51 protein-coding genes (2 of these 51 cut by a window edge) are annotated in these 57,671 nt (G+C 54.6%); 18 read left to right on the top strand and 33 right to left on the bottom strand.

Features of this window, described 5'->3' with window-relative positions:
• The 3 genes from secM to mutT all read left to right on the top strand — a co-directional run.
• A protein-coding gene (secM, locus tag OGX80_RS01250; RefSeq protein ID WP_024130709.1) for a secA translation cis-regulator SecM crosses the window boundary here: on the top strand, window positions 1-413 show its 3' portion. The gene continues 94 nt to the left of window position 1, outside the view; only the last 413 of its 507 coding nucleotides appear in the window; the start codon falls outside the window, past its left edge; the stop codon is at window positions 411-413.
• Window positions 414-474: 61 nt separating this feature from the next.
• A complete protein-coding gene (gene secA / locus OGX80_RS01245) occupies window positions 475-3,180 on the top strand; it encodes a preprotein translocase subunit SecA (protein WP_047458916.1) in 2,706 nt (901 codons plus the stop codon).
• Between the two features lie 58 nt (window positions 3,181-3,238).
• A complete protein-coding gene (gene mutT, locus OGX80_RS01240) occupies window positions 3,239-3,628 on the top strand; it encodes an 8-oxo-dGTP diphosphatase MutT (protein ID WP_049010061.1) in 390 nt (129 codons plus the stop codon).
• Window positions 3,629-3,716: 88 nt separating this feature from the next.
• Here mutT and yacG read toward each other — a convergent pair whose 3' ends face one another.
• The 3 genes from yacG to coaE are packed head-to-tail and all read right to left on the bottom strand — an operon-like array spanning window position 3,717 to window position 5,284.
• Window positions 3,717-3,911 carry a DNA gyrase inhibitor YacG gene (yacG, locus tag OGX80_RS01235; protein WP_047458910.1) on the bottom strand — a complete coding sequence of 65 codons (195 nt, stop codon included), beginning with the start codon at window positions 3,909-3,911 and terminating at the stop codon, window positions 3,717-3,719.
• Between the two features lie 9 nt (window positions 3,912-3,920).
• On the bottom strand, window positions 3,921-4,664 hold the full coding sequence (gene zapD / locus OGX80_RS01230) for a cell division protein ZapD (RefSeq protein WP_012134063.1): 744 nt from the start codon (window positions 4,662-4,664) through the stop codon (window positions 3,921-3,923).
• Window positions 4,664-5,284, bottom strand: a complete 621-nt coding sequence (coaE, locus tag OGX80_RS01225; protein WP_012134062.1) for a dephospho-CoA kinase — start codon at window positions 5,282-5,284, stop codon at window positions 4,664-4,666. Before coaE ends, zapD begins: the two co-directional genes overlap by 1 nt.
• Before the next feature lie 225 nt (window positions 5,285-5,509).
• Here coaE and OGX80_RS01220 point away from each other — a divergent pair, with 225 nt between their 5' ends.
• Window positions 5,510-6,553, top strand: a complete 1,044-nt coding sequence (locus OGX80_RS01220) for a GMP reductase (protein ID WP_012134060.1) — start codon at window positions 5,510-5,512, stop codon at window positions 6,551-6,553.
• A 33-nt stretch (window positions 6,554-6,586) separates the two neighbouring features.
• Here the strand turns inward: OGX80_RS01220 and hofC are convergent, their stop codons facing one another.
• The 4 genes from hofC to nadC form a co-directional block, all read right to left on the bottom strand.
• Window positions 6,587-7,789, bottom strand: a complete 1,203-nt coding sequence (hofC, locus tag OGX80_RS01215; protein ID WP_115181990.1) for a protein transport protein HofC — start codon at window positions 7,787-7,789, stop codon at window positions 6,587-6,589.
• Entirely contained in the window at window positions 7,779-9,164 is a 1,386-nt protein-coding gene (gene gspE / locus OGX80_RS01210; RefSeq protein ID WP_058668573.1) for a type II secretion system protein GspE, read from the bottom strand. The genes hofC and gspE overlap by 11 nt, the downstream gene beginning before the upstream one ends.
• Before the next feature lie 10 nt (window positions 9,165-9,174).
• Window positions 9,175-9,612, bottom strand: a complete 438-nt coding sequence (gene ppdD / locus OGX80_RS01205; protein WP_047458901.1) for a prepilin peptidase-dependent pilin — start codon at window positions 9,610-9,612, stop codon at window positions 9,175-9,177.
• Window positions 9,613-9,968: 356 nt separating this feature from the next.
• Window positions 9,969-10,862, bottom strand: a complete 894-nt coding sequence (nadC, locus tag OGX80_RS01200) for a carboxylating nicotinate-nucleotide diphosphorylase (RefSeq protein ID WP_012134056.1) — start codon at window positions 10,860-10,862, stop codon at window positions 9,969-9,971.
• Window positions 10,863-10,949: 87 nt separating this feature from the next.
• Here nadC and ampD point away from each other — a divergent pair, with 87 nt between their 5' ends.
• On the top strand, window positions 10,950-11,513 hold the full coding sequence (gene ampD, locus OGX80_RS01195; protein WP_049008869.1) for a 1,6-anhydro-N-acetylmuramyl-L-alanine amidase AmpD: 564 nt from the start codon (window positions 10,950-10,952) through the stop codon (window positions 11,511-11,513).
• Entirely contained in the window at window positions 11,510-12,364 is an 855-nt protein-coding gene (gene ampE / locus OGX80_RS01190) for a beta-lactamase regulator AmpE (protein ID WP_115181989.1), read from the top strand. The genes ampD and ampE overlap by 4 nt, the downstream gene beginning before the upstream one ends.
• An 89-nt stretch (window positions 12,365-12,453) precedes the next feature.
• Here the strand turns inward: ampE and OGX80_RS01185 are convergent, their stop codons facing one another.
• The 3 genes from OGX80_RS01185 to aroP form a co-directional block, all read right to left on the bottom strand.
• Complete coding sequence (locus tag OGX80_RS01185) at window positions 12,454-13,404, bottom strand: glycoside hydrolase family 43 protein (protein WP_115181988.1); 951 nt, start codon at window positions 13,402-13,404, stop codon at window positions 12,454-12,456.
• Window positions 13,404-14,810, bottom strand: a complete 1,407-nt coding sequence (locus OGX80_RS01180) for a glycoside-pentoside-hexuronide (GPH):cation symporter (protein WP_101744240.1) — start codon at window positions 14,808-14,810, stop codon at window positions 13,404-13,406. The genes OGX80_RS01185 and OGX80_RS01180 overlap by 1 nt, the downstream gene beginning before the upstream one ends.
• Before the next feature lie 155 nt (window positions 14,811-14,965).
• On the bottom strand, window positions 14,966-16,339 hold the full coding sequence (aroP, locus tag OGX80_RS01175) for an aromatic amino acid transporter AroP (protein ID WP_012134051.1): 1,374 nt from the start codon (window positions 16,337-16,339) through the stop codon (window positions 14,966-14,968).
• A gap of 539 nt (window positions 16,340-16,878) precedes the next feature.
• Between aroP and pdhR the strand changes: the two genes are divergently transcribed.
• The 4 genes from pdhR to lpdA all read left to right on the top strand — a co-directional run bounded on the left by pdhR (window position 16,879) and on the right by lpdA (window position 24,001).
• Window positions 16,879-17,643 (top strand): pyruvate dehydrogenase complex transcriptional repressor PdhR, encoded by a 765-nt coding sequence (gene pdhR / locus OGX80_RS01170; RefSeq protein ID WP_012134049.1) that lies wholly within the window; start codon window positions 16,879-16,881, stop codon window positions 17,641-17,643.
• A 163-nt stretch (window positions 17,644-17,806) separates the two neighbouring features.
• The gene (aceE, locus tag OGX80_RS01165; protein WP_012134048.1) at window positions 17,807-20,470 is read left to right on the top strand and encodes a pyruvate dehydrogenase (acetyl-transferring), homodimeric type; all 2,664 of its coding nucleotides are present in this window, start codon (window positions 17,807-17,809) and stop codon (window positions 20,468-20,470) included.
• A gap of 14 nt (window positions 20,471-20,484) precedes the next feature.
• Window positions 20,485-22,374: a pyruvate dehydrogenase complex dihydrolipoyllysine-residue acetyltransferase gene (gene aceF / locus OGX80_RS01160; protein ID WP_114847952.1), complete on the top strand. Its 1,890-nt coding sequence runs from the start codon at window positions 20,485-20,487 to the stop codon at window positions 22,372-22,374.
• Between the two features lie 202 nt (window positions 22,375-22,576).
• The gene (gene lpdA, locus OGX80_RS01155; protein ID WP_047463778.1) at window positions 22,577-24,001 is read left to right on the top strand and encodes a dihydrolipoyl dehydrogenase; all 1,425 of its coding nucleotides are present in this window, start codon (window positions 22,577-22,579) and stop codon (window positions 23,999-24,001) included.
• A gap of 125 nt (window positions 24,002-24,126) precedes the next feature.
• Here lpdA and OGX80_RS01150 read toward each other — a convergent pair whose 3' ends face one another.
• Window positions 24,127-24,918, bottom strand: a complete 792-nt coding sequence (locus OGX80_RS01150) for a DUF2950 family protein (RefSeq protein ID WP_115181987.1) — start codon at window positions 24,916-24,918, stop codon at window positions 24,127-24,129.
• A gap of 12 nt (window positions 24,919-24,930) precedes the next feature.
• Window positions 24,931-26,472, bottom strand: coding sequence for a DUF3300 domain-containing protein (locus OGX80_RS01145; RefSeq protein WP_115181986.1), 1,542 nt, complete (start codon window positions 26,470-26,472; stop codon window positions 24,931-24,933).
• Between the two features lie 400 nt (window positions 26,473-26,872).
• Here OGX80_RS01145 and acnB point away from each other — a divergent pair, with 400 nt between their 5' ends.
• Complete coding sequence (acnB, locus tag OGX80_RS01140; protein ID WP_047458888.1) at window positions 26,873-29,470, top strand: bifunctional aconitate hydratase 2/2-methylisocitrate dehydratase; 2,598 nt, start codon at window positions 26,873-26,875, stop codon at window positions 29,468-29,470.
• Window positions 29,471-29,647: 177 nt separating this feature from the next.
• Window positions 29,648-30,010: a protein YacL gene (gene yacL / locus OGX80_RS01135; protein WP_012134038.1), complete on the top strand. Its 363-nt coding sequence runs from the start codon at window positions 29,648-29,650 to the stop codon at window positions 30,008-30,010.
• A gap of 33 nt (window positions 30,011-30,043) precedes the next feature.
• Here yacL and speD read toward each other — a convergent pair whose 3' ends face one another.
• The 3 genes from speD to OGX80_RS01120 all read right to left on the bottom strand — a co-directional run bounded on the left by speD (window position 30,044) and on the right by OGX80_RS01120 (window position 32,186).
• Window positions 30,044-30,838 carry an adenosylmethionine decarboxylase gene (speD, locus tag OGX80_RS01130; protein ID WP_012134037.1) on the bottom strand — a complete coding sequence of 265 codons (795 nt, stop codon included), beginning with the start codon at window positions 30,836-30,838 and terminating at the stop codon, window positions 30,044-30,046.
• Window positions 30,839-30,853: 15 nt separating this feature from the next.
• Window positions 30,854-31,720 carry a polyamine aminopropyltransferase gene (gene speE, locus OGX80_RS01125; protein WP_115181985.1) on the bottom strand — a complete coding sequence of 289 codons (867 nt, stop codon included), beginning with the start codon at window positions 31,718-31,720 and terminating at the stop codon, window positions 30,854-30,856.
• Between the two features lie 118 nt (window positions 31,721-31,838).
• Window positions 31,839-32,186, bottom strand: coding sequence for a YacC family pilotin-like protein (locus OGX80_RS01120; protein WP_012134034.1), 348 nt, complete (start codon window positions 32,184-32,186; stop codon window positions 31,839-31,841).
• A 167-nt stretch (window positions 32,187-32,353) separates the two neighbouring features.
• On the opposite strand from OGX80_RS01120, the gene cueO reads away from it, so the two are divergent.
• Window positions 32,354-33,919 carry a multicopper oxidase CueO gene (cueO, locus tag OGX80_RS01115; RefSeq protein WP_115181984.1) on the top strand — a complete coding sequence of 522 codons (1,566 nt, stop codon included), beginning with the start codon at window positions 32,354-32,356 and terminating at the stop codon, window positions 33,917-33,919.
• 147 nt (window positions 33,920-34,066) lie between these two features.
• On the opposite strand, the gene OGX80_RS01110 is transcribed toward cueO, so the two are convergent.
• Entirely contained in the window at window positions 34,067-36,457 is a 2,391-nt protein-coding gene (locus OGX80_RS01110) for a glucose/quinate/shikimate family membrane-bound PQQ-dependent dehydrogenase (protein WP_286471078.1), read from the bottom strand.
• A 205-nt stretch (window positions 36,458-36,662) separates the two neighbouring features.
• Between OGX80_RS01110 and hpt the strand changes: the two genes are divergently transcribed.
• Entirely contained in the window at window positions 36,663-37,199 is a 537-nt protein-coding gene (gene hpt / locus OGX80_RS01105; RefSeq protein WP_024130701.1) for a hypoxanthine phosphoribosyltransferase, read from the top strand.
• A gap of 86 nt (window positions 37,200-37,285) precedes the next feature.
• Here hpt and can read toward each other — a convergent pair whose 3' ends face one another.
• Window positions 37,286-37,948, bottom strand: a complete 663-nt coding sequence (gene can, locus OGX80_RS01100) for a carbonate dehydratase (RefSeq protein ID WP_012134030.1) — start codon at window positions 37,946-37,948, stop codon at window positions 37,286-37,288.
• Window positions 37,949-38,180: 232 nt separating this feature from the next.
• On the opposite strand from can, the gene OGX80_RS01095 reads away from it, so the two are divergent.
• The 3 genes from OGX80_RS01095 (at window position 38,181) to OGX80_RS01085 (ending at window position 40,418) form a co-directional block, all read left to right on the top strand.
• The gene (locus OGX80_RS01095) at window positions 38,181-39,107 is read left to right on the top strand and encodes an ABC transporter ATP-binding protein (RefSeq protein ID WP_012134029.1); all 927 of its coding nucleotides are present in this window, start codon (window positions 38,181-38,183) and stop codon (window positions 39,105-39,107) included.
• A complete protein-coding gene (locus OGX80_RS01090; RefSeq protein ID WP_012134028.1) occupies window positions 39,104-39,874 on the top strand; it encodes an ABC transporter permease in 771 nt (256 codons plus the stop codon). Before OGX80_RS01095 ends, OGX80_RS01090 begins: the two co-directional genes overlap by 4 nt.
• 103 nt (window positions 39,875-39,977) lie before the next feature.
• Window positions 39,978-40,418 carry a PTS sugar transporter subunit IIA gene (locus OGX80_RS01085; protein ID WP_012134027.1) on the top strand — a complete coding sequence of 147 codons (441 nt, stop codon included), beginning with the start codon at window positions 39,978-39,980 and terminating at the stop codon, window positions 40,416-40,418.
• A gap of 55 nt (window positions 40,419-40,473) precedes the next feature.
• Here OGX80_RS01085 and OGX80_RS01080 read toward each other — a convergent pair whose 3' ends face one another.
• From OGX80_RS01080 to thpR, 16 genes are all read right to left on the bottom strand, one after another.
• Window positions 40,474-41,589 carry a fimbrial protein gene (locus OGX80_RS01080; RefSeq protein ID WP_115181983.1) on the bottom strand — a complete coding sequence of 372 codons (1,116 nt, stop codon included), beginning with the start codon at window positions 41,587-41,589 and terminating at the stop codon, window positions 40,474-40,476.
• A gap of 8 nt (window positions 41,590-41,597) precedes the next feature.
• Window positions 41,598-42,206: a fimbrial-like protein gene (locus tag OGX80_RS01075; protein ID WP_012134025.1), complete on the bottom strand. Its 609-nt coding sequence runs from the start codon at window positions 42,204-42,206 to the stop codon at window positions 41,598-41,600.
• 18 nt (window positions 42,207-42,224) lie between these two features.
• Window positions 42,225-42,791, bottom strand: a complete 567-nt coding sequence (locus tag OGX80_RS01070; RefSeq protein WP_012134024.1) for a fimbrial protein — start codon at window positions 42,789-42,791, stop codon at window positions 42,225-42,227.
• A 26-nt stretch (window positions 42,792-42,817) separates the two neighbouring features.
• Window positions 42,818-43,450 carry a fimbrial protein gene (locus tag OGX80_RS01065; protein ID WP_115181982.1) on the bottom strand — a complete coding sequence of 211 codons (633 nt, stop codon included), beginning with the start codon at window positions 43,448-43,450 and terminating at the stop codon, window positions 42,818-42,820.
• 27 nt (window positions 43,451-43,477) lie between these two features.
• On the bottom strand, window positions 43,478-46,078 hold the full coding sequence (locus OGX80_RS01060; RefSeq protein WP_047458871.1) for an outer membrane usher protein: 2,601 nt from the start codon (window positions 46,076-46,078) through the stop codon (window positions 43,478-43,480).
• 64 nt (window positions 46,079-46,142) lie between these two features.
• Complete coding sequence (locus OGX80_RS01055; RefSeq protein WP_049009322.1) at window positions 46,143-46,886, bottom strand: fimbrial chaperone; 744 nt, start codon at window positions 46,884-46,886, stop codon at window positions 46,143-46,145.
• A gap of 80 nt (window positions 46,887-46,966) precedes the next feature.
• Window positions 46,967-47,557 (bottom strand): fimbrial protein, encoded by a 591-nt coding sequence (locus OGX80_RS01050; protein ID WP_115181980.1) that lies wholly within the window; start codon window positions 47,555-47,557, stop codon window positions 46,967-46,969.
• Between the two features lie 421 nt (window positions 47,558-47,978).
• Window positions 47,979-48,359, bottom strand: coding sequence for an aspartate 1-decarboxylase (gene panD / locus OGX80_RS01045; protein ID WP_012134019.1), 381 nt, complete (start codon window positions 48,357-48,359; stop codon window positions 47,979-47,981).
• A gap of 92 nt (window positions 48,360-48,451) precedes the next feature.
• Complete coding sequence (panC, locus tag OGX80_RS01040; RefSeq protein WP_024130695.1) at window positions 48,452-49,306, bottom strand: pantoate--beta-alanine ligase; 855 nt, start codon at window positions 49,304-49,306, stop codon at window positions 48,452-48,454.
• Window positions 49,307-49,424: 118 nt separating this feature from the next.
• Window positions 49,425-50,216 carry a 3-methyl-2-oxobutanoate hydroxymethyltransferase gene (panB, locus tag OGX80_RS01035; protein ID WP_012134017.1) on the bottom strand — a complete coding sequence of 264 codons (792 nt, stop codon included), beginning with the start codon at window positions 50,214-50,216 and terminating at the stop codon, window positions 49,425-49,427.
• A 120-nt stretch (window positions 50,217-50,336) separates the two neighbouring features.
• Complete coding sequence (folK, locus tag OGX80_RS01030) at window positions 50,337-50,816, bottom strand: 2-amino-4-hydroxy-6-hydroxymethyldihydropteridine diphosphokinase (RefSeq protein WP_115181979.1); 480 nt, start codon at window positions 50,814-50,816, stop codon at window positions 50,337-50,339.
• On the bottom strand, window positions 50,813-52,210 hold the full coding sequence (gene pcnB, locus OGX80_RS01025; RefSeq protein ID WP_204267647.1) for a polynucleotide adenylyltransferase PcnB: 1,398 nt from the start codon (window positions 52,208-52,210) through the stop codon (window positions 50,813-50,815). The genes folK and pcnB overlap by 4 nt, the downstream gene beginning before the upstream one ends.
• A 69-nt stretch (window positions 52,211-52,279) precedes the next feature.
• Window positions 52,280-53,176, bottom strand: coding sequence for a tRNA glutamyl-Q(34) synthetase GluQRS (gluQRS, locus tag OGX80_RS01020; protein ID WP_115182357.1), 897 nt, complete (start codon window positions 53,174-53,176; stop codon window positions 52,280-52,282).
• Window positions 53,177-53,320: 144 nt separating this feature from the next.
• On the bottom strand, window positions 53,321-53,776 hold the full coding sequence (gene dksA / locus OGX80_RS01015; protein WP_001155231.1) for an RNA polymerase-binding protein DksA: 456 nt from the start codon (window positions 53,774-53,776) through the stop codon (window positions 53,321-53,323).
• Window positions 53,777-53,953: 177 nt separating this feature from the next.
• The gene (sfsA, locus tag OGX80_RS01010; protein WP_012134013.1) at window positions 53,954-54,658 is read right to left on the bottom strand and encodes a DNA/RNA nuclease SfsA; all 705 of its coding nucleotides are present in this window, start codon (window positions 54,656-54,658) and stop codon (window positions 53,954-53,956) included.
• Window positions 54,659-54,692: 34 nt separating this feature from the next.
• Entirely contained in the window at window positions 54,693-55,223 is a 531-nt protein-coding gene (gene thpR, locus OGX80_RS01005) for an RNA 2',3'-cyclic phosphodiesterase (protein WP_047458852.1), read from the bottom strand.
• A 73-nt stretch (window positions 55,224-55,296) separates the two neighbouring features.
• Here thpR and hrpB point away from each other — a divergent pair, with 73 nt between their 5' ends.
• Window positions 55,297-57,671, top strand: the 5' portion of a protein-coding gene (hrpB, locus tag OGX80_RS01000; RefSeq protein ID WP_181899090.1) for an ATP-dependent helicase HrpB. 55 nt of this gene lie beyond the right edge of the window; only the first 2,375 of its 2,430 coding nucleotides appear in the window; it begins with the start codon at window positions 55,297-55,299; the stop codon falls past the right edge of the window.

The following is a 57,671-nucleotide window of genomic DNA, read 5'->3' as shown; positions in this document are numbered from 1 at the left end:
CCGCTCTCAGTAACGCAGCCGAGCCTAATACGCCGGCGAAAGCGACCGCCAGTAATCACGATCAATCCGTTAAGGTTAACTTCAGCCAGCTCGCGCTGCTGGAGGCGAGTAACCGCCGCCCGAATTTTACCGTCGACTACTGGCATCAGCATGCGATTCGCACGGTTATCCGCCATCTCTCTTTTGCCATGGCGCCGCAAACGCTGCCGGTTGTTGAAGAGTCTTCGCCACTTCAGGCGCACCATATTGCGTTACTGAACACGCTCAGCGCGATGCTGACGCAGGAAGGCACACCGCCAACGATTGTACGTCGCGTAGCCCGTGCGCACTTTACGCCTCAGGCCTCATTTAGCGTTCCCGCCTGGATAAGTCAGGCGCAGGGAATCCGCGCTGGCCCTCAACGCCTCAGCTAAAAACAAAAAACCTTCAACTAATTATAGAGACTCCGCATCGCGGGGCGTTTGAGATTTTATTATGCTAATCAAATTGTTAACCAAAGTATTCGGTAGTCGTAACGATCGTACCTTGCGTCGTATGCGTAAAGCGGTCGGCATCATCAATGCCATGGAACCGGAGATGGAAAAACTCTCCGATGACGAACTGAAAGGGAAAACGGCAGAGTTCCGCGCGCGTCTGGAGAAAGGCGAAAGCGTTGAAAGCCTGATCCCGGAAGCGTTCGCCGTGGTTCGTGAAGCGAGTAAGCGCGTATTCGGCATGCGTCACTTTGACGTCCAGTTGCTGGGCGGTATGGTGCTGAACGATCGCTGTATCGCGGAAATGCGTACCGGTGAAGGTAAAACCCTGACCGCAACGCTGCCTGCTTACCTGAACGCGTTAAGCGGTAAGGGCGTACACGTCGTCACAGTGAACGACTATCTGGCGCAACGTGATGCTGAAAACAACCGCCCGCTGTTTGAATTCCTCGGGATGAGCGTCGGTATTAACCTGCCGGGCATGCCTGCCCCAGCAAAACGTGAAGCTTACGCCGCCGACATCACTTACGGCACCAACAACGAATACGGCTTTGACTACCTGCGCGATAACATGGCGTTCAGCCCGGAAGAGCGCGTACAGCGTAAACTGCACTATGCGCTGGTGGATGAGGTCGACTCCATCCTGATCGATGAAGCGCGTACGCCGCTGATCATTTCCGGCCCGGCTGAAGACAGCTCGGAAATGTACAAGAAAGTAAACAAGATCATCCCGCATCTGATTCGCCAGGAGAAAGAAGACTCTGATACCTTCCAGGGCGAAGGCCACTTCTCCGTTGATGAGAAAGCGCGTCAGGTCAACCTGACGGAACGCGGTCTGGTGCTGATCGAAGAACTGCTGGTGAAAGAAGGCATTATGGATGAAGGCGAGTCCCTGTACTCTCCGGGCAACATCATGCTGATGCACCACGTAACCGCCGCGCTGCGCGCGCACGCGCTGTTTACCCGCGATGTGGATTACATCGTTAAAGATGGCGAAGTGATCATCGTTGACGAACACACCGGTCGTACCATGCAGGGTCGCCGCTGGTCCGACGGTTTGCACCAGGCTGTGGAAGCGAAAGAAGGCGTGGAAATCCAGAACGAGAACCAGACGCTGGCATCCATCACCTTCCAGAACTACTTCCGTCTGTATGAGAAACTGGCCGGTATGACTGGTACCGCAGATACCGAAGCGTTCGAATTCAGCTCCATCTATAAGCTGGATACCGTTGTGGTTCCGACCAACCGTCCGATGATCCGTAAGGATATGCCGGATCTGGTCTACATGACCGAAGCGGAAAAAATTCAGGCGATCATTGAAGACATCAAAGAGCGTACCGCGAACGGCCAGCCGGTGCTGGTGGGTACGATCTCGATCGAAAAATCTGAAGTGGTCTCTAATGAGCTGACCAAAGCGGGCATCAAGCATAACGTTCTGAACGCCAAATTCCACGCCAACGAAGCGGCGATTGTCGCGCAGGCGGGCTACCCGGCTGCGGTCACTATCGCCACCAACATGGCCGGTCGTGGTACGGACATCGTGCTGGGTGGTAGCTGGCAGGCTGAAGTGGCGGAGCTGGAAAACCCAACGCCAGAGCAGATCGCGCAGATCAAAGCGGACTGGCAGGTTCGCCATGAGGCGGTGCTGGCGTCTGGCGGTCTGCACATCATCGGCACTGAGCGTCACGAATCTCGCCGTATCGACAACCAGTTGCGTGGTCGTTCCGGTCGTCAGGGCGATGCGGGCTCTTCCCGTTTCTACCTGTCAATGGAAGATGCGCTGATGCGTATTTTTGCCTCTGACCGTGTGTCGGGCATGATGCGTAAACTGGGTATGAAACCAGGTGAAGCCATTGAGCACCCGTGGGTGACTAAAGCGATTGCCAATGCGCAGCGTAAAGTTGAAAGCCGCAACTTCGATATTCGTAAGCAGCTGCTGGAATACGACGATGTCGCGAACGATCAGCGTCGCGCCATTTACACCCAGCGTAACGAACTGCTGGATGTCAGCGATGTCAGCGAAACCATCAACAGCATTCGTGAAGACGTCTTTAAAGTGACGATCGATGCGTACATTCCGCCGCAGTCGCTGGAAGAGATGTGGGATATTCCGGGTTTGCAGGAACGTCTGAAAAACGACTTCGATCTGGATATGCCAATTGCCGAGTGGCTGGATAAAGAGCCGGAGCTGCACGAAGAGACGCTGCGTGAGCGTATTCTGGCGCACTCAATCGAAGTGTATCAGCGTAAAGAAGAAGTGGTTGGCGCAGAGATGATGCGTCACTTCGAAAAAGGCGTCATGCTGCAAACTCTTGATTCGCTGTGGAAAGAGCACCTGGCGGCGATGGATTACCTGCGTCAGGGTATCCACCTGCGTGGCTATGCGCAGAAAGATCCGAAGCAGGAATACAAACGCGAGTCCTTCTCCATGTTTGCAGCAATGCTGGAATCGCTGAAGTATGAAGTGGTCAGTACGCTGAGCAAAGTTCAGGTTCGTATGCCTGAAGAAGTAGAAGCGATGGAACAACAGCGCCGCGAAGAAGCCGAGCGTTTAGCGCAGATGCAGCAGCTTAGTCATCAGGATGACGACAGCGCAGCGGCTGCTGCTCTGGCAGCGCAAACGGGCGATCGTAAAGTGGGTCGTAACGATCCTTGCCCTTGCGGTTCCGGTAAAAAATACAAACAGTGCCACGGCCGTCTGAGCTAAGGTCTGAATAAAGACAATGAGGCGCAGGTGACTGCGCCTTTTTTATGGATGTAACCGTATGAAAAAACTGCAAATCGCTGTCGGGATTATTCGCAACCCGAACCACGAAATTTTTATTACCCAACGTGCGGCCGATGCCCATATGGCCAATAAACTGGAGTTTCCCGGCGGGAAAATCGAAGCGGGCGAAACGCCGGAGCAGGCGCTGATCCGGGAGTTGCAGGAAGAAGTGGGGATCACCCCGCGTGAAGCGACGCTATTTGAAAAGCTGGAATATCAGTTCCCGGACAGGCACATTACACTGTGGTTCTGGTTAGTTGATCACTGGGAAGGGGAACCGTGGGGAAAAGAGGGGCAACCGGGGCGGTGGATTGCGCAAGATGCTCTGAATGCGGAAGATTTCCCGCCCGCGAATGCGCCAGTAATTGAAAAGCTGATTGCTGGCTAATGGTGTTTGTAGGCCGGATAAGGCAACGCCGCCATCCGGCAAATTATGGCGGGGGCGCTACGCTTGCCCGCCCTACGTTTTAGTGGAATTACTTCTGCTCTTCACTCCAGTCGTCGCTTTCTGACAAGTCGCCAGAGCTTGGAATACGCTTCTCTTCAGCGGCCCACTCGCCGAGATCGATCAACTGGCAGCGTTTAGAACAAAATGGACGGAACGGACTCACTTCGCCCCAGACAACGGTTTTCCCGCAGGTTGGGCAGCTAACGGTGATAGTTTCTGACATCTTTACTCCTTAACAACATGCCAGTTCGAAATCGAGGCGCTCAGGCACCAGGCCATTTTCGCTATCCAGCGGCATAAAGCGAATCGCAAAGCGGCTCTTATGCCCGGAAATTTGTGGATAGAGCTGTGAATCAAGCGCCAGTTGCAAACGCAGCAGGTCGGCATCATCGCCATTGTCCTGATAAAAACCGTTCAGGCTGGTTTGCTTACGGAACGGCGAGGAATTACGAATTAAATCCAGGATCAGCGTTAATGCCTGATTGAGCGGATTCAGGCTGGCGATCCAGGTTTCAACCTGCGCATCACGCTGTTCCTGCGGCAAATGCAGCCAGATATGCAGGGTCGGCAAATCAAAACTACAACAACCGCCAGGAATACTCAGGCGCTGACGAACCAGAGCAATCAGGCGATCTTCACGTAGCTGCTGTCCGATACGCGGAGCAGAAATCAGAATGCTGCCCGCCGTCTTCAATTGCTGGCGCAGAGCCTCAATTCGACTCTGGTCAACCCCCGGCACTTCAACCCAGGCCTGAAGTTTGCGCTGCTGACGCTCAAGCTCTTTTAGCAACTCGGTCCGCACTTCGCCACGTTCGAACACATCCAGCAAATCCCCAATGTTACGGAAAAAATGCAGGGCGTCCGCATGATCTGCGAGGGGCAAATTAACGGAGAGTTGCTGAATCAGAAACTCAATGCGCAGCCATGTACGCATCTTCTCATTGAGAGGGTGTTCAAAAAGGACCTGGGTGTGCATTACGGTTTTTCCTGTGAGACAAACTGCGACGCAAGCTGTAAATAGCGCGCGTGCAGGCGGGCGACATCCGACGCGATAGCGTCCGGTGCGCCATTATTATCAATAACATCATCTGCCACGGCAAGGCGTGCTTCACGCGTTGCCTGGGCAGCCAGAATTTGTTCAGCATGTTCACGCGTCACATCATCGCGCTGCATGGTTCGCAAGAGCTGCGTTTCGGGCGTCACGTCGACCACCAGAACGCGATTGGCTTGTTTATACAGCGCATTTTCGACGAGCAGGGGCACAACCCATAGCACGTAAGGGGACGTTGCCTGCTGAAACTGACGCCGGGTTTCCTGCTGAATTAACGGATGGAGCAGGGCATTCAGCCAGGATTTCTCTTCAGGACTGGCAAAGATACGTTCGCGCAACATCCGGCGTTGTAGCGAACCGTCTGGCGCGATAAGTGCAGAACCAAAATGTTCAGCGATCGCCATAAGGGCGGGTTGACCGGGTTCAACCACCTGACGCGCAATAATATCGGCGTCGATAACGTTTATTCCGAGGTCAGCGAATGCATTCGCAACGGTGCTTTTACCACTGCCAATGCCGCCAGTTAAGGCTACTGTATACCTCATAAGTCCAGATCCTGGGATTTAGGTTTGATAATCAAATGGTTAAAAGTTGAGCGCGCGAAGGCGATATTACTGTAGGCATTATCTACTATTCGCCAGGTAAATTTATGGGATTGTAGCGTAAAAAAAGAGAATTTCGCAGTCTTGCGCAAGCCTGATTAGTGCGTATGATAACGTCACTGGAGTTGTGAGTTTCGCTTTTTTGCCATTAACCCCAGGAATCCGCACATGCGTATCGAAGAAGATCTGAAATTAGGTTTCAAAGACGTTCTTATCCGCCCTAAACGCTCTACTCTCAAAAGTCGTTCTGATGTTGAACTGGAACGTCAATTCACCTTTAAACATTCAGGTCAGACCTGGTCCGGCGTGCCGATTATCGCGGCCAATATGGACACCGTCGGGACTTTCGAGATGGCAAGCGCTCTGGCATCGTTCGACATTCTGACTGCCGTACATAAGCACTATTCCGTTGAGGACTGGAACGCCTTCACCAGTACCGCCTCTGAGGATGTTCTCAGGCATGTGATGGTTTCAACAGGCACCTCCGATGCTGATTTCGAAAAAACCAAACAGATTCTGGCGCAGAGCCCGGCACTGAACTTTGTTTGTATTGATGTGGCAAATGGTTACTCCGAACACTTCGTGCAGTTTGTTTCAAAGGCGCGTGAAGCATGGCCGACAAAAACCATTTGTGCCGGTAACGTGGTGACCGGTGAAATGTGTGAAGAGTTGGTTCTCTCCGGCGCGGATATTGTAAAAGTCGGGATTGGTCCTGGCTCCGTATGTACCACGCGTGTGAAAACCGGCGTGGGCTATCCGCAGCTTTCTGCGGTGATTGAATGCGCCGATGCCGCGCATGGTCTGGGCGGTATGATTGTCAGCGATGGCGGTTGCACCATGCCTGGCGATGTCGCAAAAGCGTTCGGCGGCGGTGCGGATTTCGTGATGCTGGGTGGTATGCTGGCAGGCCATGAAGAAAGCGGCGGTAAAATTGTTGAAGAGAATGGCGAGAAATTTATGCTGTTCTATGGCATGAGTTCTGAATCCGCTATGACCCGCCACGTTGGCGGCGTTGCGCAATATCGTGCAGCAGAAGGGAAAACCGTTAAGCTGCCGCTGCGTGGCCCGGTGGAATACACCGCGCGTGATATCCTCGGCGGCCTGCGTTCAGCCTGTACCTACGTTGGCGCCTCCCGTCTGAAAGAGCTGACGAAACGCACGACGTTTATTCGGGTACAGGAACAAGAAAACCGCGTTTTCAATAGTCTGTAATCCCCTGCGCTGGCGCAGCACAATGCGCCAGCATTATCCCATACCGCTCATCGCATCCCCCAAATGGAAAACGGGCAAATACATTGCCACGATCAACGTACCAATAATGACCCCTGTGATAACAAGCAAGGCGGGTTCCAGTAGCGCCGCCAGGTTATCCGCCAGCGATAGCGTATTCTCACCGTGGTGCCGGGCAAGGTTATGCAACATTGTATCCAGCGCGCCGGAAGTTTCACCGGTCATGACCAACTGTATGCACAATGGGCTGAACTCACCGGCATTTTTAAGCGCCTGCCAGACCGGTTTTCCGGCATGAATATCGCGATGAACCTGAGCTAAACGCTGAGACCAGTAAGGGCAATTCAGGGTTTCTGTGACACTTTCCAGCCCTTGTGAAAAGGGAATTCCGGCGCGTTGCGTTAATGCCAGGATGGTGAAAATCTGCGTAAGTTTTTGGCCTCTGACCAGGCGTGCAATAACGGGACAGCGCAGCAGAAGACGCTGGCGTTGAATCTGCCAGTACGGTTTTTTTATTATCAAACCGTAGATTACCCCCGTTGCGATACCGAGCAGTGCCATCAGCCAGCCCCATTGGGCACTCCACTGCGCCAGTGTGATGATGCCCTGCGTCAGTGCCGGTAACGGCGTATTGAATGTCCGGTAGATAGCGGCAAACTCTGGCAGGACAAAGTGCAGCATGGCGAAAACAACCATCACGGCCATCGTCAGAATCATGATGGGATAACGCAGCGCTTTTTTGACTTTGTCAGCAAGCTGTTTTTGGGCATTTTGCTGACGCGCCAGCTCAAAGCAGCATTCATCGAGTTTTCCGGTAAGTTCCCCGGTACGGATCATCGCCTGATAGAGTGGAGGAAAGACCTGCGGCCATTGCGCCAGCGCGGAAGAAAGCGGGGCGCCTTGCTCCAGGTTATGGGCCAGCGTTTGCAGCAGCGCCTGCCATTGTCGACTGGGATGCTGCCCGGCAAGCAACGTCAGTCCTTCGGAAAGCGTAAGCCCCGCTTTGAGAAGCGTCGCCAGTTGGTGGACGATCTCCGCGCTTTGCTCTGCGCGCCAGTGTGCCGCTTTAACGCTCAAACGTTTTGCGCGTATCGGCATGATGTGCTGATGTTCCAGAGCAGCGAGCAGTGCGGCACGATCGTCAGCCCATAAGGCCCCCTCTTCCGAATGGCCCGTGGCGTTAATCCCTTGCCAGCGCCAAAGCTGTTTAGCTGACATGGGGTAGCCCCAGAACGCGCAGGAGTTCTTCAAAGGTCGTCAATCCTTGTTCAACCGCATGACAGCCGTTCTCAAAAAGCGTACTCATCCCTTCCTGTCGGGCGCAGGACTCCAGCGCCTCAACGGTTGCATTGTTGATTAGCAACTGTCGCAATGCGGGCGTAACAGGCAAAACCTCGAAGAGTGCGGTACGCCCATAAAATCCGTGGTAGCAACGTTCGCAACCGGGCGCTTGCCAGCGGGGAAGCGTGGTAGGCCATAGCGCGGCGGGAAGCGAGACAGGCTCTGCGGCAAGATGACGGCAGTACGGACATAATTTTCTGACCAGTCGCTGGGCGACGACCAGCGTCAGGGCGGATGAGATCATCCAACGCGCGACGCCCATCTGTTGTAAACGTATCAGCGTTTCACTGGTGGAGTTGGTATGCAGCGTGGACAGCACCAGGTGGCCGGTTTGCGCGGCTTTAATCGCAATTTCTGCCGTTTCGCCATCACGGATTTCGCCCACCATTATAATGTCGGGGTCCTGACGCAGCAGCGCGCGTAATACGCTCTGAAAGGTAAGTCCGGCGCGCGGATGAATTTGTGTCTGATTAAGGCCCTCGACAGGGATTTCGACCGGATCTTCTACGCTACAGAGATTCACATCCTGGGTGTTGCGCGCCTGTAGCGCGCTGTAGAGCGTTACGGTTTTTCCACTGCCGGTAGGGCCTGTCACCAGAACCAGCCCCTGCGGTTGCCGTAGCGCCTGCATGAGCAGGGCGAGTTGCGTATCAGGCATGCCTAACGCGTTGAGATCAAGCGCCTGCTCGACCTGGTGAAGTAACCGCAGCACTACTTTCTCACCGTCCCGGCAGGGGAGGATCGCGACACGAAATGAAACCGCATTGCCCGCAAGCGTCACGGTAAATTGCCCGTCTTGCGGGAGTCGATGTTCGGCAATATCCAGATTGCCCAGTACCTTTAACCTTGCCGTCAGTGCCGCGCCGGTGACGGATGACACGCCGGGCAAGGCATGAAGTACGCCATCCACGCGTAGCCTGATTCGGTAGTGGTTTTCCGCAGGTTCAATGTGGATGTCGGAAGCGCGTTTTGCCAGCGCGGATTCCAGCGTCTGCTGCAAAAGTTCCGCCGCCGTGCGGCTATCGTCGGCGATGACGGCCGGGAGCATTTTCCGGGGCTTATGCATATGGCCTTCCATTTGCTGACGAGTCCAGCAGACAATGTCGATCCGCTTTGTTGTGGCAAAGTGCAGGGCGTCCAGCAGTTCATGAGACGGTGAATCCACGACCGCGACGTGAACCACCTCGTTATCGGCATCGAGCAATATTCCCTGATGACGCAAGCACAGCGCCGTAAGTTGCGTGATGTTCATCGCGTTCTCCTTAGCTGGCGTCAAAGCGGAAAACATCTTCACAGGCCTGTTGCAGCGCGCTGTCGCTCTGGATGTTGCAACTGCGCGTCCAGCCGGTGATGCCGTTGGCGTTATCCCAGTTGGGCGTCATGGTGATGCTCAGACCGTTGAGGCTCTCCTGCCCGGTGAGCATTACCACGCCTTTTTCTATGCTCATGCCAGAGACATAGCGGGTGGTGGTCGGAGAGGGGATGCCGTTGCTGCTGGCGTCGCAGGTTGCAATACCGCCGTGTTCCAGCGCGCAGAGTTCGACGGCGGTGCGGTAAGGAACGAATGTCTGCAACATATCCGTCAGTGCGGCTTTGCGCAGGTAGTTCTGGTAGGCCGGAATGCCGATGGCGCTCAGGATGGCGATAATGCCGATCACCACCATCAGTTCGATAAGCGTAAATCCGCGTTGTTTGTCCATTGTCTGCTCCTTGAGTTAACAGGCGCTACTTTGGCAAACGCAGGGGATAATTCGCGAGCGGCAAAAATCGAAACGGGAAAGAGGATTCAGAAGATTGTTAGCGGGTTGCATAGCAGGGCAGCAGGTTTGCGAGGCCGCCCGAAAAAATGTGCCGGATGGCGGCGTAAACGCCTTATCCGGCCTACGGATTTACATCATTTGTAGGCCCGATAAGCAAAGCGCCATCGGGCATTATCGGCAGGGCGTTGCATCGTTTGTAGGCCCGATAAGCAAAGCGCCACCGGGCATTATCAGCCGGGATTTACATCGTTTGTCGGCCCGATAAGCGGAGCGCCATCGGGCATGACAATCCGGCGTTAGCGAAAACGCATGGAGAGATCGAGCGCTCTCACATGTTTGGTCAGCGCGCCAACGGAGATAAAATCCACACCGGTTTCGGCAAATTCGCGCAGGGTTTCATCAGTGACATTGCCGGAAACTTCCAGCCGCGCCTGTCCGTTGGTGCGTTTCACCGCTTCACGCATCTGATCCGTTTCGAAGTTATCCAGCATGATGATGTCTGCGCCCGCTTTCAGCGCGTCGTCCAGCTCATCCAGATTCTCAACTTCAACTTCAACCGGCACATCAGGATGCAGCCAGAAGGCTTTCTCGACCGCCTGGCGCACTGAGCCGGAAGCGATGATGTGGTTCTCTTTAATCAGAAAGGCGTCGGAAAGCCCCAGACGGTGATTCGCGCCGCCGCCGCACAATACGGCGTATTTTAATGCGGTTCGCAGACCCGGCAGGGTTTTGCGGGTGTCCAGCAGTTGCGTTTTTGTCCCCGCCAGTAAATCAACGTATTTACGGACTTCGCTTGCGACGCCGGAAAGCGTCTGAACAAAGTTCAACGCGGTGCGCTCGCCGGTCAGCAGGATGCGAGACGGGCCGTCCAGTTCAAACAGCGGCTGGTTGGCTTTAATGCTGTCGCCGTCCTGTACGCGCCAGGTGATGCTGACATCATCGCCGGCCAGTTGAATAAAGACCTCTTCTACCCAACGTTTTCCGCAGAATACGCCATCTTCACGGGTAATCACCGTGGCGTGAGAACGGGTGTTCTCCGGTAAAAGCTGCGCGGTAATATCGTTATTTGCGTCAACTTCTCCGCCTAAATCTTCACGCAGCGCCTGGGCGACAGCGGTGGGGATATCCAGATTTATGCGTTCCAACAGCGCGTCACGTCGGTAGTCGGGGTTGTAGCGGCGAGGCGGCATGATAAAACTCCAAATTGGTAACGAATCATAAGGTAGAAACATGCTACTCTGAACCGGATAACTGCACCATATAAAAGGAGGTTCTGTATGCTGTTAGACAAGGGCTGGCTGGCGGAGGCGCGACGCGTCCCCTCTCCCCATTTTGACTGCCGCCCGGATGACGAAACCCCTTCTTTGCTGGTGGTGCACAATATCAGCCTGCCGCCAGGCGAGTTTGGTGGTCCGTGGATTGATGCGCTATTCACCGGAACACTCGATCCCGCTGCCCATCCTTTTTTTGCCGAGATTGTCCATTTGCGCGTTTCGGCACATTGTCTGATTCGCCGTGATGGCGAAATTGTGCAGTATGTCCCTTTCGACAAGCGTGCCTGGCATGCGGGCGTGTCGAACTATCAGGGGCGTGAGCGCTGTAATGATTTTTCCATTGGTATCGAGCTGGAGGGAACGGACACGCTAGCTTATACCGATGCGCAGTATCAGCAACTGGCCGCCGTGACGCGCACGCTGATTGCGCTTTACCCGGCGATAGCCGACAACATGACCGGACACTGCAATATTGCGCCTGAGCGTAAAACCGATCCCGGTCCGTCTTTCGACTGGGCGAAGTTTCGCGCGCTGGTCACCGCCTCGTCACACAAGGAGATGACATGACGCTGTTTACGACATTACTGGTGCTGATTGTTGAGCGCCTGTTCAAGCTGGGTGAGCACTGGCACCTCGACCACCGACTGGAGGTCCTGTTCCGCCGGACGACGCATTTTTCGATGGTGCGTACGCTGGGGATGACGATTGTTGCGATGGCGGTGACGTTCCTGCTGCTGCGTGCGCTGGAAGGTTTACTGTTTAACGCTCCCACGCTGGTGGTCTGGATACTGATTGGTGTGTTGTGTATTGGCGCAGGGAAGGTTCGTCTACATTATCACGCGTACCTGAACGCGGCTTCCCGTAATGATGCCCATGCCCGTGAAGCGATGGCTAACGAACTGACGCTGATCCACGGCGTGCCGCCAGACTGCAACGAACGGGAGTTTTTGCGCGAGCTGCAAAATGCGCTGCTCTGGATAAATTTCCGCTTCTATCTGGCGCCGCTGTTCTGGTTTATTGTCGGCGGCCCGTGGGGGCCGGTGACGCTGGTCGGCTATGCGTTTCTGCGCGCCTGGCAGTCCTGGCTGGCGCGTTATCAAACGCCGCATCAACGTTTACAGTCCGGCATTGATGCGATTCTTCATGTTCTGGACTGGATTCCGGTGCGTCTGGCTGGCGTGGTTTATGCGCTGCTGGGGCATGGCGAGAAGGCGCTGCCCGCCTGGTTTGTTTCGCTGGCGGATCTGCGCACGTCTCAGTACCAGGTGTTGACGCGTCTGGCACAGTTCTCGCTGGCCCGCGAGCCGCACACGGATAAGGTCGAAACGCCGAAAGCCGCTGTTTCAATGGCGAAGAAAACGTCTCTGGCGGCGGTGGTGGCGATCGCATTTCTGACCATTTACGGAGCGCTGGTGTAATGTCGTTTTGCCGGATGGCGCTGTGCTTATCCGGCCTACGTTTGCACGGACTGTAGGCCCGGCAAGCGCAGCGCCGCCGGGCAACGAGCTCAGACGGTATCCGCAGGCGGGATGCCAAAATCTGGCATTCCGTTTTCGTCCCAGCGAATCAGCTTCAGGCGGGTATGACGGTTCGGATCGTACAGCGGATCGCCTTCAATCTCCGTATAATTTCGCGCATGGTAGACCAGTACATCATCGCCTTCCGGCGTTTGGGTAAAGCTGTTGTGCCCGGGCCCATACTGGCGGTTTTCATTGCTGGTGGTAAAGACCGGACGCGGTGATTTGTGCCAGTTTGCCGGATTTTGCGGATCGGCATGCATATCAATCCACAGCAGACCCATACAGTAGTTTTCGTCGGTGGCGCTGGCGGAATAGCTGATAAACAGCTTATCGCCGTGCGTGATAACCGCAGGCCCTTCATTGACGCGAAAACCCCGGCACTCCCAGTCATATTCCGGCTTGCTGAGCATCACCGGCGCGCCTTTGATCGTCCACGGATTTTCCAGCCCGGCAAGATAGATATTGGAATTTCCGGCGATATCCGGCGCTTTCTGCGCCCACAAATACCACTGTTTTCCCTGATGGCTAAAAGTCGTGGCATCCAGCGCGAAGGTATCAAATGGTGTTTTGATCTGACCTTTTTCTTCCCAGACGCCGCTGAGTGGGTCGGCATCTGTACACTCCAGGACAAACATACGGTGCTGGAACATTCCCAGTTTGTCGAGCGCCTGGGTATGCGCGGCGGCGAAATAGATGTACCACTTGCCGTCGATGTGGTGAATCTCTGGCGCCCAGATAAGCTCGCACATCGGGCCGCTTTCAGGTTTACGCCAGACAACGACAGGGGAGGCGGTGCGTAAGTTTTCCAGCGAGTTTGCCCGACGGATCTCCAGCCGGTCATACTCCGGCACCGAGGCGATAAAGTAATAATGGTTGCCGTCGCGAAGAATAAACGGATCGGCGCGTTGTTCAATAAACGGGTTGGGCCAGTTTTGCATCAGGCTTTCCTTACTGTTTCAGCGACGTTAAATTGCGGGTCATCGTTGAGCTCGCGGTAGCTGGCGCGGCGTTTTTCCAGGTCCTTCTGAATCTGTTTCATCAGTTCGCGATCCACTTTCAGCAGGCGAACCACGCCGGCGGTGATCAGATAGCCGACGCCGGGGATCACCGTGAAGAGCAGAACAATACCGCCGATTGCCGTATCGCTCTGCGCTTTGGCGCCAGCGTCGTAGCCATACCAGGATAACAGGAAACCGACCATTGCTCCGGCAATCGCCAGGCCCAGTTTCAGGAAGAACAGGTTGCCGGAAAAACTGATGCCGGTGATGCGCTTGCCGGTTTTCCATTCGCCGTAGTCATCGACGTCTGCCATCAGCGACCAGTGCAGCGGGGAAGGGATCTGATGCAGGATGTTAAGCAGGAAGTAGAGCACTACGATAAGCGTAGTGGCTTTTGGATCGAAGAAGTAAAAGGCGCAGGAGAACAGCGCCAGCGCGATATTGGTCCAGAAGAAGACCTTCAGTTTGCACCAGCGGTCGGTCAGCACTTTCGCCAGCATACTGCCGATCATCATTCCCACCACGCCGAGGCTAATGAAAAGGGTGGCGAAGTGAGTGCTTTGCCCCATTACCCAGGTCACGTAATACATGGTTGCCGCCATGCGGATAAACCCCGGACAGACGTTGCACAACGTCAGCAGCAGGATGCGCACCCATTGATCGTTTTTCCATACGTCTTTGAAATCGTTCTTCATGTCATCATGAGTAGGAACGGCAGGACGAATGCGTTCACGAACGGTGGCGAAGCAGAACAGGAACATGCACATGCCGATAATCGCCAGTACGGTCATCGCCATCTGGTAGCCTTTGGCTTTATTGTCGCCGCCAAACCACTCCACCATCGGCAGCAGCGTTAATGACAACAGCAGAGTGGCAATCCCGACCAGCACAAAACGGTATGACTGGCAGGCCACGCGCTCTTGCGGATCGTTGGTGATGACGCCGCCTAATGAGCAGTAGGGAATATTGATGGCGGTGTAGGTAATCGACAGCAGAAAATAGGTGACAAACGCATAGATAACCTTGCTGTTATATGTCCATTCCGGGGTGGTGAACATCAGGATGCTGAACAGCGCATAAGGGAAGGCAATCCACAGCAGCCAGGGACGAAATCGCCCGTATTTGCTTTGGGTACGATCGGCGATTGCGCCCATAATCGGGTCGGTAACGGCATCAATCACGCGAACGGAGAGGAGTAATACGCCGACCAGAGCGGGAGCCAGCCCAAAAATATCTGTATAAAAATAGTTAACAAACAGCATTATGGCGCCAAAGATGATGTTGCATCCGGCGTCACCCATGCCATAGCCGATTTTTTCTTTTATCGACAGCTTACCCTTTTCCATTGAAACGTCTCCCATCAGATGATGTAGAGAATTATTCTGCGCAAGCGAAGTAATTGCGTTGCAGGATAACGCCGCTGATATGGATAAAATGGCTATACAGAGGAAAATGTGAGGCAGGTTGCAACCCTCACTCTTGCGAGTGAGGGCCGTGGGGATTAATGCGCTTTAACGGTTTTTGCGGTTTTCTGTTTACACAGATAGCCTACGCCCAGAATGACAATCCACACCGGAATCAGGTAGACCGAGATGGCCATGCCTGGCGTCATCAGCATAATGACCAGCACCGCCGCCATAAACAGCAGGCAGACCCAGTTACCCAGCGGGTAGAACAGCGCCGGGAAGCGAGTTTTCACTCCCTGCTGCTGTTTGGCGCGACGGAACTTTATGTGCGCGAGGCTGATCATTGCCCAGTTGATCACCAGAGCAGAGACCACCAGCGCCATCAGCAAGCCGAATGCCGAGTCCGGCGCCATATAGTTAATCAGCACGCAGAGCGCGGTAACCAGTGCGGAAACCAGAATGGTGTTCACCGGTACGCCGCGTTTATCCACGCTTAAAAACACTTTCGGCGCGTTGCCCTGCTGAGCCAGGCCGAACAGCATACGGCTGTTGCAGTATACGCAGCTGTTATAGACGGACAGCGCCGCGGTCAGTACCACGATATTCAGCGCGTTGGCTACGAGGGTATCGCCCAGTTCGTGGAAGATCAGGACGAACGGGCTGGTATCCGCCGTTACGCGCGTCCACGGCAGCAGAGAAAGCAGCACCGCCAGCGAACCAATATAGAAAATCAAAATACGGTAGATAACCTGGTTCGTCGCTTTCGGAATGCTTTGCTCCGGGTTGTCCGCTTCCGCCGCCGTGATCCCGACCAGCTCCAGTCCGCCGAAGGAGAACATGATAATCGCCATCATCATGACCAGCCCGGTGAAGCCATGCGGCAGAAAGCCGCCCTGTTCCCACAGGTTACGCACGGTTGCCTGCGGGCCGCCGTTGCCGCTAAACAGCAGCCAGCCGCCGAAGAGGATCATCGCCACCACTGCGATAACTTTAATGATGGCAAACCAGAACTCCATCTCACCAAACACTTTCACGTTGGTCAGGTTGATGGCGTTGATGAGCACAAAGAAGGCCGCAGCGGAGACCCAGGTGGGGATTTCAGGCCACCAGAACTGAATGTATTTCCCGACCGCCGTCAGTTCCGCCATTGCAACCAGCACATACAGCACCCAATAGTTCCAGCCGGAAGCGAAGCCTGCAAATCCGCCCCAGTATTTATAGGCGAAGTGGCTGAACGAACCGGCAACCGGCTCTTCAACCACCATTTCACCTAACTGACGCATGATCAGAAAAGCGATAAAGCCCGCGATGGCATAACCCAGAATAATCCCTGGCCCTGCTGACTGGATAACGGATGCGCTGCCCAGAAACAGCCCGGTACCGATTGCGCCCCCCAGGGCGATTAGCTGGATATGGCGGTTTTTAAGACCGCGCTTTAGCTGCTCGCCATGCTGTTGACCTTCCATCATGAAACCTCGTGTGTGGTTATTTTTGAACTACGCAGTGACGCGTGTGTAAGTTTGCAATTCCATTTGTTGTATTAATATGTTTACGCTGATGAAATCTTAATTGTTACCGAAAGTCTTTCGTCGGCTAAAGAATAATGGTATGCGGGCGTTAATGCACCTGCTTTATGAAGGGACGATGACGAGTTGAATAAAAAGAAACCATTTGTAAATACCACCTCTCCCACCTCAAATTTTAGCTGATAAATATTTATTCATTATTTGTGAATATAAAGTCATTGAATAAGCAGTTGAATCGGTTCAGATAAAATTTTTCCTCGTTTCAATTACGTTAAATCTACTCCCGGGGGAGTAAATTTAACATTTGTGCATAGTTACATCTTTGAAACGTTATTTCTGTAATCTTGTTAAAATGTGCGTGGTTTACTGATTTCAATCAAAACCTGTATGGACAGAAGGTGAATACTTTGTTACTTTAGCGTCACGAACGTGAAATTGGTAAGACCAATTGACTCCGGGCAAATGGCTTAAGACAGGAAATCATGGCCTACAGCAAAATCCGCCAACCAAAACTATCCGATGTGATTGAGCAGCAGCTGGAGTTTTTAATTCTTGAGGGGACTTTGCGCCCCGGCGAAAAACTCCCACCGGAACGTGAACTGGCTAAACAGTTCGACGTCTCCCGCCCCTCTTTACGCGAGGCGATCCAACGTCTCGAAGCGAAGGGTTTGCTGCTTCGTCGCCAGGGCGGCGGAACTTTTGTACAGAGCAGTCTGTGGCAGAGCTTTAGCGACCCACTGGTAGAACTGCTCTCCGATCATCCTGAATCCCAATTTGACCTGCTTGAGACGCGCCATGCGCTGGAAGGCATTGCCGCTTATTACGCGGCATTGCGTAGCACGGATGAAGACAAAACCCGCATTCGTGAACTCCATCATGCTATCGAGCTTGCTCAACAGTCCGGCGATCTGGATGCCGAATCCGACGCGGTTCTCCAGTATCAAATCGCTGTCACCGAAGCGGCGCACAATGTGGTGCTGCTCCATCTGCTAAGGTGTATGGAGCCGATGCTGGCGCAAAACGTTCGTCAGAACTTTGAATTGCTGTATGCGCGCCGGGAGATGCTTCCGCTGGTGAGCAGTCATCGTACCCGTATTTTTGAAGCGATCATCGCCGGTAATCCGATCGATGCGCGTGAAGCGTCGCATCGTCACCTGGCGTTTATCGAAGAGATTCTCCTGGACAGAAGCCGTGAGGAAAGCCGTCGTGAACGCGCCTTACGCCGTCTGGAGCAACGAAAGAATTAGTGATTTTTCTGGCAGAACGTTAACCAGAAGATGTTGTAAATCAAGCGCAAATTATAGCGCGCGGCAACTAAACGCAGAACCTGTCTTATTGCGCTTTCTGGCGAAAGCTCAATGGGACAGGTTCCAGACAAATCAACGTATTAGATAGATAAGGAATACCCCCATGTCAGAACGTTTCCCAAATGACGTGGATCCGATCGAAACTCGCGACTGGCTACAGGCGATCGAATCGGTCATCCGTGAAGAAGGTGTTGAGCGTGCTCAGTATCTGATTGACCAGCTTCTTTCTGAAGCCCGCAAAGGCGGCGTGAAAGTAGCGGCAGGTGCAGGGGCTAGCAACTATGTAAACACTATTGCCGTTGAAGATGAACCGGAATACCCGGGCAATCTGGAACTGGAGCGTCGTATCCGTTCAGCTATCCGCTGGAACGCCATCATGACCGTACTGCGTGCGTCTAAAAAAGACCTCGAACTGGGTGGCCACATGGCTTCCTTCCAGTCTTCCGCAACTGTTTATGATGTTTGCTTCAACCACTTCTTCCGCGCACGCAATGAGCAGGATGGCGGCGACCTGGTATACTTCCAGGGCCACATCTCCCCGGGCGTGTATGCACGCGCATTCCTGGAAGGCCGTCTGACTGAAGAACAGATGGACAACTTCCGTCAGGAAGTTCATGGCAAAGGCCTCTCTTCCTACCCGCACCCGAAACTGATGCCGGAATTCTGGCAGTTCCCGACCGTATCTATGGGTCTGGGCCCAATCGGCGCGATCTACCAGGCTAAATTCCTGAAATATCTGGAACACCGTGGTCTGAAAGACACGTCCAAACAGACCGTTTACGCTTTCCTGGGCGACGGCGAGATGGACGAGCCGGAATCCAAAGGGGCTATCACCATCGCCACCCGTGAGAAACTGGACAACTTGGTCTTCATCATCAACTGTAACCTGCAACGTCTGGACGGCCCGGTAACCGGTAACGGCAAGATCGTTAACGAACTGGAAGGCATCTTTGACGGCGCTGGCTGGAACGTGATCAAAGTGATGTGGGGCGGTCGTTGGGATGAGCTGCTGCGTAAAGACACCAGCGGTAAACTGATCCAGCTGATGAACGAAACCGTTGACGGTGACTACCAGACCTTCAAATCCAAAGATGGCGCTTACGTACGTGAGCACTTCTTCGGTAAATATCCAGAAACCGCAGCCCTGGTTGCTGACTGGACTGATGAGCAGATCTGGGCACTGAACCGTGGTGGTCACGATCCGAAGAAAGTCTACGCTGCACTGAAAAAAGCGCAGGAAACCAAAGGCAAAGCAACAGTAATCCTGGCCCATACCATCAAAGGTTATGGCATGGGTGACACTGCCGAAGGTAAAAACATTGCGCACCAGGTTAAGAAAATGAACATGGACGGCGTTCGTTACGTCCGCGATCGTTTCAACGTGCCGGTATCCGATGCTGATATCGAAAAACTGCCGTACATTACCTTCCCGGAAGGTTCTGAAGAGCACACTTATCTGCACGCACAGCGTCAGAAACTGCACGGCTACCTGCCGAGCCGCCAGCCGAACTTCACTGAGAAGCTGGAACTGCCGACCCTGGAAGACTTCGGCGCGCTGCTGGAAGAACAGAACAAAGAAATCTCCACCACTATCGCTTTCGTTCGTGCCCTGAACGTGATGCTGAAAAACAAGTCGATCAAAGATCGTCTGGTTCCGATCATCGCCGACGAAGCGCGTACTTTCGGTATGGAAGGTCTGTTCCGTCAGATCGGTATTTACAGCCCGAACGGCCAGCAGTACACCCCGCAGGACCGTGAGCAGGTTGCTTACTACAAAGAAGACGAGAAGGGTCAGATTTTGCAGGAAGGCATCAACGAGCTGGGCGCAGGTTCTTCCTGGCTGGCCGCTGCGACCTCTTACAGCACCAACAACCTGCCGATGATCCCGTTCTACATCTACTACTCCATGTTCGGGTTCCAGCGTATCGGCGACCTGTGCTGGGCAGCAGGTGACCAACAGGCGCGCGGCTTCCTGATCGGTGGTACTTCCGGTCGTACGACGCTGAACGGCGAAGGTTTGCAGCACGAAGATGGCCACAGCCACATTCAGTCTCTGACTATCCCGAACTGTATCTCTTACGATCCGTCTTACGCGTACGAAGTTGCGGTCATCATGCACGATGGTCTGGAGCGTATGTACGGTGAGAAACAAGAGAACGTTTACTACTACATCACCACGCTGAACGAAAACTACCACATGCCAGCCATGCCGGAAGGTGCTGAGGAAGGTATCCGTAAAGGTATCTACAAACTCGAAACCCTCGAAGGTAAGAAAGGTAAAGTTCAGCTGCTGGGCTCCGGTTCTATCCTGCGTCACGTTCGCGAAGCAGCAGAGATCCTGGCGAAAGATTACGGCGTAGGTTCTGACGTTTACAGCGTCACCTCCTTCACTGAACTGGCGCGTGATGGCCAGGATTGTGAGCGCTGGAACATGCTGCACCCGCTGGAAACTCCACGCGTTCCGTACATTGCTCAGGTAATGAACGACGCGCCGGCAGTGGCATCGACTGACTATATGAAACTGTTCGCCGAGCAGGTTCGTACTTATGTACCGGCTGATGATTACCGCGTACTGGGTACTGACGGTTTCGGCCGCTCTGACAGCCGTGAGAACCTGCGTCACCACTTCGAAGTGGATGCATCTTATGTGGTTGTTGCGGCTCTGGGCGAGCTGGCTAAACGTGGCGAAATCGATAAGAAAGTGGTAGCGGAAGCCATCACCAAATTCAACATCGATGCAGATAAAGTTAACCCGCGTCTGGCGTAAGAGGTAAAAGAATAATGGCTATCGAAATCAACGTACCGGACATCGGGGCTGATGAAGTTGAAATCACCGAGATCCTGGTCAAAGTGGGCGACAAAGTTGAAGCTGAACAGTCGCTGATCACCGTAGAAGGCGACAAGGCCTCTATGGAAGTTCCATCGCCGCAGGCGGGCGTCGTTAAAGAGATTAAAGTCTCTGTTGGCGACAAAACCGCGACGGGCGCACTTATCATGATTTTCGATTCCGCCGACGGTGCAGCTGACGCTGCGCCAGCTCCGGCAGAAGAGAAGAAAGAAGCCGCTCCGGCAGCTGCTCCTGCTGCTGCGGCAGCGAAAGACGTACACGTACCGGATATCGGCGGCGACGAAGTTGAAGTCACCGAGATCCTAGTCAAAGTGGGCGACACCGTTGCGGCTGAGCAGTCGCTGATCACCGTAGAAGGCGACAAAGCCTCTATGGAAGTGCCGGCGCCGTTCGCGGGTACGGTTAAAGAGATCAAAGTCAACGCTGGCGATAAAGTGTCTACCGGCTCTCTGATCATGGTCTTCGAAGTGGCGGGCGCTGCGCCTGCTGCTGCGCCCGCTCAGGCGGCAGCACCAGCAGCGGCGGCTCCGGCAGCAGCGGCTGGCGCGAAAGACGTTAACGTACCGGACATCGGCGGCGACGAAGTTGAAGTCACCGAAGTGATGGTTAAAGTCGGCGATAAAGTGGAAGCTGAACAGTCGCTGATCACCGTAGAAGGCGACAAAGCCTCTATGGAAGTGCCGGCGCCGTTCGCGGGCGTGGTTAAAGAGCTGAAAGTTAACGTTGGCGACAAAGTGTCTACCGGCTCTCTGATTATGGTCTTCGAAGTGGAAGGCGCTACCCCTGCCGCGGCTCCGGCTGCTGCTCCGGCACCTGCCGCTGCACCTGCTCAGGCCGCTAAACCGGCTGCTGCGCCTGCGGCAAAAGCGGAAGGCAAATCTGAGTTTGCTGAAAACGACGCTTACGTTCACGCGACCCCGCTGATTCGCCGCCTGGCGCGCGAGTTCGGCGTTAACCTGGCGAAAGTGAAGGGCACTGGCCGTAAAGGTCGTATCCTGCGCGAAGACGTTCAGGCTTACGTGAAAGACGCTATCAAGCGCGCTGAATCCGCGCCAGCGGGCGCAACCGGCGGTTCTCTGCCAGGTCTGCTGCCGTGGCCGAAAGTGGACTTCAGCAAGTTTGGTGAAGTGGAAGAAGTTGAACTGGGCCGCATCCAGAAAATCTCTGGTGCTAACCTGAGCCGTAACTGGGTGATGATCCCGCACGTTACGCACTTCGACAAAACGGATATCACCGATCTGGAAGCGTTCCGTAAGCAGCAGAATGCGGAAGCTGAAAAACGTAAGCTGGACGTGAAATTCACGCCAGTGGTCTTCATCATGAAAGCCGTTGCCGCTGCTCTGGAACAGATGCCGCGCTTCAACAGCTCTCTGTCTGAAGACGGTCAGCGCCTGACGTTGAAGAAGTACATCAACATTGGTGTCGCGGTCGACACGCCGAACGGTCTGGTTGTTCCGGTGTTCAAAGATGTGAACAAGAAGAGCATTACTGAGCTGTCCCGTGAACTGACGACCATCTCTAAGAAAGCGCGTGATGGTAAGCTGACCGCTGGCGAAATGCAGGGCGGTTGCTTCACTATCTCCAGCATCGGCGGCCTGGGCACCACCCACTTCGCGCCGATTGTGAACGCGCCGGAAGTGGCTATCCTCGGCGTTTCTAAGTCCGCAATGGAACCGGTGTGGAATGGTAAAGAGTTTACTCCGCGTCTGATGATGCCGATTTCTCTCTCCTTCGACCACCGCGTGATTGACGGTGCTGATGGTGCTCGCTTTATCACCATCATCAACAACACGCTGTCTGACATTCGCCGTCTGGTGATGTAAGCAAGCAAAAAAGTCGGCCTGACGGCCGGCTTTTTTCTGGTAATCTCATGAAGTGAGTGAGGTTATCGTGCGAAAGACAAATCGGTTGCCGTTTGTTGTTTCAAAATTGTTAACAATTTTGTAAAATACGGGCGGATAGAACGACCCGGTGGATGATGGGCGACAAGACCAGGGATCGCCGGGAATAAATTAAGAGGTCATGATGAGTACTGAAATCAAAACTCAGGTCGTGGTACTTGGGGCAGGCCCGGCAGGTTACTCTGCTGCCTTCCGTTGCGCTGATTTAGGTCTGGAAACCGTAATCGTAGAACGTTACAACACCCTCGGCGGTGTTTGTCTGAACGTCGGCTGTATCCCTTCTAAAGCTCTTCTGCACGTAGCAAAAGTTATCGAAGAAGCCAAAGCACTGGCTGAACACGGTATCGTTTTTGGCGAGCCGAAAACCGATATCGACAAAATTCGTACCTGGAAAGAGAAAGTTATCACTCAGCTGACCGGCGGTCTGGCTGGTATGGCGAAAGGCCGTAAAGTGAAAGTGGTAAACGGTCTGGGTAAATTCACCGGGGCCAACACCCTGGAAGTGGAAGGCGAGAACGGCAAAACCGTGATCAACTTCGACAACGCGATTATTGCAGCAGGTTCCCGTCCGATCCAACTGCCGTTTATTCCGCACGAAGATCCGCGCGTCTGGGACTCCACCGACGCACTGGAACTGAAATCCGTACCGAAACGTCTGCTGGTTATGGGCGGCGGTATCATCGGTCTGGAAATGGGTACGGTGTACCATGCGCTGGGTTCAGAGATCGACGTGGTTGAAATGTTCGACCAGGTTATCCCGGCGGCTGACAAAGACATCGTTAAAGTCTTCACCAAACGCATCGGCAAGAAATTCAACCTGATGCTGGAAACCAAAGTGACTGCCGTTGAAGCGAAAGAAGACGGTATTTACGTTTCCATGGAAGGCAAAAAAGCACCAGCAGAAGCACAGCGTTACGATGCGGTGCTGGTGGCTATCGGCCGTGTGCCGAACGGTAAAAACCTCGATGCTGGCAAGGCTGGCGTAGAAGTTGACGACCGTGGCTTCATCCGCGTAGACAAACAGCTGCGCACTAACGTACCGCACATCTTTGCTATCGGCGATATCGTCGGTCAGCCGATGCTGGCGCACAAAGGTGTTCACGAAGGTCACGTTGCCGCTGAAGTTATCGCCGGTAAGAAACACTACTTCGATCCGAAAGTTATTCCGTCCATCGCCTACACTGAGCCAGAAGTTGCATGGGTAGGTCTGACGGAGAAAGAAGCGAAAGAGAAAGGCATCAGCTACGAAACCGCCACCTTCCCGTGGGCAGCGTCTGGCCGTGCTATCGCTTCTGACTGCGCAGACGGTATGACCAAGCTGATTTTCGACAAAGAGTCTCACCGTGTTATCGGTGGCGCGATTGTCGGCACCAACGGCGGCGAGCTGCTGGGCGAAATCGGTCTGGCGATCGAGATGGGCTGTGATGCTGAAGACATCGCGCTGACTATCCACGCTCACCCGACTCTGCACGAGTCCGTTGGCCTGGCAGCCGAAGTGTTCGAAGGCAGCATCACTGACCTGCCGAACCCGAAAGCGAAGAAGAAATAATCTTCTGAGTGGATAAAGAAAAAGCGGCTTAGCGGCCGCTTTTTTATTGGGGCAAATCCTGCCCCGGGTTTTGCCGGATGGCGGCATCAACGCCTTATCCGGCCTGTAATCTTTGATAACCGCTTTTACTCAACGGTCTGCCAGTGGGCATCGGCATTGAATTTATTGATTGTCGCGACGTTCTTCTCCGTCTCTTTTCCCAGGTTCGCCTGATACACCTTATCGTCCTGATTAACCATAAAGCTCATGACGCCCGTCTTCCCCCAAATTATCGGCCAGGCCAGCAGGGCGAAACCGTTTTCTGTGCTATCGGGAATAATGCGGAAATGGTAGCCGTGATAACCCTCACCGGGTGCCGAAGGACTGAATGCCGGGCCTAACGGGCTGGGCATCTCGCCGGGTTGTGCCGGCCAGTACAGTCCATCCTGCTGACCTTTGCTACTGATGAGTTTTGTCGCGAACCTCTGTTTGCGTTGCCAGTAATCGTATTGGGCATCCACATAGGCGCGCATCGCTTCTATCGCCGACAGTTCATTGCGGCCGATGGCGCGGGTGAGGATCTCGTCCTGAGCGGCCGCCATATCAAAATGCCAGCCATCAGCATCTTTCATCATCGGTACAGGCAGTTGCCACTCGTCGCGCCCGACGTTCAGGTGCGCGGTATCGCCTTGCTGCACGATACGGTGGCTGATTTTCCAGTCGCGGTTAAAGCGGGCAACGGCTTCGGGATCGGCGCCTTCCTGCGGCAGAAACTGTCGCCAGTTGTCGCCCAATAGCGCGGTCAACTGCGCCTCGTTTTGCGTGGCGACTGCGGTCGCGAACGCCGTTGCCGCGTCGTCAGGCGAAGGGAAGCGTTGTTGCGCGTAGCTCAACAACGGCAGCGACAGCAGCAGGGTGCTTAACAGGATTTTTTTCATCATCGACTCCGGTTAACGACGGCGAAATTCATGGCGCTCGGAAAGGTGTTCACGCGCAGCGGCATGCTGTTCAGTATTGAGATTGCCGACGTGACGACTCTGCTGGCCGCGCTGCTGCTGAGATTGCCAGGAGGGCGAACGGCTGTCGTTACCGCTGAACACATTGGCATGGTTCTGCCGGAAGGTCTGACGCTGCTGCGGCGTGGCGGATGCGACGCGCTGGTGAACGGTCTCCCGTTGCTGCTGTGACAGTGAATGTGACTGAACCGACTCCCTGTGAACGCTGTCTTGCCGGGTGTCGTAGCCGCGATAGTTATTCCGCTGGGCAATCTGGTTTAGCTGCTGCGAGGCCGCTTTGCGCTGGGCATCGCGGGACGTCGCGCCAGGCGGTTGGGTTCGCGTGGCGGGAGACGCGTGGCTGTGCTGCTGGAATTGCGCCATCGCCGCCTGACGCTGGCTGTCGCGGGAGGCTGGCGTCTGTTGAGTGGCGCTTAACCCGCCGCTGACATCGGTTTGATGAAAACGTTGGGACACCGCGTTGTTCTGATAGGGCACGCCGTTGCGATACGCCGGGTTGTGCTGCCAGGCCATTGTCTGCCCTTTGAGATTTTGCCCGGTAATGTGATTGAAGTTATTCACATTGATATTGATGTTATCCCCGTTGTGCTGGTAGCCATTGCCGCCGTGATGGTCGTTATCATCGTGGTGGTGATGGTCATCGTCGTGGTGATGATGATCGTCGTCCCAGTCGATGCTGCTGAACAACGCGTAGGTGGTGGCGACGCCGAGGCTATAACCAAAGCCTTTCACGAAACTGTCGGCGAATTGCTGTCCGGGAGGCGGCGGCAGATACACGGGCGGGTAAGCGGTGTTCGGCCAGGCGCCGTAAACGGTCGCGGGATTATAGTTGGGAACATAGACGACCTGTGGATCGGCGGGCTCAATTTTGATCACCGTCGGCGTCGTGCTTTGTACGTTAGCGGCGGCGCTCTGCTTCGGCGTGCTGCTAACCGTTTGCTGCGGCGTGGATTTCAGCGAGCCGGTTTGCTGCGCCAGTAAACGCAACCGTTGCACCGCGTCCATGACGTCCTGCGGCTGGGCCAGAAAAGCGTCGCCAAGGTTTTGCACCCACGTTGGGTTTTCGCCCATCAGCGCCATCAACTGGGGAAACGCCACCAGTGATTTCACGCTCGGGTCCCAGGGCTGACCGGAGACGGCCTGTATTGCCGCATCGCCTTGCAGGGTTGGGTTGTCATGCGACCACTGCACTGCCTGAACCACGTTCGCCGGATAGGTGGCGGCCATCAGCACCTGAGAAAGCAGCGAGTCAGGGTAGAGCGCTATCGGGGCGACCCATTGATCGATTTGCGCTGCGGTAAACGCGGCTTTTGCTTCAGGTTCCGCGGCGGCGGTCGGCTGCGGCTGCACGACGACGGGCGCGGGTTGAAGCGGGGCTTCGGGCGTGCGGCTTTTTACATACAACACACCCGAAGCGGCAAATAACCCTGCGCTGCATACCAGCGCAATTACATGGGGCTTAAAGGGCAACGTCATTTTATCTCTCCCGATTCCTGAAGAATCGTCATGGTCATTATGCCTGCCGCCAGCGGGTGCGGTGTTGCGTGAGTATAGGGCGGCGGGAGTTTAATTTTTGACTAATATTGGGATCGCTACCGTCAGGTGATGATTAGCGTTCGAAATAATGTGAGCAAACGTTGCAGGGGAAAATGTCTCTTTCCTGAAAAGGCGAAGGGCAATAGACCATGCGTAACGATTCAGCCACTTTTTTATGTTGCTTTTTTGTAAACAGATTAACACCCCACTAAAATCCTGCTATTCTGCCCGTTGCGGTATCGGGCATTTACCCTACAAACTGCTGTCTCACAGGAGCGTGAAGAGAATCGCCCATATACAAAAGCGCCGCACTATGACAATGAGAGCGAGGAGAACCGTCGTGCTAGAAGAATACCGTAAGCACGTAGCTGAGCGTGCCGCCCTTGGGATTGTGCCCAAACCCTTAGATGCAACCCAAATGGCCGCACTTGTCGAGCTGCTGAAGACCCCGCCTGTGGGCGAAGAAGAATTCCTGTTAGACCTGTTAATCAACCGTGTTCCCCCTGGCGTCGATGAAGCCGCCTATGTAAAAGCGGGCTTTCTCGCTGCCGTCGCGAAAGGCGACACCACCTCCCCGCTGGTTACTCCAGAAAAAGCCATTGAACTGCTGGGCACCATGCAGGGTGGTTACAACATTCATCCGCTGATTGACGCGCTGGACGATGCCAAACTGGCGCCGATTGCTGCTAAAGCGCTGTCCCATACCCTGCTGATGTTCGACAACTTCTACGATGTAGAAGAAAAAGCCAAAGCGGGCAACGAATATGCGAAGCAGGTGATGCAGTCCTGGGCCGATGCCGAATGGTTCCTGAACCGTCCTGCTCTGGCTGAAAAAATCACCGTTACCGTCTTTAAAGTGACCGGTGAAACCAACACCGACGACCTCTCCCCGGCGCCAGATGCCTGGTCCCGCCCGGACATTCCGCTGCACGCGCTGGCGATGCTGAAAAACGCCCGTGAAGGCATTGAGCCGGATCAGCCTGGCGTGGTGGGGCCGATCAAACAGATCGAAGCGTTGCAGCAAAAAGGCTATCCGTTAGCCTACGTGGGCGACGTTGTTGGCACCGGTTCTTCGCGTAAATCCGCTACCAACTCCGTGTTGTGGTTCATGGGCGATGACATCCCGAATGTGCCGAACAAACGCGGCGGCGGTCTGTGTCTTGGCGGCAAAATTGCGCCTATCTTCTTTAACACGATGGAAGATGCGGGCGCGCTGCCCATTGAAGTGGACGTGAATAACCTGAACATGGGCGATGTGATTGACGTTTACCCGTACAAAGGTGAAGTCCGCCATCACGAAACCGGCGAACTGCTGGCGAGCTTTGAACTGAAAACCGACGTGCTGATCGACGAAGTGCGCGCGGGCGGTCGTATTCCGCTGATCATCGGTCGCGGCCTGACCACCAAAGCGCGTGAAGCGCTGGGTCTGCCGCACAGCGATGTGTTCCGTCAGGCGAAAGACGTGGCGGAAAGCGCTCGCGGCTACTCGCTGGCGCAGAAGATGGTGGGCCGTGCCTGCGGCGTTGCCGGTATCCGTCCGGGCGCTTACTGCGAACCGAAAATGACCTCCGTAGGCTCTCAGGATACCACTGGCCCAATGACCCGTGACGAACTGAAAGACCTGGCGTGCCTGGGCTTCTCGTCTGACCTGGTGATGCAGTCTTTCTGCCATACCGCAGCGTATCCGAAACCGGTTGACGTAACTACGCACCACACGCTGCCGGATTTCATCATGAACCGTGGCGGCGTCTCTCTGCGTCCGGGCGATGGCGTAATCCACTCCTGGCTGAACCGTATGCTGCTGCCGGATACCGTTGGTACCGGCGGCGACTCCCATACCCGTTTCCCGATTGGTATCTCCTTCCCGGCGGGTTCTGGCCTGGTGGCGTTTGCGGCGGCGACTGGCGTCATGCCGCTGGATATGCCGGAATCAGTGCTGGTGCGCTTTAAAGGCAAAATGCAGCCGGGTATCACCCTGCGCGATCTGGTACACGCGATCCCGCTGTACGCGATCAAACAGGGTCTGCTGACCGTTGAGAAGAAAGGTAAGAAAAACATCTTCTCCGGCCGTATTCTGGAAATCGAAGGGCTGCCGGACCTGAAAGTGGAACAGGCGTTTGAGCTGACCGATGCCTCTGCGGAGCGTTCTGCGGCAGGCTGTACCATTAAGCTCAACAAAGAGCCGATTATCGAGTACCTGAACTCCAACATCGTTCTGCTGAAGTGGATGATCGCGGAAGGTTACGGCGATCGCCGCACCCTGGAGCGCCGTATTCAGGGCATGGAAAAATGGCTGGCGGACCCGCAGTTGCTGGAAGCGGATGCGGATGCTGATTATGCGGCGGTGATCGAGATCGATCTGGCTGATATCAAAGAGCCGATCCTCTGCGCGCCGAACGATCCTGACGATGCGCGTCTGCTGTCTGATGTGCAGGGCGAGAAGATTGACGAAGTCTTTATCGGTTCCTGTATGACCAACATCGGTCACTTCCGTGCGGCAGGTAAACTGCTGGATGCGCACAAAGGCCAGCTGCCGACCCGCCTGTGGGTGGCGCCGCCAACCCGTATGGATGCCGCGCAGTTGACCGAAGAGGGCTACTATAGCGTCTTTGGTAAGAGCGGCGCGCGGATTGAAATTCCAGGCTGTTCACTGTGCATGGGGAACCAGGCGCGTGTGGCTGACGGGGCGACGGTTGTTTCTACCTCAACCCGTAACTTCCCGAACCGTCTGGGAACCGGGGCGAACGTCTATCTGGCTTCTGCGGAACTGGCGGCGGTTGCGGCGCTGATCGGCAAACTGCCGACGCCGGAAGAGTACCAGACCTACGTTGCGCAGGTGGATAAAACCGCCGTGGATACCTACCGTTATCTGAACTTCGATCAGCTTTCCCAGTACACCGAGAAAGCCGACGGCGTGATTTTCCAGACTGCGGTGTAACGGCTCCGACCTGTTCTGCGTAAAAACGCATCAATGCCCGGTGAAACCTTGCGTCACCGGGCATTTTTATTTCTATTCCTTCCGCCCGTTCCGCTTTTTTTCTTCCGTTGTGCTGCGATAATTACAGCATGGGCGCAATGCGGTAATGGCGCATTGCCGGGAGCAGAGGAACACATTATGGATTACGAATTTCTGCGCGATATTACCGGAGTGGTAAAAGTGCGAATGTCCATGGGCCACGAGGTGGTGGGGCACTGGTTTAACGAAGAAGTGAAAGAGAACCTGGCCTTGCTTGATGAAGTGGAACAAGCGGCGCGTGCGCTAAAGGGCAGTGAGCGTTCCTGGCAACGGGCGGGACATGAATATACGCTCTGGATGGATGGCGAAGAGGTGATGGTTCGCGCTAATCAACTGGAGTTTACCGGCGACGAAATGGAAGAGGGGATGAACTACTACGACGAAGAGAGCTTATCGCTCTGCGGCGTGGAGGACTTTCTTCAGGTTGTTGCGGCTTACCGTCATTTCATTCAACAACGCTAAATACGGTGGAGCCTCCGTGCTCCGCCGTTACGCTTATACCGCAGGGATATTGCGGCCGTAGTAAATCTCGCGCATCTCTTTCCACAGCGCAGCGGTAATCTCTTTGCGCTCGGTTTCCGTCAGATCTTCCGGTTTAGTGTGGAACATGTAGTGCTTAAGATCGAACTCTTTAAGCAGCATCTTGGTATGGAAGATATTTTCCTGATACACGTTCACATCCACCATGTCATACAGCGACTTCATGTCGTCGGACATAAAGTTCTGAATGGAATTAATCTCATGATCGATAAAGTGTTTCATGCCGTTGACGTCGCGGGTAAACCCACGTACGCGGTAGTCGATGGTGACGATATCGGACTCTAACTGGTGGATCAGGTAATTCAGCGCCTTCAGCGGGGAAATCACGCCGCAGGTCGAAACTTCAATGTCGGCGCGGAAGGTGCACAATCCGCCTTCCGGGTGGCTTTCCGGGTAGGTATGCACGCAGATATGGCTCTTATCCAGATGGGCGACGACGGCCTCGGGCAGCGGGCCGGGATGCTCTGTTTTGTCGATAAGCTGCGGGTCGACCGGCTCTTCGCTTACCAGAATAGTGACGCTGGCGCCCTGGGGTTCATAATCCTGGCGGGCGATATTCAGGATATTCGCGCCGATGATGGAGCACGTCTCTGACAGAATTTCCGTCAGGCGATTGGCGTTATAGAGTTCATCGATATAGGCAATGTAACCATCGCGCTCTTCTGCGGTTTTGGCGTAGCAGATATCGTAAATACAAAAACTCAGACTTTTGGTCAGATTATTAAAGCCATGCAGTTTCAGTTTTTTCAATTTCTTATCTTCTCCTTAGGACGACGGTGTTGCGAGCGCGTCTTGCAAATACTGAGGTAAGGCAAAAGCTGCCGTGTGAACAGACGGATTGTAGTAACGGCATTTCAGGCCGGAGGTATGGAAACGCGCCTGAATAATCTCGGTTGACAGGTGGCGCAGCGCGTCATTGTCCGTCGCCCACGCGAAGGTCATAATGCCGCCGTAGTAGGTCGGAATGGCTGCCTGGTAGAAGCTGACATCGCCAAAGTAATGGCTGAGCTTGCGGTGGCTGTCAATGGCTTCATCCTGTTGCAGGAAGCAGACGCCGTTCTGTGCGACAAAGATCCCGCCAGGATTCAGACAGCGCTTGCAACCTTCATAGAAGGTTGAGGTGAACAGACTCTCGCCGGGGCCGATCGGATCGGTACAGTCGGAGATGATCACATCAAAGGTCTGGCTGGTCTGATTCACGAAGTTAACGCCATCGTCGATCACCAGATTAAAACGCGGATCGTCATAGCTGCCTGCGTTGTGATTCGGCAGATACTGACGGCAGAAAGAGACCACGCCTGCGTCGATCTCCACCATCGTGATCGTTTCGACATTTTTATGCCGTGTCACTTCACGCAGCATTGCGCCGTCGCCGCCGCCGATGATCAGCACATGTTTCGCGTGGCCGTGTGCCAGCAGCGGAACGTGGGTCATCATCTCGTGATAGATAAACTCATCGCGCTCGGTGGTTTGCACCACGCCGTCCAGCGCCATTACGCGGCCAAACGCGGCGTTCTCGAAAATAATCAGATCCTGGTGATTGGTTTTCTCGTGATACAGCACGTTGTCCACGGCAAAGTACTGACCAAACTGGTCGTGTAGCGTTTCATGCCACTTCGTATTTTCGGCCATTGGCTGATACCTCCATTGTTAACACCCGTAAAAAATGGGCGCAACATAATAGCTAACAATGACCGATGATGCACGGTCATTATTTCAGCAATAAGGTATCCGTTGGGTATAACGCGAGTTATTTTACGTAGGCCAGCAAACTCAGGGAATCGCGCGCCAGCGCTTTGCATTTTTTGGCGACGGGAATGCCGATGCCGCTCAGATCGCGGTAGCTGTCTTCACCGAGGGATTTCATGTCGAAGGAGTCGTAATTGCTGAGGTCCCACTGGTTTTGCTGGGCAAAAAAGACCAGTGCGCGACGAATCTGACCGTTCGGGAGATTCTGGTAGCCGCAGTCATTTTTCAGAAAGACGAACACCGCCGTTAAATCTGCCATATCTTCGGCTTCGGATTCACTGAGCGCATAGCTGTTTGCGCATACGGCCATCAGGCTGCCGAACAACACTGTTCTGAAAAACGTCTTCATTGCTTCTACCACTGCATCACGGAAATTAAACGTTAGCACACTGCGGGCTAGGCGACGACATTTATTATTGTATCCGACGGGCGTCTGTGACTTGACCTTCCCGTAAGGGGAGGGTCTATGCTCAAAGGTCAGACTGCGTCCCGCCGGTTGAAAATAAGGAAGTGATTATGCAACGTCGTGATTTCTTAAAATATTCTGTGGCGCTTGGGGTCGCATCGGCACTGCCGTTGTGGAGCCGCGCCGTGTTTGCTGCGGAACGTCCCGCGTTACCCATTCCCGATCTTTTAACCGCCGACGCGCGCAATCACATTTCGCTGATTGTCAAAGCCGGACAGTCGACCTTCGCGGGTAAAACGGCAACGACCTGGGGCTACAACGGCACGCTACTCGGGCCGGCGCTTAAGCTGCACAAAGGTCAGCGTATTACCGTGGATATTCATAACCAGCTTGCCGAGGAGACGACGCTGCACTGGCATGGGCTGGAAGTTCCCGGCGAAGTGGACGGAGGCCCGCAGGGGGTGATTGCGGCGGGCGGCAAGCGCTCCGTCACCTTCACGCCTGAACAGCGTGCGGCAACCTGCTGGTTCCACCCTCATCAGCATGGGAAAACCGGTCGTCAGGTGGCGATGGGACTGGCGGGCCTGGTACTGATTGAAGATGAAGACATTGGCAAACTGCTCCTGCCAAAACAGTGGGGGATAGACGATGTGCCGGTGATTATTCAGGACAAACAGTTTTCCCCTGACGGACAAATCAATTATCAGCTGGATATGATGACCGCCGCCGTCGGGTGGTTTGGCGACACGCTGCTGACCAACGGGGCGATTTATCCGCAGCATGCTGCGCCAAAAGGCTGGCTGCGTCTGCGTCTGCTGAATGGCTGCAACGCGCGTTCACTGAACATCGCCACCAGCGACAACCGTCCGCTGTATGTTATCGCCAGCGATGGCGGCCTGCTGGCGGAGCCGGTGAAGGTAAACGCACTGCCCATGTTAATGGGGGAGCGTTTCGAAGTGCTTATCGACATCAGCGACGGCAAAGCGTTTGAGTTGATGACGCTGCCCGTCAGCCAGATGGGGATGACGATCGCGCCGTTTGATAAACCGCACCCGGTTATGCATATTCAGCCGCTGGCGGTCACGGCCTCCGGCACCTTGCCGGATACGCTGACCACGATGCCTGCATTGCCTTCTCTTGATGGCCTGACGCAGCGAAAACTGCAACTGTCGATGGACCCGATGCTCGACATGATGGGTATGCAGATGCTGATGCAAAAGTATGGCGATCGGGCGATGGCGGGAATGGATCATGGGCAGATGATGGGGCATATGAATCATGGCTCAATGGATCACGGCAATGATGGACATATGAATCACGGCGGGAAGTTCGATTTCCACAATGCCAATAAGATCAACGGTCTGGCGTTTGATATGACGACACCAATGTTTGCCGCCGCCAAAGGGCAGTATGAGCGTTGGGTTATTTCCGGCGAAGGTGACATGATGCTGCATCCGTTCCATATTCATGGTACGCAGTTCCGCATCCTGTCGGAAAACGGCAGAGCCCCGGCGGCGCATCGCGCAGGCTGGAAGGATACGGTGCGGGTTGAAGGCGGGATCAGCGAGGTGCTGGTGAAGTTTGATCACGAGGCATCGCAAGAACATGCTTACATGGCGCACTGCCATCTGCTGGAGCATGAAGATACAGGCATGATGCTTGGCTTTACGGTATAAACATGCCGGATGGCGCTGGCGCTTATCCGGCCTACAGTCTCGGTTTTACGGTATAAACATGCCGGATGGCACTGACGCTTATCCGGCCTACAGTAAAGTGAGCATCCTGTAGGCCGGATAAGGCGAAGCCGCCATCCGGCATAAACGTTACTGCGCGTCGTCAGGCAGAGCGTACGCGACAATATAGTCGCCCATCTTCGTCCCGAACGAACCGTGCCCCCCGGCGGAAATCACGACGTACTGCTTACCGTTGACTTCATACGTCATCGGCGTTGCCTGACCGCCTGCGGGCAGACGGCCTTCCCACAGTTTTTCACCATTGCTCATGTTGTAAGCGCGCAGGTAGTTATCTGCGGTCGCGGCAATAAACAGCACGTTGCCAGCGGTAGAGATTGAGCCGCCCAGCATTGGCATCCCCATATTGAACGGCACCTTAAACGGCATCGGGAACGGCATGCTGTCCTGCGGCGTACCAATACGTTTTTTCCAGACAACTTCGTTGGTTTTCAGATCCAGCGCGGAGATGTAACCCCAGGCAGGCTGTTTACACGGCAGACCAAACGGCGACAGGAACGGGTTCAGCGTCACGCCATACGGTACGCCATACTGCGGCTGAATACCCGATTCCGAACCGGTGCCTTTGGCATCTTCCGGCGGCTCCATCGGATTACCTGGGCCGCGTGGGATCAGTTTAGAGACAAACGGCAGCGCCATCGGGTTGGCAATCGCCACCTGACGGTTCGGATCGACGGAAATGCCGCCCCATTCGAACATACCGAGGTTGCCCGGGAAGACCAGCGTGCCTTTTTCTGACGGCGGGGTAAAGATCCCTTCATAACGCATCTGATGGAACATCACGCGGCACACCAGCTGATCGAACATGGTGGCGCCCCACATATCCGCACCGGTCAGGTCTTTCGTCGGACGGAAGCTCAAATCAGAGAACGGCTGCGTTTTGGTGACGTAATCCCCTTTGGCCGCGCCCTGCGGCACCGGTTTTTCCGGGGCAGGCACCACAAGCTGACCATTGCGACGGTCCAGCACGAAAATATTACCGGTTTTTGCCGGAGCGTAGATGACCGGAACGGTTTGCCCTTTCACAGTGATATCCGCCAGCGTCGGCTGGGACGGCATATCCATATCCCACAGATCGTGATGAACGGTCTGATAGCTCCAGGCCAGTTTACCGGTCGTTGCATTGAGCGCCAGGATCGAGCTGGCATAGCGCTCCTGCTCTGGCGTACGGTTGCCGCCCCAGATATCTGGGGTGGTGACGCCCATCGGCAGATAGACCAGATCCAGCTTCGCGTCATACGCGGCTGGTGCCCAGGAGTTTGGCGAGTTTGGCGTGAAGTGGTGCTCATCCGACGGGATCGCGTTCGGGTCTTTCGCACCGGGATCGAATGCCCACAGCAGTTTACCGCTGTTCACGTCAAAGCCGCGAATAACCCCGGACGGCTCGCGGGTAGAGAAGTTATCGGTGACGGCGCCTGCAATGACGATCACCTTGTCGGTCACGACCGGCGGTGATGTGGGTTCATACATGCCCGGCGTAGTGACCGGCATATTGGTTTGCAGGTTCAGAATGCCGTTGTTGGCAAAGGATTCGCACAGCTTGCCGTTGTCCGCGTTGAGGGCGAAAACACGGCCATCGTTCACCGGCAGAATAATGCGGCGCGGGCAGTCTGAAACGACATCCGGCGAGGCGTTATCGGCCGTGGCTTCATGATAGGAGACGCCACGACAGGTGACATGCTGGAAGCTGGGATCGGTATTGAGTTGCGGGTCGAAATGCCACTTCTCTTTCCCGCTCGCCGCGTCCAGCGCAAACAGACGCTGGTGGGCGGTACACAGATACAGCGTATCGCCGACTTTAATCGGGGTCACTTCGTTGGTGATTTCACCCGGATCGTTCGGCTGCTTCAGATCGCCGGTACGGAACACCCACGCCTCTTTCAGGTTGTGGACGTTATCAGCAGTGATCTGCTTCAGCGGAGAGTAGCGCTGCCCTTCCTGATTGCGGCCATAGGCAGGCCAGTCCTGGTCCGCAACCGGAGAGATCGGTTCGGCAGGCACCGCGTCCGCGCTTAGCGTACCGTTGATCTCTTGCGGGTCGTTGAAGCCAGCCCAGGTGAGGATGCCGCCGCTTATCAGCAGGGCAACTACCAGCGCGCTGACAGCGCCGCTGGAAGGGACGCTCAGGCGATGCCAGACAAACGGTAAAATCAGCCAGATGCCGAAGAAGACCAGAATGTCGCTACGCGGGGTCAGCGCCCAGAAGTCGAAGCCGACTTCCCACACGCCCCAGATCATAGTGGCGAGGAGCAGGGCGGCATACAGCCACAGCGCGGAACGCTTGCTGCGCCATAATAGCCCGGCGACGCCAAGCATGACGATGCCCGCAATCGGGTAGTACCAGGAGCCGCCGATGGCGACCAGCCAGCCGCCGCCGATCAGCAGATACAGCCCGCAGAGTGCAGCGAAGAGGGCTGTCAGCGTCACGAGAAGCCGTGGCGCTTTTGCGTTGTTATTTGCCATAAAAAGATACCATCTCAATTTGTTAATTTTTTAGTAGCAATTAATTATAGGATTTAACAAGTGTGATCGTCATCACAAAATGAGCTTTATTAACAGATGCCGCGAATAAATACTTTTGCTGGTATACTGCGTGCCTTGCGCTTCGATGCTGTCTTATCAAGAGCAGGCATGAAGTGATTTGTTTTTAAATCATATGGTTAGAGATATGAAACATACTGTAGAAGTAATGATCCCCGAAGCGGAGATCAAAGCGCGCATTGCCGAACTGGGTCGTCAGATTACTGAACGTTATAAAGACAGCGGCAGTGACATGGTGCTGGTAGGTCTGCTGCGTGGCTCATTTATGTTTATGGCGGATCTGTGCCGCGAGGTACAGGTGTCTCATGAAGTCGATTTTATGACCGCCTCCAGCTACGGTAGCGGCATGTCCACCACTCGCGATGTGAAAATTCTCAAGGACCTGGATGAAGATATCCGTGGCAAGGATGTGCTGATTGTCGAAGATATTATCGATTCCGGGAATACGCTGTCGAAAGTACGGGAAATCCTGAGCCTGCGTGAGCCAAAGTCTCTGGCGATTTGTACGCTGCTGGATAAGCCGTCTCGCCGTGAGGTTGACGTCCCGGTTGAGTTTATCGGTTTCTCGATCCCGGATGAGTTCGTTGTGGGTTACGGCATTGACTATGCTCAGCGTTATCGCCATCTGCCGTATGTTGGTAAAGTGGTGCTGCTGGACGAGTAAGAACGTTGTGCCGGATGGCGCTACAGGTGCTATGTCCGTAGAAATGTAGGCCGGGTAAGGCGTAGCCGCCACCCGGCAATACACGTTTACTTGTGGTTAATATGCTTTTTGCTGAGGTTTGAAACCCCCCGACGATAGCGCTGTTCCAGCGTTTCACGGTTGGTCGCCGTGACTTCCAGATCGCGCAGCAGGCCGTCGTGAATACCGTAGGCCCAGCCGTGAATCGTCACTTTCTGACCGCGTTTCCACGCGGACTGCATGATGGTTGAGTGGCCCAGGTTATATACCTGTTCCATCACGTTCAGCTCGCACAGGGTATCGATTCGACGCTCCTGCGGCATTTCTCCGAGTAATGAGCTATGTTTGAACCAGATATCGCGAATGTGCAGCAACCAGTTGTTAATTAACCCCAGTTCCGGGTTTTCAACAGCCGCCTGGACGCCGCCACAACCGTAGTGACCACAAATAATAATGTGTTCAACTTCCAGTACATCGACGGCATACTGCACCACGGAGAGGCAGTTGAGATCGGTGTGAATGACCAGGTTGGCAACATTGCGGTGAACAAATAATTCGCCTGGCTCAAGGCCGGTTAAACGTTCTGCGGGAACGCGGCTGTCGGAACATCCAATCCATAGAAAGCGCGGTTTCTGCGCTTGCGCCAGTTTCTCAAAAAATCCGGGATCCTCTTCCACCAGCATTTTTGACCATAGTGCATTGTTGCTGATGAGTGTATCTATGTCTTTCATGGAGGTTAACGACCTGTAACCAAATAAGTGCGTTGGGCTAATATAGGGCAACTCCGGGATTATTTAAACCATATACTCGTCATTCTTCACGTTGCAGGTGCGTTGGCTTCCTCGCTCACCCCGGTCACTTACTGGTGTAAGCTTCCGGGGATTCACTGCGTTGCCGCCTTCCTGCAACTCGAATTATTTAGAGTGTAAATAAAGTGTAAGAACGTAAGGTAAGTAAAAATTCATGACCATTGCACTGGAACTTCAGCAACTTAAAAAAACGTATCCGGGCGGCGTTCAGGCGCTCCGTGGGATCGATTTGCAGGTTGAGGCGGGTGATTTTTATGCGCTTCTGGGGCCAAACGGGGCGGGGAAATCAACCACCATTGGCATTATCAGCTCGCTGGTTAACAAAACCTCCGGGCGCGTCTGCGTCTTTGGTTACGACCTTGAAAAAGATGTGGTCAACGCCAAACGCCAGCTTGGCCTGGTGCCGCAGGAATTTAACTTCAACCCGTTTGAAACCGTCCAGCAGATCGTCGTCAATCAGGCGGGGTACTACGGCGTTGAGCGTAAAGAAGCCGTTGCGCGCAGCGAAAAGTATCTGAAACAACTCGATCTGTGGGAAAAACGTAACGAACGTGCGCGTATGCTCTCCGGCGGGATGAAGCGTCGTTTGATGATCGCCCGGGCGCTGATGCATGAGCCGAAACTGTTGATTCTGGATGAACCCACCGCAGGGGTGGATATTGAACTTCGCCGCTCAATGTGGGGCTTTTTGAAGGATTTAAACGACAAAGGCACCACGATCATCCTGACGACGCACTATCTTGAAGAAGCGGAAATGCTGTGTCGCAACATCGGTATCATTCAGCACGGCGCGCTGGTGGAAAACACCTCGATGAAAAATCTGCTCTCTAAGCTGAAATCCGAGACGTTTATTCTCGATCTGGCGGCGAAAAGCCCGCTGCCGAGGCTGGAAGGCTATCAGTACCGTCTGGTGGATACCTCGACGCTGGAGGTCGAAGTATTGCGGGAACAGGGCATCAATAGCGTCTTTTCGCAATTGAGCAGCCAGGGCGTTCAGGTTCTCAGTATGCGTAACAAGGCAAACCGCCTGGAAGAACTGTTTGTCTCTCTGGTGCATGATAAAAAAGGAGATCGCGGATGATGCAGCTGTATTGGGTCGCGCTGAAAAGCATCTGGGCGAAAGAGATTAACCGCTTTATGCGTATCTGGGTGCAGACGCTGGTGCCGCCGGTCATCACCATGACGCTCTATTTTATTATCTTCGGTAATCTGATTGGCTCACGCATTGGCGAGATGCACGGTTTTAGCTATATGCAGTTTATCGTGCCGGGCTTAATCATGATGGCGGTGATCACCAACGCGTATGCCAATGTGGCCTCATCCTTCTTTAGCGCCAAATTCCAGCGCAACATTGAAGAACTGCTGGTGGCGCCTGTCCCGACGCACGTTATTATCGTCGGATATATTGGCGGCGGCGTGGCGCGCGGGCTGTGCGTAGGGGTTCTGGTTACGGTGATTTCGCTGTTCTTTGTGCCGTTCCAGGTACACTCCTGGGTGTTCGTGGCGTTAACGCTGGTGCTGACGGCGGTGCTGTTTTCGCTGGCAGGGCTGCTGAACTCGGTCTTTGCGAAGACCTTTGATGATATCAGCCTGATCCCGACGTTCGTGCTGACGCCGCTCACTTACCTAGGCGGGGTGTTTTATTCCCTGACGCTGCTACCGCCGTTCTGGCAAGGATTGTCGCATCTGAACCCGATTGTCTACATGATCAGCGGCTTCCGCTATGGTTTCCTGGGCATTCACGACGTACCGCTGGTCACTACGTTCGGCGTTCTGGCCGTGTTTATCCTGGCGTTTTACCTGCTGTGCTGGTACTTAATTCAGCGCGGACGCGGCTTGCGCACGTAATGTTTTTCCTCTCCTCCGCCGGGGGGAGAGGCAGACTTTGACGTTTATCACCCTTACTCATTTATCACACTGATAAACTACTTGCTTGCTAAGGAGGTAGGCTATGTTGGGTTGGGTGATTACCTGTCATGACGATCGCGCGCAGGAGCTACAGGATCGTCTGGAAGAAAAACATGGCCCGCTGGCGCAGTGCCGGGCGGTGAACTTCTGGCGCGGCCTGAGTACCAATATGCTCAGCCGTATGATGTGTGAAGCATTACACCAGGCGGATTCCGGCGATGGGGTGATCTTTTTAACGGACACGTCCGGCGCCGCGCCTTATCGTGTGGCGTCGCTGATGAGCCATAAACATTCCGGCTGCGAAGTGATTGCTGGTGTGACGTATTCATTGCTTGAAGAAATGCTTGCCGCACGGGAATCCATGAGCAGCGCGGCGTTCCGTGACACCATTGTTTCCCTCGGCGCGCCCGATGTCACCAGTCTCTGGCATCAACAGCAAAAAAATCCGCCTTTTGTGCTAAAGCATGATTTGTACGCGTACTGACGGTCAATTCGTGGAAGCGATGATGCGGCTGACAGGTAGTCAGCCGCAGGGAACGTTATTCGTAGCTGAGGGTGAAAGTACCGACGGTTTCAAAAGTGCCGGCTTTAATTGTACCGATTTTGATTAACTGCCCGGTGAAATCCAGACCAATAGATTCATGATACCACTCACGATTTCCGCTGTAGGTGATACCGACACGCTCCGAACCGTCTACCTTCATTGTTTGTGTGTTGTTATTGATAATGGAACGAATTTTTACGCCCACGCCCTCGGCGCTCCCTGAAGAGTTGGTGAGAATCGTATTGTCTGCGCCATGATTGCCGGTCAGGGTGACAGTAACGGTCGTCAATGAGCAGCGGAATAAGTTAAACGTAAACGGCTTTTCTACCGACTCGCCCGTTTTTTCGAAATCGGAACGGTAAAAGTCGCCAAAATCCACGTCCCGATCGTATTCGTCATTATTTATCCCCATTCCCTGGCAGGTCGGCTCCATGACGGAAAACGCCATCGATGCTCCACTCATCATAAGGTCGAGATCGTTTTGCCCGGCATCTCCTATGTGCAGAGTACCGATTTTCCCTGGCAGCGCGTTCCCGTCCGTCTGACCATTTCGGGGGTGGTAGTCTGGCGTCTGATACATCGTGACGAAGATATCCCAGTTGCGTGTTGCGCTAGGCCCCGTCCAGGGGGCATCGCCATGGCTTGGGAAGGTTGACGTTCCTCCGGGCAGCGGCAGGTTTAAATCCAGATCGTTAGTGTTGTTGCCGTTGTGGCAGTTCCCGATACACCTCACGGAATAGGTGTAAACAATGCCGGGAATCGAGGTTTTGAGCAGCCCGGTAGGGCCATCTGACCCCTGAGTGGTATAGTGATCCCACAAATTGGCGTCGGTAGGGCCGGTCAACGTTACGGCATTGCTCCCACTACCTCCGCATGTGATGGGCGCCGCTCCCTGGAATAAAGGGAAATCACCCTCCATAGACTGAGGGTTCATAATGATGAGCGGCGTATCGATGCCTCCGATGGGGCCAATGAGCGTTCTGGCAGTCCAGAAAGCAGGTATACTGGCCTGCTGTGTCGTAAAATGACATGCGGTGTCTGCTAACGCTTGCCTGGCGAAAATGGAGAGCACGCAAAATAATAGCGGCAGTAAATAGCGTAATTTCATCATAAATCCCTTTACTGATAGGTTACATTGACCACTACATTGCTGGTCACCAGTCCGTTGCCGACATCGCCCGTGTTCTGGTAGCGGGCGTAAAACACATAATCTGCTGGAAAGAGCGGTGCCGCTTGCCCGCTAAGGTCATACGCTACGTCGGAACTGCCATCGCTATTCAATACGTTCGTGTGGTGTGTGGCGGAAAAAACAACCACACCGACATTTCTGGCCTGATCGCTGACCGCGTTATTGATAAATACCTGGCTGTTGTCGGGGTTTATACCGAATTGCGGTTCAAATCGAAAATGAAGCTGCTGGCTTCCTTCGCTTCCTGCTGGCGGCACGTCGCAGTTGACAACCTGAATGGTAAACGTTGTACCGCCAGCGTCCGTTTCCGGCCGCAGGCGATCGCTGTTGTCCGTATTGTAAAACCAACTGCGCGTGACGGTTGGCAACTCGACATTACCGCCATTTTCCAGGCTTACTTGGCAGGTATTGGCCAGAATCTTCGCCTTAAAATTGACGTCCATTCCGCTGTCGTCAGCCTGACTGACGACAGGCCACAGTCCTGCCAGGCCCACCAGCAGGGCGAAAGTAAATCGCATAAAAAATAGTGTCTGTCGCATAGTTGCCCGCTGGCTACATTACTGGTAGGTGACTAAAAAGGTGATAAGCGACGTCGCTTCACCTGTTGTGATATCAGCGGCTGTTTTACCGTTCGCAACGACCCAGCGAGCCACCAGAGGATAGGTGTAGCTCTGGTTCATATTCTTCGAACCAAACGAATGCGTCAGTACATTCGAAGGGTTGCCCGTCTGGCAGGCTAACTGGGTGCCTGAGTCTGCGGCGGTTTCCCAGATCTCGACGGCGGTATTCGTGGCGCCTGTTGTCGCGTAGGAGTCGCCGGAACAGGTATTGCCCGCCCCTGGCTGAGCCGCCACGGTTGTGGTTAACACGCCCGCGCATTCGGTCAGTGCGATATTAAAGGATTCGGTACGCGTACCGACTTCGTTCTTATACAGATCGCCGAAGTCAATCGTGCTGGTCGGGCCATCTGCATCCGTCACCTGGGTGTTACAGGTGCCAGGGAGGATCTCAGTGGTAAAGATAGCCTGCAACTGATTGGTGCCTGTCACCGGGGCGGCGTGGGTCAGGCCGCTGAATAATCCACCAGCTACCGCCAGCGCGAGAAAAAGAGAATTAGATTTCATTATGATGCTCCGTTATATCGCAGGAATTATTCATAGCTAAAGTTAAAGGTTGCTGTTGCCTGGAAGGCGCCAACCGCCGGGGTTGTACCGGAGATCCTTGTCGTCACCAGACGCGCCACAAGGTCGACCTGTTTGCTGTCTATTTCAGCAGGACTCCATTTAATTACCTCGGCATCGTTATCTGAGGTCTCCGTTTCGTTGGCAAAAATAGCAAAATAGCTGGTTGGCGCACTGACACGAGAGAATTTCAGGCCAATCCCGGTGGGGCCTGTCTCACCCGTACCGGGGAGGAGGATGGTTTTCGGCGTACCGCCGTCGTAACCGGAGGTCGTGCCGCTGATGGAGGCTTTAATTCCGGTTACGGATTCCGGGCAGTTTTTAATTTTCAGGGCGAATTGCGCCATCGTTGGCCCTGACGCTGCCTCGCTGGTCTGGTATTTAATGATATCGCCCAGCGACACTTTGCCGTCGGCGCCGATGATGATGGTGGAGCTACTGTCCGAGTCATTAATCGTCATATCACAGGTTGTGTCCCGGATATTGGCTCGGAAGGTAATGTCGATGCTGTCGCCGTTGTCTGCATGAACGGATGAACACACCGCCAGCGCTAACATAGCGACAGGTAAACTGCGGAGATATTTATTACTTTTTAAAGTCATTAAGGGAACTCCCTGTAGAAAAATAACTTATTGCATATGACAGAGTTGATTGTTCAGGATTGTGGTTAATCCTGCCTTTTGTGCGCTGTCGGTAATGTGATAATTCACCGTACAGGCGCTACCTGCTTCTTTACCCCAGACAACTCGCAGGGTGCCCTGATCTTCTACGCCGCGCACATAAGCCTGCCCGGCCTGACCGACGGCGCCGACCAGCTCGCCTTTATCGGTCAGGACGTCTGCGCCGAGTGGAATAAAGCCTTTATCGTTGCGTAGAAGTTCAAGGATGAGAGAACGACCTTCGTCGGTTTCGAAGTTGACCAGCACCACGGCGCCATCACGCGGGACGATGGTTTCACTGGTGTTTTTGACCTCGACGTCGGCGTCCAGAGAACTGATATTCAGCCCAACGCGGTTCTCACGGTAAGCCGAGGCATACGGCATAATCGCGTATCCTGAACGACCTATTTCACCTTTGCCGTAACCGAGCTGCGCGCCTTTTGCGCCGCTGGCATGAACCAGAATGATGGGGCCGGTGTCACTTAACGTTCCTGGCGCCATCGTCAGGCCGCCAGTGTGAACCACCATGCCGCCGCTATAGTTGGCGGAATATTGTTTGCTGCTGTCATCGCTAAAAGAGGTAGAGACTGACAGAGGGCCATACGGACTGCTCCACGAGCCGTAACCGCTGATCTGATTCAAATCGCCATAATCACCGGTATTGCTTGCCGTACTGATGGAGTAGTTAATCTTACCGTCTTCAGTATTACCGCTGGCGGTGTTGTTAAAGTTGGCGCTGCCTTCCATATCCGTACGCGCGCTCATATTGACGTTGTTAAAACCGGCAATATTTTTACGTTCACTGGAGAACGTGCTTAACGGAATGCTGACGTTGAGATAAACGCTGTCATCTTTTTCGCCATCTTCATCATAGGTACGCTGGAGCGAGATGCTGTAGCTGCCATAGCGGAAGTCATTGCTGTAACCTGCGCTGTAGTTTGAGGTGGAACCACTCTCATTCCAGTAGTCTTCCCAGGTGCCGGTGACATAGAGCGAGCCGTAGTTTTCACCATTGAACGCCAGCGGTTGACTGACGCTAATCTGAAACTGGTTTTTCATACGCTGATAGTCAGAATAGAGTTCGTCGCTGGACTCATATGACTGATTCTTATAGCTGCCGTATTTCACGTCGTCGTGCAGCGCGGCGGCGTCCCGCAAGCTGAGGTAGTCTTCCGTCGAGAAACGGTATGCCGCCACATTGAATGAGGTGTCGGTGGTTTCGATGACTTTGCTGTACGTCAGGCGATAGCTTTGGCCGGTCAGCGTTCCCAGCTCGTCAATTTGTGCATGTGACTGCGTGACGTCTAACGCGAAGGCGCCGATCGCGGTGTTCATCGCCACGCCAAGCAAACCGGCGTAAAAATCCATGTCGCTGTACTGCACGCCCGCGTAGCCGGTAAAGGTGTTGTTGAGACCGTAATACCAAGTGGCGTAACCAATGTTCGGTCTGTCATGCAGCGAATCGTCGTTCAGTTCGCCCGCGCCAAACTCCCAGCGTGAGGTTCCCGGACGCATCATCTGCGTAACCGAGGAAAAAGGAACCGTGAAGGTTCTCTTGCTGCCGTCAGACTCTTCTACAGTCACCTGTAGATCGTTACCGTAGCCGGTGGTGCTGAGATCGCTCAGTTCAAACGGGCCTGGCGGTACGGTGGTTTCATAAATTTTGCTGCCGCTTTGCATGACGGTGACTTTGGCGTTGCTGTTAGCGACGCCACGAATGACCGGTGAGTAGTTGGTACGGCCTTCCGGGCGCATGCGATCGTCGCTGTACAGGCGCATCCCGCGCAGGCTGACGGAGTCGAAGGTGTCGCCGTTGGTGTAGGTTTCGCCCGCCACAACCTGCGCGGTTAACGCCGGAATATCGCGCTGGAGGTAAATGTCCTGGCTGGAGTAATCCGAACCGTTGTCTTTATCCCAGTTGTAGGTGCCGCGGGAGCGCAGCCGCCATGCGCCCAAATTCAGCCCATATTGCAGACCGGCGTAAGCCGTGTCGGAATTATTGCCATCGCTTTCGCTATGCCAGGCGTTGAGGTTGTACGACAGCAACGCCGCCGGAATACCTGCATCCCATAATGATGGATCGACATATCCCGCCGGGCGTTTGAGAACGTAAAGCTGCGGCATCGTCAATTCCAGGGTAAGTTTTGAGGTATCGAAATTCACCGACGAGTGGGGGTAATATTTTTTGATATCAATACAGGTTGTATCATCGTCGGAAATAGTATTCCCCAGCACGCTACTATCAACGCCCGCTTGTTTCAGCAACAATGCGGTAATACACGGCGTGGCGCGTGGCGTTCCGTTATCTTTAAATTCGATGTTTTGCGTCGATTTATTTTCACCGTTCAGGCTTATTTTCGCCCGGTAGGTTCCCGGTAATATTGGATTACCCTGAGCATAACGGCTTACATCGACTGCACTCCCCATATTCAGCAGGAATTGATCGTTAAACTCTACCATTTCCTCTGAGTCGGGAGCAGAGGACTGTGCAGGCGTATTTCCCGTCGCATGAACAGAGAACGGCAATGCCGCACTAATGGCGAGACATAATAGAGATCGTCGAAAAATCATAACAAGTCCAGTCGATTAAAGCGGGTTGCCGTTATATAAGAAGAAAAAATATATTTTTAATTTATTAATTAACGTTGGCGGTGAGTTTTTCCGTTCCGCCAAAATCATTGATAGCGATATACACCACTTCTCCGCTGGCGTTATTCGTTAATCCTTTAACCGTCATGGTTTCGCTGGAGAACGGCTTAATCGACTTACTGTCAATTTCATACTCTTTGGCGCCGACCTTAAACGTTGCGCTGGAGAGTGAAACGTTATAGGGCGAGTCGTTACGGCCAACTAAAGACAGGGTGTTGCCCTGGCGCGTTTGCGACCATTTAACCTGCTTCATCGCCTCACCCGGGGTGCCTTTTAAGCCGTCCGGGCGGAAAAATAGCTTAATACGGGTACGGAAAGCGAGTTGCAGTTGGTTCTGGCTTTCGCCGTCTTTCGCCGTTGCTTTTTTGGGGATTTCCAGCACGTTAAACCAGAATAAGGATTCCCGATCCTGCGGCAGCGGCTGCTGTAAATATGTCACACGCACAGACTGGCCTTTCCCTGGATCGATGCGTGAAATGGGTGGGGTAATGACAAAAGGCAGTTTTAATTCCTGCGGGTTAACGTTCGGGCTCCCGTCATCCAGCCAGATCTGAAGTAACAGCGGGTTTTTGCCTCGGTTATCCAGGTTCACAATCACATCTTTCATGGATTGTTGATATACGATGCGTGTGCCGGAGATAACCACGTCGGCGCATGCCTGAAAAGAGGCGATGCCGATCATGGCGGCGGTGAGGGTTTTTAATCCGGTTTTTAACGTCAGGCTGAACATGATGCTATCCACTCCCTGTTGGATGTAACGAAAACATCCTCTGGCTTAAGCCAGAGGATGAAGAACGACAGTCCTGTTGCTTATTGGTAGTTCATGGTGAAGGCAACCTGTGCCTGCACGGAACCGCTGGTTACGCCAGTAGCCGGGCCCATATAAGCGACGGTGTAGTTCAGTTCGCCTTTGCCATCAGTCAGCGTGGTTGACTGAGTGTTGTTAGGATGATCGATTTTGATCAGATCGGTCTTCGTGTTGCCATCGTTGTGCAGAACCAGGCTTACGTTGGTTGCTGAACCTTGCAGGCCAGTTGGTGGAACCAGCGCGCCTTCGTTGTTTGCGGAAGAACCGCCCCAGGAATCAAACTGCGCATCAGCAGACTGCAACTCAGTATCCGCACAGGAAACGGACAGCGCGAACTTAGCCTGGCCCAGGGTGCTGTTAACGTCGGCAGCAGTACCAGCGGCGAAGTCTTCTACTGACACGGTCGGCAGAGTGACGTTGAAGTCTTTAGTTGTCTGGGAACTCAGTGGATCATCTTTCAGCGTGATGTTACAGGTATTCGGGGTGACCAGGCCGTGGAAGGTGATGGTGCCACGATCCGCGTCTGCTGCGAATGCTGAACTGGAAATAGTTGCCAGAACTGCCGCAGCTAATGCGTATTTTTTCAATGCCATTTTGGTAAACATCCGTATTAGATAATAAGTGTACTTTACGTTTTTAGAAAAAGTACTTCGTCTGTTAAGCGTAAAGGCCGGCCGGGGAATTACATTAACTTTGCGGAGTATAGGAAAATATTTATTGATAATTGTAATTATCTTTACTTAAATGGTGTTTAAGTAAACTTAACTGATGGTTATTTTGTTGAAAGGTAAGTGTTTTTATTTTTGGTTATTCACCTGATGAATTTGTGAGGAAAAGAATTTAATGATATAAATAAATATAACGATGGATTGTTGAACGTTTGTTTAAATTTTCTGATAACGCCTCAACTAATATTATTAGTTGTCCTGATAAGAAAGGCCGGAATTATTTAAAATAAAAGGAGCTGAAGTTTTTCGGCTCCTTTTATTAATATAATAATATATTTGGGAAATATCAGGCAACCTGTACCGGGATCGCTTTCGCGGTGCGCTTCATTTCATTATCGCCTTCAAAATAGGCGACGTTGGGCTGCCAGCGACGCGCTTCTTCGTCTGACATGGTAACGAAACTTGCGATGATCACGATATCGCCCACCGCAGCGCAGTGCGCCGCTGCGCCGTTCACGGAGATGATTCTGGAACCACGTTCGGCGGCAATCGCATAGGTTGAGAAGCGCTTGCCGTTAGTCACGTTCCAGATATCAATGGCTTCATTTTCAAGAATACCGGCTGCGTCCAGAAAATCCTGATCAATGGCGCAGGAACCTTCGTAGTGCAGGTCCGCCTGAGTCACTTTCACGCGGTGGAGTTTGCCCTGCAGCATAGTGCGAATCATAACTTCTACCTTTAAATCTTAGCGATAACGAAGCAGGCGTCGCCTGCTTTGAGGAAATTCTCAGGCAGTATTGCCTGATTTTTAACCCCTGTCTACTGGGTTAATGTAACGGACTGATTGTCGATCAGGCGAGCCTGACCCAGCCATGCCGCCATCAGGATCACCGCGCGTTTGCTACTATCGGTGAGTTCCAGCAGCGTGTCCGCGTCGCGAATCTGAATGTCATCGGCGCGGAAGCCTTTCTCATTCAGCTCCTGCTCGGCGACGGCGATCATCTCTTCCAGATCGCGATTACCCGCCAGCAATTTCTCGGCGACGCTGTTCATCACCTTATTTAAGCCGGGAGCAATTTTGCGCTGTTCGGCGGTCAGGTAACCGTTACGCGAACTCAGCGCTAAACCATCTTTGGCGCGAATAATCGGTACGCCGACGATCTCGATGTCGTAGCCCATATCGGCCACCATCTTGCGGATTAAAGCCAGTTGCTGGAAGTCCTTTTCGCCAAAGCAGGCGATGTCCGGCTGGACGAGATTGAAGAGTTTGCTGACGATGGTGGAAACACCACGGAAATGACCCGGACGGCTGGCGCCTTCCAGCATGGTGGACAGCCCAGGAACATCAACGTAAGTCTGGCCGTCGGTGCCTTGCGGGTAAATTTCCGCTGGCGCCGGCGCGAACACGAAATCCACTTTGCGTTTGTTCAGCTTTTCGCAATCTTCCTGCAACGTTCGTGGGTAGCGTACCAGATCGTCCGGGCGGTCAAACTGCATTGGGTTCACGAAAATACTGACCACCACGACGTCAGCGCGCGCTTTCGCTTCCTCAACCAGTTTCATATGACCATCGTGCAGGTTGCCCATCGTTGGCACCAGCGCAATGCGTTTACCGTCCTGGCGCAGGCGGCGAATATGCTGTCGCAGCAGCGGCAGGGTTTCAATAATTAGCACAACAAGACTCCTTAAGTTGCCTGATGGACAGTGGTTTGTAGGCCTGATAAGCGTAGCGCCATCAGGCATTTTGCCGGATGGCGACGCAGGGCGTTTTATCCGGCCTACAAGCACCCCATTAATGGAAGCTGTGTTCTTCGCCCGGATAGACGCTGGACTCAACCTCGGCAATATACTGCCGCACGGCGGCGCGCATGTCGCCTGCTTCCGCCAGGAAATTTTTAGCAAATTTCGGAATGTGGCCGCCGGTAATGCCGAAGGCGTCGTGCATCACCAGGATCTGACCGTCGGTTACGTTGCCTGCGCCAATGCCGATGACCGGAATAGAGAGCGCTTCGGTGACGCGTTTAGCAAGCTCAACCGGCACGCATTCCAGCACCAGCAACTGCGCGCCTGCCGCTTCCAGCGCCAGCGCATCATCCAGCAGTACCTGCCCCGCATCGCCGCGCCCCTGGATCTTATAGCCGCCAAAGATATTGACGGACTGCGGCGTCAGTCCCAGATGGCCGCACACCGGCACCGCGCGTTCGGTGAGCATTTTTACCGTATCGACCAGCCAGGCGCCGCCTTCGATTTTGACCATATTCGCCCCCGCGCGCATCACCACGGCGGCGTTTTCAAACGCCTGCTCCGGGGTGGCATAGGCCATAAACGGCAGGTCGGAGAGCAGGAGACAGTTAGGCGCGCCACGGCGCACCGCACGCGTGTGGTAAGCGATATCTTCTACGGTAACAGGCAGGGTGGAATCGTGTCCCTGAACCGTCATGCCCAGCGAGTCGCCTACCAGCATCACGTTGATACCCTCGTCAGCGAAGAGTCTGGCAAAGCTGTAATCGTAGGCGGTGATAGTTGCGAAGCGCTTTTTCTCTTGCTTACATTTTTGCAGCAAGGCGATAGTCGTCGGTTTCATAACGTTTCCTGATGGTGGAGGTCATATTAACCGGCATTTTAACAGCAGCATTGATGGGGGCAATGGATTTAAGCAATCGATTAACCCGAAAGCAGTAAACGCTAAAGAGGGGCGGGCAATTTACCAGTAGGCAGGTTTTTCTGCTGCGAGGCGCGTGAGGTAATGATGCAGCGTGACGCCGCCCGGGAACACCAGGTCGGGGGCGATTTCAAAGAGCGGCCACAGCATAAAACCGCGATTTTTCATGTCGTAGTGCGGTATCGTCAGGCGGGGCGTGTTTATTACGTCATCACCAAACAGCATGATGTCGAGATCGAGCGTGCGCGGCCCCCAGCGTTCGGCTTTGCGAACGCGACCCTGTTGTAACTCAATACGCTGCGTGTGGTTGAGCAGTTCTTCCGGCGCCAGTTGGGTTTCCAGCGCAACGGCGGCGTTCAGGTAGTCGGGCTGATCCTGCGGGCCTAGCGGGGGAGTGCGGTAAAACGAGGAAACGGCAACAATGCGGCTGTCCGGGATGTCGCCGATAGCCTTCACGGCAGCATTAACCTGCTCCAGCGGAGAGGCTAAGTTGCTGCCGAGCGCGATATAGGCAACCGTCACGCGGTTCCCTCGCGGCGTGGCGCGCGTTTACGCGGACGACGATGGCGGCGGCGCGGCGCGGGGTCTTCATCCAGTTCATTCAGCATGCCTTTCTGATCGGGCGGCGCTGAAACCTGGAACTCGCCCCACCACTGCGCCAGACGTTGCAGTTCAGCGTTGTTTTCCACCTCGGCGCGCAACGCCAGCAGATCGTATGCGGCGCGGAATTTCGGATGCTCCAGCAGCTTCCAGGCGCGTTTGCCCTGGCGGCGGGACATCCGCAACTGGAGTTGCCAGATATCACGGGTTAACGTTGTGAGGCGTTTCGGGATCGCCAGCGAACGGCACGCTTCGTCCAGCACCTCGTTCATGGCCAGCGCAAAGGCGTCGTAATAGGCCAGGCCGCTCTCCTGAGCGATTTTCTGCGCCATTTCCAGAAGCGGATACCAGAACATGGCGGCAAACAAGAACGCCGGGTTAACGCGCATGTCGTTATGAATGCGGTTATCGGTATTTTTCAGCACCTGCGCAATGATGCGCTCCATCGCGCTGTCGCCGTTTTCGGTGAAATAACGCGTAATGGTGGGGAACAGGGGCTGGAACAGGCTGTATTCACGCAGCTTTTTGTAGGTTTCGAAACCATAGCCCGCTTGCAGAAGTTTCAGGGACTCTTCAAACAGACGCGCGGGCGGAATATCGTTGAGTAAGGTCGCCAGGCGCGGAATCGGCTCTGCGGTTTCCGGGCTGATGCGCATATCGAGTTTTGCGGCGAAACGGACTGCACGCAGCATTCGCACCGGATCTTCGCGGTAACGCGTTTCAGGGTTGCCGATCAGGCGAATCACGCCGTCTTTCAGATCCTGCATACCGCCGACGTAATCGCGCACGGTGAAATCCGCCACGCTGTAATAGAGGCTGTTAATGGTGAAGTCGCGACGCTGGGCGTCTTCTTCAATGGAGCCGAAGATGTTATCGCGCAACAGCATGCCGTTTTGCCCGCGCTGGGAGGTGGCGCGGTCGCTGTCGTTGCCTTCATGGTGACCACGAAATGTCGCCACTTCGATAATCTCCGGGCCGAACATGACGTGCGCCAGACGGAAACGGCGACCCACCAGACGACAGTTACGGAACAACTTCCGCACCTGATCCGGCGTTGCATTGGTGGTGACATCGAAATCTTTCGGTTTTTTGCCGAGCAGAAGATCGCGCACGCCGCCGCCAACCAGCCAGGCCTCATATCCCGCTTTATTGAGCCTGTACATTACTTTCAGAGCATTTTCACTGATATCTTTGCGGGAAATAGCGTGCTGCTCACGCGGGATTACCGTCATATGTGGACGGGCGACGGCAAGCTCGGCCTCGCTCTCCTCGCGGTTTAGCACCTTGCGGCAAAAATTAGCGACTCGGGTAAAAATAGTGCACCTCGGTAGTGTCAAACATCAATCAGGACAAGTTACTGCGTAAAAATAGCGGCTAATCATAGCTCAGCAAGACGCATTTGAGAATGCTGGATTTACACTTGCCGATTCCGGCACCGTCGTAAGCGTCCAGTTATCCACCGCATACTGCAATAATTCGTCGGTATGCATATCCTGCCATTGCGCCGTGGCGTTCTGGCCCAGAAAGCGCAGCGCGGCAATGAGTACGGGGCGTGGATCGCCCTCCGGCAAGGCTGGGGCATGATTCTGTTTGGAAAGTTTAGCGCCTTGTTCGTTGAGCGCCAACGGCAGATGAATATAGTCCGGCGCGCGCCAGCCGAACTGCTGGTACAACGAAATTTGCCGTACCGTGGGTTCGATTAAATCCGCGCCGCGCACGATTTCCGTGACGCCCTGAAAATGATCGTCCACGACCACCGCCAGGTTATAGGCGAACAGACCATCGCGGCGATGAATAATAAAATCCTCACTCGCCAGCAGCGGGTCGGCCTGGATATCGCCGCGCAGCACGTCATGAAATTGCATCACCGGACTGAACTGTTTAATCCGCACGGCGGCATTTTCCGGCCCATGCTGCAAGGTTCGGCAATGGCCGTCGTAAACGCCGCCGATGCGTTGAATACGCGCGCGTGGGCAGGTGCAGTAGTAGCTTAAATTCTGCTGGCGCAGCCAGGCGAGCGCGTCGCGGTAGGCGTCATGGCGTTGGGACTGCCACAATATATCGCCATCCCAGTGCAGGCCGTAATGTTCCAGCTGACGCAGAATTGTCTCTGCGGCACCGGGAACTTCACGAGGGGGATCGATATCTTCAATGCGTACTCGCCAGATCCCATGCTGAGAGCGGGCTCGCAGGTAACTACCGAGGGCGGCGATCAGTGAACCAAAGTGCAGCTCGCCAGAGGGGGACGGGGCGAAGCGGCCAATATAGTGTGCGTTGGTCATACCGGTGGACAATATAAAAGAATAAGGCGGGAGATAACCCGCCCGGATTTTGCCGGATGGCGGCGCAAACCCTTCATCCGGCCTATGAATTGTTGCCAGGCAGGATAAGCGTAGCGCCATCCGGCGTTCTACGGTCTGACGGGATTAGCCCGCCATTTGTTTTTCGCGGATCTCAGCCAGCGTTTTGCAGTCGATGCACAGATCGGCTGTTGGACGCGCTTCCAGACGGCGAATACCAATTTCGACACCGCAGGATTCGCAGTAGCCAAAATCTTCGTCTTCCACTTTCTTCAGCGTTTTCTCGATCTTTTTGATCAGTTTGCGCTCACGGGCGCGGTTACGCAGCTCAAGGCTAAATTCTTCTTCCTGCGCGGCACGGTCAACCGGATCAGGGAAGTTAGCCGCTTCGTCCTGCATATGAGTCACAGTGCGATCGACTTCATCCCTGAGTTGATTACGCCATGCTTCAAGAATACGCTTGAAGTGCGACAGCTGGGCTTCGTTCATATACTCTTCGCCCGGTTTCTCCTGGTACGGCTCCACCCCAGCGATGGCGAGAATACTCAGGGACGATGTTTTACGGTTTTGCCCTTCTTGCATGTTGCTTCTCCTTAACACGCACTATCGATCCCCATTGTCGGGGGAAAAATCAGGTCGCTATAAATAGCAGATGCTTTTCAGGATAGCAATTATCTAAACGTAACACTTGACAACCCTGTGAGGAAAAGCGTATTTGCGTACGCGACCAGAATACTAATTAACCGATTGTTTACGCCATTATAAAGTCATGGGTAACGGTTCTTTTAGAGTCATACCTTCGGCAGAAAGTTCGGCTTTATAAACCAGAATTTCTACCCCCTTTAGCTGTGCTTCAATCAATAGTTGCGCATATTTTGCATCGATATGCCGCGCGGGTGAAAACCGTGTAATGGCTGAATGCAGCACCGCGAATAACACCACGGCGCGATGGCCTTCAGCCGCTACGCTCATCAGTTCCCGAAGGTGTTTTTGTCCCCGTAAGGTGACGGCATCGGGAAAATAACCATACTCTTGTTCCGCTAATGTGACCGATTTCACTTCAATATAGCAGTCGGGTCGGGAATCTGCCTGTAACATGAAATCAATACGGCTGCGTTCCGCGCCGTATTTTACTTCGCTTTTTAACAGGCTGTAGCCTGAAAGTTCTGAAAGCTGCTCATTCTGAATCGCTTCCTTCGTTAATCTGTTTGCCCACAGGGTGTTAACGCAGATAAGTGCGCCTGTCCGGGTTTGCGTTAATTCCCAGGTGTGCGGATATTTGCGTTTAGTATTTTCTGATGTCGAATACCAGACGGTATCGCCCGGCGTGGCACATCCGGTCATCGCACCGGTATTTGGGCAGTGTAACGTTAATTCCGTGCCGTCCGGCGTAATGACATCGGCTAAAAAACGTTTGTAGCGCTGAATTAAGGTGGCGCGCTGCAATGGCGGAGAGAACTGCATGTGATTTCCTTAAAGCCTGCTTTTGCAGACTATTTTATTCGGCAAGCGTCCAGCGCTGTAGTTGTGTGTAACGTGTGCGGCCGCGTTCGAACGACGAGGCATAAAGCGCAAATTCATTGACCGGAAACGACCAGCAAAAACCCGGCGCTGGAATGGCGACCGCATGGCTGGCGTCGCGCAGCAGCGTAATATGCGGATGAAAAGGCTGTGGGCTTTGATAACAACCGCTGCGCGCCGCCTGGGCGCGTAACATGTTCGCCAGTTGCAGCAGCCCGCGCGGCGGCTGTCGCATCCCCAGCCAGACGACCCGCGAACGTAGCCACTGGCCCGCGTCATCCAGCCTGAGCGTAAAGCCCGGCTGACGGATGCGTCCGGCAAGCTGTGATAACGCCTGTTGTTTGCTCGCGCTCACCTCGCCTAAAAACGCCAGCGTCAGGTGCAAATTCGCTGCGGCGACCGGCCTGCCGTCGTCCGGGGAAAAATGACCGGCGCGCCAGGCGATGATCTGCTCACGAACCTCGTCGGGCAATTCAATGGCAAAGAACAGCCTTTTCGGCTCAGACATGATGGGTACTCGGTTATGAATTAACGCGATGCTACAATGCAGCGCGAAGAATGTTAACCCTCTGGAGCCATTTGTGACGTCGTTGCCCGTTGCCGCCGTACTGCCCGAATTACTTGCCGTGCTTGAAAGCGCGCCCCAGGTTTTGCTCACCGCCCCAACCGGCGCGGGGAAATCGACCTGGCTGCCGTTGCAGTTTCTGACGCATAAAGGCATTCAGGGGCGGATTATCCTGCTGGAACCGCGCCGCCTGGCGGCACGCAATGTGGCGCAGCGGCTGGCGGAACTCCTGAACGAGAAGCCCGGCGAAACGGTCGGTTATCGGATGCGCGCGCAAAGCTGTGTTGGCCCGCAGACGCGGCTTGAAGTGGTGACGGAAGGGGTGCTGACAAGAATGATCCAGCGCGATCCCGAGCTGAACGGCGTCGGGCTGGTGATCCTTGATGAATTTCATGAGCGCAGTTTGCAGGCGGATCTGGCGCTGGCCCTGCTGCTGGACGTGCAGCAAGGGCTGCGTGACGATCTGAAACTGCTGATCATGTCTGCGACGCTGGACAACGGGAAGCTGCAACAGCGCCTTCCTGATGCGCCGCAGGTGGTGTCTGAGGGGCGTGCCTGGCCCGTTGAGCGTCGCTACCAGTCACTTCCGGCCCAACTGCGTTTTGATGAGGCGGTGGCCATCGCCACGGCAGATTTGCTGCGTCACGAAACCGGCTCTCTGCTGCTGTTTTTACCGGGCGTTGGGGAAATTCTGCGCGTACAGGAACACCTGGCCGCGCGCGTGGCGGATGATGTGCTGTTATGCCCGCTGTATGGCGCGTTGTCTCTGGAGGCGCAGCGTAAAGCGATACTGCCTGCGCCGCGCGGGATGCGCAAAGTCGTGCTGGCGACCAATATTGCCGAAACCAGTTTAACCATCGAGGGTATCCGTCTGGTGGTGGACAGCGCGCAGGAGCGCGTGGCGCGCTATGACGTGCGAACCGGCCTGACGCGGCTGATTACCCAGCGCGTCAGCCAGGCCTCCATGACGCAGCGAGCCGGACGCGCCGGGCGTCTGGAACCGGGCGTGTGTGTTCACCTGCTGGCGAAAGAGCAGGCGGAAAGGGCGGCGGCGCAAAGCGAGCCGGAGATTTTACAAAGCGATCTGTCCGGTTTATTGCTGGAGCTGCTGCAATGGGGATGCAGCGATCCCGCGCAGCTCAACTGGCTGGACCTTCCCCCGGCCGCCAACGTGCAGGCAGCCCGGCGGCTGTTGCAGATGCTGAATGCGCTGGATGGTGAGCGGCTGAGCGCGACGGGGCAGAAAATGGCGCGGCTTGGCAACGACCCCCGTCTGGCGGCGATGCTGGTCAGCGCCGGCAATGACAGTGAAAAGGCGACGGCGGCGAAACTGGCGGCGATTCTGGAGGAGCCGCCGCGCGCGGGCAATACCGACCTCAGCGTGGCGTTTTCGCGCCAGCAACCGGGCTGGCAGCAGCGTAGCCAGCAGCTCCTGAAACGGCTCAACGGGCGAGGCTGCGAGGTGGACAGCACGATGCTGGCGCCGCTGCTTGCGCAGGCGTTTGCCGATCGTATCGCGCGTCGACGCGGTCAGGAAGGGCGCTATCAACTGGCGAATGGCATGGGCGCGGTGCTCGACGCCGATGACGCGCTGGGTCGCCATGAGTGGCTTATCGCACCGTTGCTGTTGCAGGGAAGCGCGTCGCCGGATGCCCGTATTCTGCTGGCTTTACCGCTGGATATCGAGGCGCTTATTCAGGCATGTCCGGCGTTGTTGCAGCAGTCCGACACGGTAGAGTGGGACGACGCGCAGGGAACGTTAAAGGCGCTGCGCCGAATGCGTATCGGGCAACTGACGGTAAAAGTTCAGCCGCTGGCTAAGCCTTCGGAAGAGGAACTGCACCAGGCGATGCTCAATGGCATTCGCGATAAAGGGCTAAGTGTGCTCAACTGGACGCCGGAGGCTGAACAGTTCCGCCTGCGTCTGCTGTGCGCGGCGCAATGGTTGCCGGAGTACGACTGGCCCGCCGTTGATGACGCTTCTCTTCTGGCGACGCTGGAAAGCTGGCTGCTGCCGCACATGACGGGCGTTCATACGCTGCGCGCCCTGAAAGCCCTGAATATTACCCAGGCGTTACGTGGCCTGCTGGACTGGTCTATGCTGCAACGTCTGGATAGTGAGCTGCCCGCGCATTACACTGTGCCGACGGGAAGCCGGATAGCCATTCGTTATCACGAAGATAACCCGCCAGCGCTGGCGGTCAGAATGCAGGAGATGTTTGGCGAAGCGAATACGCCTGCTATCGCGCAGGGGCGCGTGCCGCTGGTGCTGGAGTTGCTCTCACCGGCCCAACGCCCGCTACAGATTACGCGCGATTTAAGCGCGTTCTGGCAGGGAGCGTACCGCGAGGTACAAAAAGAGATGAAAGGGCGTTATCCCAAACATGTCTG

Origin of the sequence: Citrobacter sp. CK194, assembly GCF_030333395.1 — a bacterium.
Lineage (GTDB): Bacteria > Pseudomonadota > Gammaproteobacteria > Enterobacterales > Enterobacteriaceae > Citrobacter_B > Citrobacter_B koseri.
This window is presented reverse-complemented; position numbering and strand designations above follow the sequence as displayed.

What these genes read in the sequence shown, in the direction of transcription:
- aceF (WP_114847952.1), top strand. Translation starts at nt 20,485, where the DNA reads ATGGCTATCGAAATCAACGTACCGGACATCGGGGCTGATGAAGTTGAA.
- gluQRS (WP_115182357.1), bottom strand. Translation starts at nt 53,176, where the DNA reads ATGACCAACGCACACTATATTGGCCGCTTCGCCCCGTCCCCCTCTGGC.
- ampD (WP_049008869.1), top strand. Translation starts at nt 10,950, where the DNA reads ATGCTGTTAGACAAGGGCTGGCTGGCGGAGGCGCGACGCGTCCCCTCT.
- OGX80_RS01145 (WP_115181986.1), bottom strand. Translation starts at nt 26,472, where the DNA reads ATGACGTTGCCCTTTAAGCCCCATGTAATTGCGCTGGTATGCAGCGCA.
- panB (WP_012134017.1), bottom strand. Translation starts at nt 50,216, where the DNA reads ATGAAACCGACGACTATCGCCTTGCTGCAAAAATGTAAGCAAGAGAAA.
- mutT (WP_049010061.1), top strand. Translation starts at nt 3,239, where the DNA reads ATGAAAAAACTGCAAATCGCTGTCGGGATTATTCGCAACCCGAACCAC.
- OGX80_RS01060 (WP_047458871.1), bottom strand. Translation starts at nt 46,078, where the DNA reads ATGATTTTTCGACGATCTCTATTATGTCTCGCCATTAGTGCGGCATTG.
- pdhR (WP_012134049.1), top strand. Translation starts at nt 16,879, where the DNA reads ATGGCCTACAGCAAAATCCGCCAACCAAAACTATCCGATGTGATTGAG.
- OGX80_RS01075 (WP_012134025.1), bottom strand. Translation starts at nt 42,206, where the DNA reads ATGCGACAGACACTATTTTTTATGCGATTTACTTTCGCCCTGCTGGTG.
- OGX80_RS01065 (WP_115181982.1), bottom strand. Translation starts at nt 43,450, where the DNA reads ATGACTTTAAAAAGTAATAAATATCTCCGCAGTTTACCTGTCGCTATG.
- OGX80_RS01110 (WP_286471078.1), bottom strand. Translation starts at nt 36,457, where the DNA reads ATGGCAAATAACAACGCAAAAGCGCCACGGCTTCTCGTGACGCTGACA.
- nadC (WP_012134056.1), bottom strand. Translation starts at nt 10,862, where the DNA reads ATGCCGCCTCGCCGCTACAACCCCGACTACCGACGTGACGCGCTGTTG.
- OGX80_RS01070 (WP_012134024.1), bottom strand. Translation starts at nt 42,791, where the DNA reads ATGAAATCTAATTCTCTTTTTCTCGCGCTGGCGGTAGCTGGTGGATTA.
- aroP (WP_012134051.1), bottom strand. Translation starts at nt 16,339, where the DNA reads ATGATGGAAGGTCAACAGCATGGCGAGCAGCTAAAGCGCGGTCTTAAA.
- aceE (WP_012134048.1), top strand. Translation starts at nt 17,807, where the DNA reads ATGTCAGAACGTTTCCCAAATGACGTGGATCCGATCGAAACTCGCGAC.
- OGX80_RS01055 (WP_049009322.1), bottom strand. Translation starts at nt 46,886, where the DNA reads ATGTTCAGCCTGACGTTAAAAACCGGATTAAAAACCCTCACCGCCGCC.
- thpR (WP_047458852.1), bottom strand. Translation starts at nt 55,223, where the DNA reads ATGTCTGAGCCGAAAAGGCTGTTCTTTGCCATTGAATTGCCCGACGAG.
- OGX80_RS01150 (WP_115181987.1), bottom strand. Translation starts at nt 24,918, where the DNA reads ATGAAAAAAATCCTGTTAAGCACCCTGCTGCTGTCGCTGCCGTTGTTG.
- OGX80_RS01090 (WP_012134028.1), top strand. Translation starts at nt 39,104, where the DNA reads ATGATGCAGCTGTATTGGGTCGCGCTGAAAAGCATCTGGGCGAAAGAG.
- ampE (WP_115181989.1), top strand. Translation starts at nt 11,510, where the DNA reads ATGACGCTGTTTACGACATTACTGGTGCTGATTGTTGAGCGCCTGTTC.
- sfsA (WP_012134013.1), bottom strand. Translation starts at nt 54,658, where the DNA reads ATGCAGTTCTCTCCGCCATTGCAGCGCGCCACCTTAATTCAGCGCTAC.
- lpdA (WP_047463778.1), top strand. Translation starts at nt 22,577, where the DNA reads ATGAGTACTGAAATCAAAACTCAGGTCGTGGTACTTGGGGCAGGCCCG.
- hofC (WP_115181990.1), bottom strand. Translation starts at nt 7,789, where the DNA reads ATGTCAGCTAAACAGCTTTGGCGCTGGCAAGGGATTAACGCCACGGGC.
- OGX80_RS01180 (WP_101744240.1), bottom strand. Translation starts at nt 14,810, where the DNA reads ATGGAAAAGGGTAAGCTGTCGATAAAAGAAAAAATCGGCTATGGCATG.
- OGX80_RS01185 (WP_115181988.1), bottom strand. Translation starts at nt 13,404, where the DNA reads ATGCAAAACTGGCCCAACCCGTTTATTGAACAACGCGCCGATCCGTTT.
- OGX80_RS01050 (WP_115181980.1), bottom strand. Translation starts at nt 47,557, where the DNA reads ATGGCATTGAAAAAATACGCATTAGCTGCGGCAGTTCTGGCAACTATT.
- OGX80_RS01120 (WP_012134034.1), bottom strand. Translation starts at nt 32,186, where the DNA reads ATGAAGACGTTTTTCAGAACAGTGTTGTTCGGCAGCCTGATGGCCGTA.
- OGX80_RS01085 (WP_012134027.1), top strand. Translation starts at nt 39,978, where the DNA reads ATGTTGGGTTGGGTGATTACCTGTCATGACGATCGCGCGCAGGAGCTA.
- speE (WP_115181985.1), bottom strand. Translation starts at nt 31,720, where the DNA reads ATGGCCGAAAATACGAAGTGGCATGAAACGCTACACGACCAGTTTGGT.
- yacG (WP_047458910.1), bottom strand. Translation starts at nt 3,911, where the DNA reads ATGTCAGAAACTATCACCGTTAGCTGCCCAACCTGCGGGAAAACCGTT.
- panD (WP_012134019.1), bottom strand. Translation starts at nt 48,359, where the DNA reads ATGATTCGCACTATGCTGCAGGGCAAACTCCACCGCGTGAAAGTGACT.
- OGX80_RS01220 (WP_012134060.1), top strand. Translation starts at nt 5,510, where the DNA reads ATGCGTATCGAAGAAGATCTGAAATTAGGTTTCAAAGACGTTCTTATC.
- cueO (WP_115181984.1), top strand. Translation starts at nt 32,354, where the DNA reads ATGCAACGTCGTGATTTCTTAAAATATTCTGTGGCGCTTGGGGTCGCA.
- OGX80_RS01095 (WP_012134029.1), top strand. Translation starts at nt 38,181, where the DNA reads ATGACCATTGCACTGGAACTTCAGCAACTTAAAAAAACGTATCCGGGC.
- yacL (WP_012134038.1), top strand. Translation starts at nt 29,648, where the DNA reads ATGGATTACGAATTTCTGCGCGATATTACCGGAGTGGTAAAAGTGCGA.
- coaE (WP_012134062.1), bottom strand. Translation starts at nt 5,284, where the DNA reads ATGAGGTATACAGTAGCCTTAACTGGCGGCATTGGCAGTGGTAAAAGC.
- zapD (WP_012134063.1), bottom strand. Translation starts at nt 4,664, where the DNA reads ATGCACACCCAGGTCCTTTTTGAACACCCTCTCAATGAGAAGATGCGT.
- secA (WP_047458916.1), top strand. Translation starts at nt 475, where the DNA reads ATGCTAATCAAATTGTTAACCAAAGTATTCGGTAGTCGTAACGATCGT.
- dksA (WP_001155231.1), bottom strand. Translation starts at nt 53,776, where the DNA reads ATGCAAGAAGGGCAAAACCGTAAAACATCGTCCCTGAGTATTCTCGCC.
- can (WP_012134030.1), bottom strand. Translation starts at nt 37,948, where the DNA reads ATGAAAGACATAGATACACTCATCAGCAACAATGCACTATGGTCAAAA.
- hpt (WP_024130701.1), top strand. Translation starts at nt 36,663, where the DNA reads ATGAAACATACTGTAGAAGTAATGATCCCCGAAGCGGAGATCAAAGCG.
- ppdD (WP_047458901.1), bottom strand. Translation starts at nt 9,612, where the DNA reads ATGGACAAACAACGCGGATTTACGCTTATCGAACTGATGGTGGTGATC.
- gspE (WP_058668573.1), bottom strand. Translation starts at nt 9,164, where the DNA reads ATGAACATCACGCAACTTACGGCGCTGTGCTTGCGTCATCAGGGAATA.
- OGX80_RS01080 (WP_115181983.1), bottom strand. Translation starts at nt 41,589, where the DNA reads ATGATGAAATTACGCTATTTACTGCCGCTATTATTTTGCGTGCTCTCC.